The organism is Actinosynnema sp. ALI-1.44, from assembly GCF_001984155.1.
Classification (GTDB): Bacteria; Actinomycetota; Actinomycetes; order Mycobacteriales; family Pseudonocardiaceae; genus Kibdelosporangium.
The window spans coordinates 394,843-452,513 of the sequence record NZ_MTQO01000046.1 but is presented as its reverse complement, the minus strand read 5'-3'; the positions used below and the strand labels follow the sequence as shown (position 1 = coordinate 452,513).

At 69.4% G+C, this 57,671-nt stretch carries 46 protein-coding genes and 1 pseudogene (2 of these 47 only partly in view); 33 read left to right on the top strand and 14 right to left on the bottom strand.

Annotation, left to right across the window (positions count from 1 at the left end):
- Both ALI144C_RS57705 and ALI144C_RS57700 read right to left on the bottom strand, forming a co-directional pair.
- Positions 1–249 carry the 5' portion of a cryptochrome/photolyase family protein gene (locus ALI144C_RS57705; protein WP_076989536.1) on the bottom strand. Its footprint begins 96 nt before the window's first position, so 249 of the gene's 345 nt are visible here — the first part of the coding sequence; its start codon is at positions 247–249; its stop codon lies off the left edge, out of view.
- A 44-nt stretch (positions 250–293) separates the two neighbouring features.
- Complete coding sequence (locus tag ALI144C_RS57700; RefSeq protein WP_083753352.1) at positions 294–938, bottom strand: DUF3253 domain-containing protein; 645 nt, start codon at positions 936–938, stop codon at positions 294–296.
- Between the two features lie 551 nt (positions 939–1,489).
- Between ALI144C_RS57700 and ALI144C_RS24915 the strand changes: the two genes are divergently transcribed.
- The 7 genes from ALI144C_RS24915 (at position 1,490) to ALI144C_RS24885 (ending at position 19,329) form a co-directional block, all read left to right on the top strand.
- Positions 1,490–12,208 carry a type I polyketide synthase gene (locus ALI144C_RS24915; protein ID WP_168211339.1) on the top strand — a complete coding sequence of 3,573 codons (10,719 nt, stop codon included), beginning with the start codon at positions 1,490–1,492 and terminating at the stop codon, positions 12,206–12,208.
- Positions 12,205–15,222 (top strand): type I polyketide synthase, encoded by a 3,018-nt coding sequence (locus ALI144C_RS24910; RefSeq protein WP_076989534.1) that lies wholly within the window; start codon positions 12,205–12,207, stop codon positions 15,220–15,222. The genes ALI144C_RS24915 and ALI144C_RS24910 overlap by 4 nt, the downstream gene beginning before the upstream one ends.
- Positions 15,219–15,878, top strand: coding sequence for a glutathione S-transferase family protein (locus ALI144C_RS24905; protein WP_076989533.1), 660 nt, complete (start codon positions 15,219–15,221; stop codon positions 15,876–15,878). The genes ALI144C_RS24910 and ALI144C_RS24905 overlap by 4 nt, the downstream gene beginning before the upstream one ends.
- Positions 15,878–16,531, top strand: coding sequence for a hypothetical protein (locus ALI144C_RS24900; RefSeq protein ID WP_076989532.1), 654 nt, complete (start codon positions 15,878–15,880; stop codon positions 16,529–16,531). The genes ALI144C_RS24905 and ALI144C_RS24900 overlap by 1 nt, the downstream gene beginning before the upstream one ends.
- Before the next feature lie 33 nt (positions 16,532–16,564).
- Positions 16,565–17,974: an amidohydrolase family protein gene (locus ALI144C_RS24895; protein ID WP_076989531.1), complete on the top strand. Its 1,410-nt coding sequence runs from the start codon at positions 16,565–16,567 to the stop codon at positions 17,972–17,974.
- 118 nt (positions 17,975–18,092) lie between these two features.
- Positions 18,093–18,962 (top strand): aminoglycoside phosphotransferase family protein, encoded by an 870-nt coding sequence (locus tag ALI144C_RS24890; protein WP_083753351.1) that lies wholly within the window; start codon positions 18,093–18,095, stop codon positions 18,960–18,962.
- Between the two features lie 25 nt (positions 18,963–18,987).
- Positions 18,988–19,329: a hypothetical protein gene (locus ALI144C_RS24885; protein WP_076989529.1), complete on the top strand. Its 342-nt coding sequence runs from the start codon at positions 18,988–18,990 to the stop codon at positions 19,327–19,329.
- 91 nt (positions 19,330–19,420) lie between these two features.
- Here the strand turns inward: ALI144C_RS24885 and ALI144C_RS24880 are convergent, their stop codons facing one another.
- The gene (locus ALI144C_RS24880) at positions 19,421–20,758 is read right to left on the bottom strand and encodes a cytochrome P450 (RefSeq protein ID WP_330359606.1); all 1,338 of its coding nucleotides are present in this window, start codon (positions 20,756–20,758) and stop codon (positions 19,421–19,423) included.
- A 107-nt stretch (positions 20,759–20,865) separates the two neighbouring features.
- On the opposite strand from ALI144C_RS24880, the gene ALI144C_RS24875 reads away from it, so the two are divergent.
- On the top strand, positions 20,866–21,438 hold the full coding sequence (locus tag ALI144C_RS24875) for a CGNR zinc finger domain-containing protein (RefSeq protein WP_168211338.1): 573 nt from the start codon (positions 20,866–20,868) through the stop codon (positions 21,436–21,438).
- A gap of 3 nt (positions 21,439–21,441) precedes the next feature.
- Here the strand turns inward: ALI144C_RS24875 and ALI144C_RS24870 are convergent, their stop codons facing one another.
- The 3 genes from ALI144C_RS24870 to tatA form a co-directional block, all read right to left on the bottom strand.
- The gene (locus ALI144C_RS24870; RefSeq protein WP_083753348.1) at positions 21,442–21,891 is read right to left on the bottom strand and encodes a GNAT family N-acetyltransferase; all 450 of its coding nucleotides are present in this window, start codon (positions 21,889–21,891) and stop codon (positions 21,442–21,444) included.
- Positions 21,892–22,020, bottom strand: coding sequence for a hypothetical protein (locus ALI144C_RS58490; protein ID WP_269086699.1), 129 nt, complete (start codon positions 22,018–22,020; stop codon positions 21,892–21,894). It lies immediately after the preceding gene.
- Positions 22,021–22,094: 74 nt separating this feature from the next.
- A complete protein-coding gene (gene tatA / locus ALI144C_RS24865; protein WP_076989527.1) occupies positions 22,095–22,382 on the bottom strand; it encodes a Sec-independent protein translocase subunit TatA in 288 nt (95 codons plus the stop codon).
- 207 nt (positions 22,383–22,589) lie between these two features.
- Here tatA and ALI144C_RS24860 point away from each other — a divergent pair, with 207 nt between their 5' ends.
- The gene (locus ALI144C_RS24860) at positions 22,590–23,066 is read left to right on the top strand and encodes a SecDF P1 head subdomain-containing protein (RefSeq protein WP_143230839.1); all 477 of its coding nucleotides are present in this window, start codon (positions 22,590–22,592) and stop codon (positions 23,064–23,066) included.
- A gap of 57 nt (positions 23,067–23,123) precedes the next feature.
- On the opposite strand, the gene ALI144C_RS24855 is transcribed toward ALI144C_RS24860, so the two are convergent.
- Positions 23,124–23,396 carry a GlsB/YeaQ/YmgE family stress response membrane protein gene (locus ALI144C_RS24855; protein ID WP_076989525.1) on the bottom strand — a complete coding sequence of 91 codons (273 nt, stop codon included), beginning with the start codon at positions 23,394–23,396 and terminating at the stop codon, positions 23,124–23,126.
- Positions 23,397–23,549: 153 nt separating this feature from the next.
- On the opposite strand from ALI144C_RS24855, the gene ALI144C_RS24850 reads away from it, so the two are divergent.
- The 12 genes from ALI144C_RS24850 to ALI144C_RS24795 all read left to right on the top strand — a co-directional run bounded on the left by ALI144C_RS24850 (position 23,550) and on the right by ALI144C_RS24795 (position 35,917).
- Positions 23,550–24,422: an alpha/beta fold hydrolase gene (locus ALI144C_RS24850; protein WP_143230838.1), complete on the top strand. Its 873-nt coding sequence runs from the start codon at positions 23,550–23,552 to the stop codon at positions 24,420–24,422.
- A gap of 101 nt (positions 24,423–24,523) precedes the next feature.
- Complete coding sequence (locus tag ALI144C_RS24845) at positions 24,524–25,567, top strand: LLM class flavin-dependent oxidoreductase (protein ID WP_076989524.1); 1,044 nt, start codon at positions 24,524–24,526, stop codon at positions 25,565–25,567.
- On the top strand, positions 25,564–26,064 hold the full coding sequence (locus ALI144C_RS24840) for a winged helix-turn-helix transcriptional regulator (RefSeq protein WP_076989523.1): 501 nt from the start codon (positions 25,564–25,566) through the stop codon (positions 26,062–26,064). The genes ALI144C_RS24845 and ALI144C_RS24840 overlap by 4 nt, the downstream gene beginning before the upstream one ends.
- 20 nt (positions 26,065–26,084) lie before the next feature.
- Positions 26,085–26,603 (top strand): SRPBCC family protein, encoded by a 519-nt coding sequence (locus tag ALI144C_RS24835; RefSeq protein ID WP_076989522.1) that lies wholly within the window; start codon positions 26,085–26,087, stop codon positions 26,601–26,603.
- Positions 26,604–26,802: 199 nt separating this feature from the next.
- Positions 26,803–27,651, top strand: coding sequence for a geranyl diphosphate 2-C-methyltransferase (locus ALI144C_RS24830; protein ID WP_076989521.1), 849 nt, complete (start codon positions 26,803–26,805; stop codon positions 27,649–27,651).
- A gap of 16 nt (positions 27,652–27,667) precedes the next feature.
- Positions 27,668–28,777 carry a family 2 encapsulin nanocompartment cargo protein terpene cyclase gene (locus ALI144C_RS24825; protein ID WP_076989520.1) on the top strand — a complete coding sequence of 370 codons (1,110 nt, stop codon included), beginning with the start codon at positions 27,668–27,670 and terminating at the stop codon, positions 28,775–28,777.
- Positions 28,778–28,942: 165 nt separating this feature from the next.
- Positions 28,943–29,392, top strand: coding sequence for a hypothetical protein (locus ALI144C_RS24820; protein ID WP_076989519.1), 450 nt, complete (start codon positions 28,943–28,945; stop codon positions 29,390–29,392).
- A 129-nt stretch (positions 29,393–29,521) separates the two neighbouring features.
- Entirely contained in the window at positions 29,522–30,376 is an 855-nt protein-coding gene (locus ALI144C_RS24815; protein WP_076989518.1) for an alpha/beta hydrolase family protein, read from the top strand.
- 56 nt (positions 30,377–30,432) lie between these two features.
- Entirely contained in the window at positions 30,433–32,724 is a 2,292-nt protein-coding gene (locus ALI144C_RS24810) for an ATP-binding protein (protein ID WP_076989517.1), read from the top strand.
- Between the two features lie 55 nt (positions 32,725–32,779).
- Complete coding sequence (locus ALI144C_RS24805) at positions 32,780–33,961, top strand: PucR family transcriptional regulator (protein WP_076989516.1); 1,182 nt, start codon at positions 32,780–32,782, stop codon at positions 33,959–33,961.
- A 112-nt stretch (positions 33,962–34,073) separates the two neighbouring features.
- The gene (locus ALI144C_RS24800) at positions 34,074–34,808 is read left to right on the top strand and encodes a sugar phosphate isomerase/epimerase family protein (protein ID WP_076989515.1); all 735 of its coding nucleotides are present in this window, start codon (positions 34,074–34,076) and stop codon (positions 34,806–34,808) included.
- The gene (locus ALI144C_RS24795; RefSeq protein WP_076989514.1) at positions 34,805–35,917 is read left to right on the top strand and encodes a Gfo/Idh/MocA family protein; all 1,113 of its coding nucleotides are present in this window, start codon (positions 34,805–34,807) and stop codon (positions 35,915–35,917) included. The genes ALI144C_RS24800 and ALI144C_RS24795 overlap by 4 nt, the downstream gene beginning before the upstream one ends.
- Before the next feature lie 23 nt (positions 35,918–35,940).
- Here ALI144C_RS24795 and ALI144C_RS24790 read toward each other — a convergent pair whose 3' ends face one another.
- Positions 35,941–36,540, bottom strand: coding sequence for a TetR/AcrR family transcriptional regulator (locus ALI144C_RS24790; protein WP_076989513.1), 600 nt, complete (start codon positions 36,538–36,540; stop codon positions 35,941–35,943).
- A gap of 92 nt (positions 36,541–36,632) precedes the next feature.
- Here ALI144C_RS24790 and ALI144C_RS24785 point away from each other — a divergent pair, with 92 nt between their 5' ends.
- Together ALI144C_RS24785 and msrA are read left to right on the top strand one after the other, a co-directional pair.
- Positions 36,633–37,853, top strand: coding sequence for an MFS transporter (locus tag ALI144C_RS24785; RefSeq protein ID WP_076989512.1), 1,221 nt, complete (start codon positions 36,633–36,635; stop codon positions 37,851–37,853).
- A 1-nt stretch (position 37,854) separates the two neighbouring features.
- Entirely contained in the window at positions 37,855–38,352 is a 498-nt protein-coding gene (msrA, locus tag ALI144C_RS24780) for a peptide-methionine (S)-S-oxide reductase MsrA (RefSeq protein ID WP_143230837.1), read from the top strand.
- Positions 38,353–38,433: 81 nt separating this feature from the next.
- Here the strand turns inward: msrA and ALI144C_RS24775 are convergent, their stop codons facing one another.
- Positions 38,434–38,838, bottom strand: a complete 405-nt coding sequence (locus ALI144C_RS24775; protein WP_083753347.1) for a bacteriophage spanin2 family protein — start codon at positions 38,836–38,838, stop codon at positions 38,434–38,436.
- Between the two features lie 151 nt (positions 38,839–38,989).
- On the bottom strand, positions 38,990–39,997 hold the full coding sequence (locus ALI144C_RS24770; protein WP_076989509.1) for a LacI family DNA-binding transcriptional regulator: 1,008 nt from the start codon (positions 39,995–39,997) through the stop codon (positions 38,990–38,992).
- Between the two features lie 100 nt (positions 39,998–40,097).
- Between ALI144C_RS24770 and ALI144C_RS24765 the strand changes: the two genes are divergently transcribed.
- Genes ALI144C_RS24765 through ALI144C_RS24750 form a run of 5 tightly spaced genes read left to right on the top strand, consistent with a single transcriptional unit; the run spans position 40,098 to position 47,182 of the window.
- A complete protein-coding gene (locus ALI144C_RS24765) occupies positions 40,098–41,192 on the top strand; it encodes an ABC transporter substrate-binding protein (RefSeq protein WP_076989508.1) in 1,095 nt (364 codons plus the stop codon).
- Positions 41,192–42,715 carry a sugar ABC transporter ATP-binding protein gene (locus tag ALI144C_RS24760; protein ID WP_076989507.1) on the top strand — a complete coding sequence of 508 codons (1,524 nt, stop codon included), beginning with the start codon at positions 41,192–41,194 and terminating at the stop codon, positions 42,713–42,715. The genes ALI144C_RS24765 and ALI144C_RS24760 overlap by 1 nt, the downstream gene beginning before the upstream one ends.
- The gene (locus ALI144C_RS53480) at positions 42,708–43,670 is read left to right on the top strand and encodes an ABC transporter permease (RefSeq protein ID WP_083753346.1); all 963 of its coding nucleotides are present in this window, start codon (positions 42,708–42,710) and stop codon (positions 43,668–43,670) included. Before ALI144C_RS24760 ends, ALI144C_RS53480 begins: the two co-directional genes overlap by 8 nt.
- On the top strand, positions 43,667–44,686 hold the full coding sequence (locus ALI144C_RS24755; RefSeq protein WP_083753345.1) for an ABC transporter permease: 1,020 nt from the start codon (positions 43,667–43,669) through the stop codon (positions 44,684–44,686). The genes ALI144C_RS53480 and ALI144C_RS24755 overlap by 4 nt, the downstream gene beginning before the upstream one ends.
- Positions 44,687–44,707: 21 nt before the next feature.
- Positions 44,708–47,182 carry a LamG-like jellyroll fold domain-containing protein gene (locus ALI144C_RS24750; RefSeq protein ID WP_237774294.1) on the top strand — a complete coding sequence of 825 codons (2,475 nt, stop codon included), beginning with the start codon at positions 44,708–44,710 and terminating at the stop codon, positions 47,180–47,182.
- On the opposite strand, the gene ALI144C_RS24745 is transcribed toward ALI144C_RS24750, so the two are convergent.
- From ALI144C_RS24745 to ALI144C_RS24730, 4 genes are read right to left on the bottom strand one after another with little or no spacing between them, the layout of a single operon-like run.
- Complete coding sequence (locus ALI144C_RS24745) at positions 47,171–51,130, bottom strand: TIGR02680 family protein (protein WP_076989506.1); 3,960 nt, start codon at positions 51,128–51,130, stop codon at positions 47,171–47,173. The two genes, ALI144C_RS24750 and ALI144C_RS24745, sit on opposite strands and share 12 nt — an antisense overlap.
- Positions 51,130–52,335, bottom strand: coding sequence for a TIGR02678 family protein (locus tag ALI144C_RS24740; RefSeq protein WP_076989505.1), 1,206 nt, complete (start codon positions 52,333–52,335; stop codon positions 51,130–51,132). Before ALI144C_RS24740 ends, ALI144C_RS24745 begins: the two co-directional genes overlap by 1 nt.
- Positions 52,332–53,831, bottom strand: coding sequence for a TIGR02677 family protein (locus tag ALI144C_RS24735; protein WP_076989504.1), 1,500 nt, complete (start codon positions 53,829–53,831; stop codon positions 52,332–52,334). The genes ALI144C_RS24740 and ALI144C_RS24735 overlap by 4 nt, the downstream gene beginning before the upstream one ends.
- Positions 53,832–53,841: 10 nt before the next feature.
- A complete protein-coding gene (locus ALI144C_RS24730) occupies positions 53,842–54,969 on the bottom strand; it encodes a TIGR02679 family protein (RefSeq protein ID WP_076989503.1) in 1,128 nt (375 codons plus the stop codon).
- Positions 54,970–55,204: 235 nt separating this feature from the next.
- Here ALI144C_RS24730 and ALI144C_RS59145 point away from each other — a divergent pair.
- From ALI144C_RS59145 to ALI144C_RS24705, 5 genes and pseudogenes are all read left to right on the top strand, one after another.
- Positions 55,205–55,390, top strand: a pseudogene (locus ALI144C_RS59145) (LLM class flavin-dependent oxidoreductase); the annotation flags it as partial.
- Between the two features lie 58 nt (positions 55,391–55,448).
- On the top strand, positions 55,449–55,727 hold the full coding sequence (locus ALI144C_RS57695) for an LLM class flavin-dependent oxidoreductase (protein WP_237774293.1): 279 nt from the start codon (positions 55,449–55,451) through the stop codon (positions 55,725–55,727).
- Positions 55,724–56,725: an NADP-dependent oxidoreductase gene (locus ALI144C_RS24715; RefSeq protein ID WP_076989623.1), complete on the top strand. Its 1,002-nt coding sequence runs from the start codon at positions 55,724–55,726 to the stop codon at positions 56,723–56,725. The genes ALI144C_RS57695 and ALI144C_RS24715 overlap by 4 nt, the downstream gene beginning before the upstream one ends.
- Before the next feature lie 3 nt (positions 56,726–56,728).
- Positions 56,729–57,196, top strand: coding sequence for a winged helix-turn-helix transcriptional regulator (locus tag ALI144C_RS24710; protein WP_237774292.1), 468 nt, complete (start codon positions 56,729–56,731; stop codon positions 57,194–57,196).
- A 68-nt stretch (positions 57,197–57,264) separates the two neighbouring features.
- Positions 57,265–57,671 carry the beginning of a carboxylesterase/lipase family protein gene (locus ALI144C_RS24705; RefSeq protein ID WP_237774291.1) on the top strand. It continues 1,150 nt past the right edge of the window, so 407 of the gene's 1,557 nt are visible here — the first part of the coding sequence; its start codon is at positions 57,265–57,267; its stop codon lies off the right edge, out of view.

Sequence of the window (57,671 nt, the reverse complement as noted above, 5' to 3'; positions counted from 1 at the left end):
CAATGCCCGCCGTGCCTCGTCGTGGGACGCCGCGAACAGTCGCGGGCCGTCGCAGCCGACGGGGTCGATCCGGCCATCGGCGACGAGTGCGTCCAGGTGTTCGCGGACCTCGGCGTCGATCTCGTCCTCCCTCGGCCGATACGGCCGAGGAACGTCCGAAGTGGCCCGTTGGGGTGGACGGTCCCGGTTGTCCTTGTCGAGGTTCCACCGGCCACCGACCGGTTCACCGTCCGGGTCGACCGTCGTCATCGCTCCATTGTGCGGTCGGACGACGGTTTCGGCCGTGTAAGCCCTCAGCTCAGCGCGTCAAGTCCGTGCTGCCAGCGTTGCCGTCGCTCCGCGGAGTCCTGATCCCACCACGGAGTGCCGCGCTCGCCCAAGGCGACTTTGGCGGTGTGCACGCGTGTCCGGGCTTCCTGCTCCGCTGTGGCGTCCTGGCGGCGGCGGGCCGCGCCGACATCCCGGCGCGCCCGCATCAGCAGGCTACGCAACCGGGCCGCCACCTCCGCCGGGATCTCGGGGTCCGTCGCACGCCACCGTCGGCCGTCGACCACGATGAAGCGCCCGTCCGGCGTGCGGTCCGGCTCAACCATCCGTGCGCCGCGGCAGCCGGATCCGGATCGGCCCCCGCCACTCGCCGTCGGGGTCAAGCAGTTGCCCCGCTGGGTGAGCCGCACCTGGCCGGTCCGGGCGAGTTCCCTGGCCAGGTCCCGGGTCTGGGACAGCGCGGGACGCCAGGCCTCGGTCACCGCCCTCGCCGCGTCCGACGGACACGTGCTGCTGTGCTCGCCCCGCGCGCTGGCCAAGGCAAGGATGGCGGCCCGCAGCCGTTCGGCCAGGGCCTCGGCGGTCAGCGCGATCCGGGCCTGGTCCGCGCCAGGACCGTCACCATCCCGAATCCGCTCCAGTTCCTGCCGGGGCCCGGCCCGATCGGTCATGCCACCAGGGTCCCACCGACCGGCTCACCCCGCCCGACGTCGCCCAGCAACCCCATGATGCCGGGACCCCGCACCTTCGAGGAGAGCCATAACACTCGCCCAAGAGCTTCGCTGGGAGCCTGGATCGAGTATGTGCCATGGGGGTTGACACGTGGTGGCGCGAATCAAATGGTCATCGGATCGGAACATCCCACGAATCACACTTCTGGCGGTTACCTCAGCCAATGTGGCGAGTACTGTCTGCGTTGTCTGATATTGACGTCGGGGTGTGTAGGCGTACGGGCTCGGTGTTGAGTCACGTACAGGTCAATTGGTCCACTGTATAGCATATCGGAATATGCGACTGCGGTCGTCCGGCTGTCGCGCCTTGGGGCGGCGGCGTTTCCGGCTCGGTCGTTGACGTCGGGTTTTGTTATACCATCGGCCGCCTTGGGCGCCGGGTGCTTGACTGCGTTCGATCATTCTAAAGTCACCGGGCGACTGCGGCTTTGATCAATTGTGAACACATCCAAAATGGTCACTTTGCTTCGCGGCTGACGAAAGGGCAAATGATGACGCGTACGTCGTGGTCGGCCCGTGAGTTATGCGGCTGGATCGTCGAGCGTCTCTCCGCCGGAGCGCGGAACGAAATCGATCCCGACGCCCCCTTTGCCGAACACGGGATGGATTCGTCGGCGCTGACCGCGCTGGCCGCCGAATTGGCTGAGCTGCTGGACCGGCCGATTTCGCCGACAGTCACGTGGCGCCACCCGAGCCCGGCCCTGCTCGCGGCTCATCTGGCCGGAGCCGGTGTGGGACCGGACCCGTCGTCGGCGCGCGGAGTTCGAGCGGGCCAGGACCACGACGAACCGATCGCGATCGTCGGCCTGTCCTGCCGGTTGCCCGGTGCACCGGATCCGGGGGCGTTCGGCGAGCTGCTGCGTTCCGGCACCATGGCGATTCGGGACGTGCCCGCCGGGCGGTGGCCGGGCACGTCGGCACGCGGTGGTTTCCTCGACCGGATCGATGCGTTCGACGCGACCTTCTTCGGTCTGTCGCCCAGGGAAGCGGCGCACGTCGATCCGCAGCAACGGTTGATACTGGAACTGGCGTGGGAGGCCCTGGCGGACGCGGGCATCCCGCCTGGCACGCTCGGCGGCAGCCGCACCGGGGTGTTCGTCGGCGCGATGTGGGGCGAGTACGGCGAAGGCATCCGAGCCGATCCGGGATTGATCTCCCAGCACACGCTCTCCGGCGGAGACCTCAGCATCATCCCGGCACGGCTGTCCTACCTGCTGGGCCTGCGCGGTCCCAGCCTGCAGGTCAACACCGCCTGCTCCTCCTCGCTTGTCGCTGTGCACCTGGCGATTCGCGCTCTGCTCGACGGTGAGTGCGACCTCGCCGTCGTGGGCGGGGTGAGCCTGATGCTGGCCGAGGACACCTTCACCATGCTGCGCGAACTGGGCGCGCTCGCCCCGGACGGCAGGTCGAAGGCCTTCGACGCCCGAGCCGACGGATACGGCCGGGGTGAGGGCGGCGGCGTGGTGGTGCTGAAGCCGTTGGCACGCGCTCTCGCCGATGGCGATCCGATCTACTGCGCCCTGTTGGGCAGTGCGATGAACAACGACGGCTTCAGCAACGGCCTGACCGCACCCAGTCCACAGGCACAGGAAGACGTCCTGCGCGCGGCCTACGAGCGCGCCGGGATCCTGCCGCGCTCCGTCCAGTACGTCGAAACCCATGGTACCGGGACAAAACTCGGCGACCCGATCGAAGCAGGCGCATTGCACGCCGTGCTGTGCGACAGTCGCCCGCACATCGGCCAGCCACTGGTACTGGGGGCGCTCAAGGCGAACATCGGCCACCTCGAAGCGGCGGCGGGCATCGCCGGGCTGATCAAGGTGGCGCTGTCACTTCGGCACCGGATGCTTCCCCCATTGGCCGGGCTGACCGAACCGAACCCCCTCATTCCCTTCTCGGACTGGGGACTTCGGCTGGTCCGTGAGTGCGAGCACTGGCCGGCCGACAACACCGGGCAGCGGCTGGCCGGGGTGAGCGCCTTCGGCTTCGGGGGCACCAACTGCCACGTCGTGGTCGCGGACGCGGACGACGACCCGGTGGAACTGCTGCCCCTGTCGGCGGACACCGAGGACGAACTGCGCGCGAACCTGGACGCGATTCGGCGCGACACGCGGCCGATCTCCCAGCTGTGCGCACAGGCCGCCGCAGCGGACCGGCAGCGCGCCCATCGTCTCGCGCTGGTCATCCGCGACAGGCATGAGCTGACGACCGCTGCGGACACCTTTCTGGCGGGCAACGACGCTCCCAACGTTCTCCACGGACGGTATGACGCTCCGAGAAGAACAGTGTTCTCCTACGGCGGCCAGGGTTCGCAGTGGTACGGCATGGGGGCGGCCTTGCTGCGCGACGAACCGGTCTTCCGTGCCGCGGTCGCCGCGTGCGAAACGGCCTTCGCCCCGTACGTGGACTTCTCCCTGGTTCGGTTGCTCACCACCGAACGCGACTGGACTGACGTCACCGAGTTGGTGCAACCGGCGATTTTCGCCATGCAGGTCGCGCTCACCGCACTGTGGCGGTCCTGGGGTGTCGAACCTGACGCGGTGGTCGGGGTGAGCATGGGCGAAGTCGCCGCGGCACACGTCGCCGGCGCGATCGACCTGGACACCGCCGCACTGATCATCTGCAGGCGGAGCCGCGTCGCGGGGACACTGCGCGGCCGGGGCGCGATGGCGGTCGTCGCTCTGTCCGAAGCGGACACTGTGGCACTGCTGGACACGCGAGCCGACCAGGTGTGGATCGCGGGTGTCGCGGGACCGGCCTCCACCGTCATCTCCGGCGAGGAGCGAGCGGTGACCGGCATCATGGCCGAGTTGACCGCGAACTCGGTGCGCTGCGGGCAGATCGAGGTCAGTTACGCTTCGCACAGCCCGTACGTCGAGGACATTGTGCCCACGTTGCGGACCGAACTGGCCGGGCTGACCTACCGCCCCTGCCGTCTGCCGTTCTACTCCGCCGCCACAGCCGGGCTTGTGGACGGCGAAAGCCTGGACGCCGAGCATTGGATCAGCACCGAACGGACGCCATGGCGGTTCTCCGCCGCCGTTGAGCTCCTGCGTGCCGCCGGACATGACGTCTTCCTCAGCCTGGACCCCCATCCCGTGCTCCGCGAGGCGATCCAGCAGCACGGTGTGCCTGTGCTGCCGTCGCTGCGGCGTGACGACCGCGGGCGGCACACGTTGTTCACCGCGCTGGGCGCTCTCTACGCAGGAGGACTTTCCGTTCCATGGCAACGGGTTCATCCCATCGACCAGGACACCCCGCAGGTGCTTGTGCTGTCCGGCCGGTCGGTGGAGGCCGCACGGGAGACGGCTCGCCTGACCGCTGACCTGGTCGAGGCCGACGACGGTCTCCGGCTGCGGGACATCTGCTACACCGCCGCTGTTCGTCGCACACACCACGAGCACCGGATCTCGGTGACGGCCCGCAGCCGCACCGAGCTGGTCGCGTCGCTGCGCGCGGCCGAGACGGGACAGGTGGTGACTGGCGTCTCGGCAGGCCACGTGGCGCCGGGGGAGCCACCGGGCGTGGCGTTCGTCTTCGCGGGACAGGGGTCGCAATGGCCGGGCATGGGCAGGCAGTTGCTCGCCGAAGAGCCGGTGTTCGGCGCGGTCATCCAGGAATGCGACGAGCTGCTGGCTCCGCTGGCCGGCTGGTCGGTCACCGAGGAGCTGGCCCGGCCGTCCGAGACAAGCAGGCTGAGCCGCACCGAGATCGCCCAACCGGCGCTGTTCGCGGTCGAAGTGGCGCTGGCCCGGCTGTGGCAGTCATGGGGTGTGTTCCCGGCCGCCGTGCTCGGTCACAGCGTGGGGGAGATCGCCGCGGCGCACGTCGCGGGAGCCCTTTCCCTTCCCGAGGCGATCAACCTGGTCCACCTGCGCGGCGACCTGATGCGACGAGCCACCGGCCCCGGTGCGATGGTCGCGGTGGACCTGCCGGAGACGGCGGCGGCCGAGCTGATCAGCGAGCACCCGGACCAGCTCGCCATCGCGGCAGTGAACGATCCGGGCTCGGTGGTTGTCTCCGGTGCGGCCGCGACGGTGGAGGAGCTCGTCGCACGACTGGAGAAAGACGGGGTGTCGTGGCGCCGGCTGCGCGTCGCGCACGCCTTCCACAGCCCGCTGATGGAGGACGCCCGGCGCGAAATGGCCCGCCTGCTGGGTGACCTCACACCACGAGCGGGCGACATCCCGATGTACAGCACCGTGACCGGTAGGCGAGTACAGGGAACAGAACTGGACGCGCAGTACTGGGCGCGCAACATCCGCGCCACAGTGCAGTTCGCCGCTTCGGTCGCGTCCGCCGCCGCGGACGGTCATCGAGCTTTCCTGGAGATCGGGCCACATCCGGTGCTGCGGGAACACCTGCGTCGTTGCCTGCCTGCGTCCGGCATGGCGGTGGCGTCGCTGCACCGAGCGGCAGACGAGCGCGAATCGCTGCTGCGCGCAGCGGGATCCCTGCACACCCAAGGGTGCGAACTCCGTTTCGGGCGGATGTTCGACGGCACCGAACGGGTCGTCGCTTTGCCCGCCTACCCGTGGCAGCGAGAACGGCACTGGCTCAGCGCCACGCACCCACCGGCCGAGGAGGAACGGGACCCGCTGGCGGATCGCCTGTACACCCTTCAGCTGCGGTCCGCCGAGAGGGACGACACCGAGCCCGCACCAGAGGGCTACTGGGTGGTGGTGGCGGGGGACGAGAGCATCGGCGGCCCGCTGGCCGAGGAACTGCGTGCACGAGGACACGCTTGCCTCGTGGCCTCCGTCCGGAATCTCGAGCAGACACTGGCGGGAAAGGACGCCGTCGCCGGACTGGTGTGCGTCGGGATCGACGCCGCGTCCGTACCCCAGGTGGCGCGGACCCTGCTCGCGCTGGCCACCCGGGAAGTACCGAGGCTGTGGCTGGTGGCCCGCGCCGTGGGTGAGCGGCCGGAGTCGGTGAGATCCGCGGCGCTCTGGGGCCTCGGCCGGACGCTGGCACTGGAACACCCGGAGATGACGTGCGCCAGGGTCGAACTCGGCGCGGTCGCCCAGGCGGGTGAGGTGGCGCGGCTGGCTGATGAGGTTCTCGGTCCCGACGGCGAGCGCGACCTCGCGATCGGCGATCGGCGACGGGTGGCCCGATTGGTGCCGTTGCGCCTGGCCGAGGATTCGGTGCGGCTGCGTGAGGACGTGACCTACCTCGTCGTCGGTGATCACGAACAGCTCGGCCCCGCGGTGACCGAATGGATGCTCGCACGCGGTGCGCGGCACATCGTGCGGGCAACGTCGGAGAACGCGCTCGGGCATGTCACTGACCTCAACCGGTCCGGCCCACCGCTGAGCGGGATCGTCTGCGTCGACGACACAGTCGCGCAGTCGCTGCACGAACGCACGCTCGACCATTCGCTTGACCTGTTCGTGGTGTGTTCCCCGGCCTCCGGGCTGTTCGGCCATCCAGGGCAGCCGGCGGTGGCGGCATCCAGTGCGGTCGCGGCCGCGCTCGTCCGTCACCGGCGGGCACTGGGCCTGCCGGGCCTGCACGTGAGCATCGCACCGGAGGACCTGGCGGCGCGGGGACTCGGCGCGGTCGCGGCGCCGGACGTGGCGCTGGCCCTGGGGCGCGCCCTCACGGCCGAGGTCGACGAGATCGCGGTACTCGACCTGAACCTGAGGCACTGGTACGAATCACATCCGAGTGCCGCGGACCTGCCGACGCTGTCCCAGGTCCAGCCGCAGCGCCAGGTCATCCGGGCTTCGTCGACCCCGCGGGAGTTCGCCGCGGCGGACGTGGCCGACCGGCCCGGGTTGCTGGAGGAGCACCTCCGCCTGCAGCTCGCTCTCACCCTGCAGGAGGATCCGTCCCGCCTGCACCGGCTGAGCACCTTCAACGCACTCGGGCTGGGTTCCCTGATGGCGGTGGAACTACGCAACCGCCTGGAGTCCACGCTGGGAGTGCGGTTGTCGGCGACCGTGACCTTCCAGCACGCCACGATCGCCGCGCTCGCCGAGCACCTCCTCGGTGAGCTGCACTTGGCCGAGCCCGCGCCGCGCGAGGCGGCCCCCACCGTCACCGGGCGGGCGGCAGAGCCGATCGCGATCATCGGCATGGGCTGCCGCCTGCCGGGTGCCTCCGGCCCCGCTGAGTTCTGGCGGTTGCTCGACGAGGGCACCGACGCGGTCACCGAGGTCCCGGCCCAGCGTTGGGCACACACAGGCGCCCAGGACGGCGCCGCGCGCTGGGGCGCGTTCTTGCCCGCTGTGGACGGTTTCGACGCGGCGTTCTTCGGCATCACGCCACGGGAGGCCAAGGCGATGGACCCGCAACAGCGCCTGCTGCTGGAGGTCCTGTGGGAAGCCCTGGAAGACGGCGGGGTGCGGCCGAGCAGCCTCGCCGGTTCGCGCACCGGCGTGTTCGTGGGCGTGGTGGTCAACGACTACGACCGGGTGAGCACCTCGAACCGCGACATCTACACGGTGACAGGCAACGGACATTCCTTCCCGGCGGGAAGGCTGTCCTACCAGTTCGACCTCCAAGGCCCGAGCATGACCGTCGACACGGCCTGCTCGTCCTCACTGGTGGCGGTGCACCTGGCGTGCCGGAGCCTGCGAGACGGCGAGAGCGAGATGGCGCTGGCGGGCGGGGTGAACCTGATGCTCGACCCGGACATGACCGGCATGTTGGTCACCTCCGGGGCGTTGTCGCCTGACGGCCGTTGCCGGACGTTCGACTCCCACGCCAACGGCTACGTACGCGGCGAGGGGTGTGGAATGCTCGTCCTGAAGAGGCTTTCGGACGCCGAGGCCGCGGGCGACCCGGTCCTCGCGGTGATCCGGGGCTCCTCGGTCAACTCCGACGGACGCTCCTCCGGCATCACCGCGCCCAACGTGTCCGCGCAGAAGTCGTTGCTGCGCCAGGCCGTTCACGATGCACAGGTGTCCGGAGAGGACATCGGCTACGTCGAGACCCACGGTACCGGCACCCCGCTGGGTGATCCTGTCGAGATCGCGGCCCTCACCGACGTCGTCGGCAGACCTCGCGCCGACGGCTCGGTGTGCGTGCTCGGCGCGGTCAAGACCAACATCGGGCACCTGGAGGCAGCCGCCGGCGTGGCCGGGCTCATCAAGATCGTGCTCGCGCTGCGACACGAACGAATCCCCGCCAACCTGCACTTCCGAACGCTGAACCCACGCATCGAACTCGACGAGACGGCCCTCACGCTGGCGACCCGTCCCGTGCCGTGGCCCGCCACGGCGACCCGTCCCCGGCTGGCCGGGGTCAGCTCCTTCGGCATCAGCGGAACCAACGCCCACGTGATCGTCGGAGAGGCACCGGCGGCAACCGGTACGGCGGCTGAGGACGCGGACGTCTTCGTCGTGCCTGTCTCAGCCGGTGATCCGGTCGCTCTGGCTGAGCTGACCGAGGCCTACCGGCCGCTGCTGGCCGACGGCAGCGGGCTCGCCGACCTCGCGCACACCGCGGCCGTGCGCAGGGAGCACCACAGGCACCGCGCCGCGTTCGTGGCCGATTCCTCCGCTGTCCGCCGGATCGAGACGGCCACCGGCAGGCAGAGCCCGCCGAGAGTGGTGTTCGTCTTCCCCGGGCAGGGTTCCCAGTGGCTCGGCATGTGCCGTGAGCTGCTGGCGGACGAACCGGTGTTCCGGGAGGCCGTGCAGCGCTGTGACACCGCGATCCGCCGGGAGACGGGCTGGTCGGTGATCGACGAACTGGCCGGTAGCCCGGCAGGCATCGACGTGATCCAGCCGGTGCTCTTCGCCGTGTCGGTCGGACTCGCCGCGCTGTGGCGCTCCTGGGGTGTGTCCCCGGACGCGGTGGTCGGCCACAGCATGGGCGAGGTCGCGGCCGCGCACGTGGCTGGGGCGCTGAGCCTTGCCGACGCGGCTCGGATCATTTGCCGCCGAAGCAGGTTGCTGCGCAGGCTGAGCGGTCAGGGCACGATGGCGGTGGCCGAGTTGCCCCGCCCTGAGCTGGAACGAGTGCTCAGCGGGCGTCCCGGCGTCTCGGTGGCCGCGAGCAACAGCAGCCGAACGACTGTGTTCGCCGGGGACGCGGGCGAGATGGACCGGGTGGTGGCCGAGCTGACCGCGTCCGGTGTCTTCTGCCGCCGGATCAAAGTGGACGTCGCTTCGCACAGTCCCCAGGTCGACCCGTTGACCGACGAACTGCTGCGGCAACTCGACGGCATCGAACCGGGACCGTTGGTCACTGCGATGTACTCGACGGTGACGGCGCGACTGGGTGCCGGCGATGACCTCGATCCCGGCTACTGGGTGCGTAACCTGCGCTCGCCCGTGCTCTTCGCCGACGCGATCGAGCCGTTGATCGCCGACGAGAGCACGGTTTTCCTCGAACTCAGCCCACATCCGATCCTGTTGCCCGCGATCGAGGACGAGGGCGGTGTGGCGTTGCCCTCGCTGCGGCGCGAGCACGGCGAACGGCGTGTGCTGCTGGAATCATTGGGTGCCCTGTACGTTCTCGGCGCGTCCGTGGACTGGTCTGCTCTCTACCCGGCCGGACGGACCACCGCGTTGCCCACCTATGCGTGGCAGCGGGAACGGTACTGGATAGACCGGCGGCGGGTGCCATCCCGGCACGAGGGCGGTCATCCGTTGCTTGGCGCTCCGCTGCAGATCGCCGGGCAGGCAACGCGTGTATGGCATGGAGAACTGAGCGCGGAGGAACCGGCCTACCTGACCGACCACCGTATCGACGGCGCGGTGGTGCTGCCCGCGACGGCCAGCGTCGAAATGGCGTTGGCCGCACTGGGCCCCGAGTGGGAACTGGAGGACGTCGGGTTCGAACGGATGGCCGTGCTGAGCGAAGACAGCCCGCACCAGGTCCAGTTCGTGGTGACAGAGGAGGAGCGAGGCCGGGTGGCGTTCCAGCTGTTCGGCCGCGCCACGGCGGAGGAGGACTGGACGCGGTGGGTGAACGGCAACGCCCGAACCGTCGCATCGCAACCGCCTCCACCCGAACCGCCCGCGCCGCTGCGAGAACGGTGTACGTCCGAAGTGGACGCGGACGGTCACTACACCGCCTGCGAGGAGCGAGCACTGGAGTACGGGCCCGCGTTCCGGGGCGTCACCGCCCTCTGGATAGGTGATGAGGAGGGTGGCGGGCACGTCAGACTGCCGGTCGACGCCACGAACCACCGCTGTCACCCCGCATTGCTCGACGCGTGTTTCCAGCTGCTGGGCGGCGTGCTCATCGACCAACGACAGGTGGCGCGAGGAATCGCTCTGACACCGGTCGCAGTCCGGCGGTTGCGTCTGCACCGGACACCAGGCGACCAGGTGTGGGTGCGCGTTCGTCTCGACCCCGGGGGAGCGGACGCGGGTGACCTGGTGATCGTCGACGAGCAGGGCGAGGTCCTGATCGAGGTGGAAGGGCTGGAGGTCCGCAGGCTGCCGGGACGGCAGCCCTACGCCGACTGGCTGTTGCGGGTGGGCTGGCCGCGAGTCGACCGACCGTCCCATGAGGACGTCACCGGCCGTTGGGTCGTGCTTGCCGATGCGGGCGGTGTCGGTACCGCCTTGGCGGAAGGACTACGTGCACGAGGCGCGTCCTGCTCGTTGACCACACCAGAGAACCTGCACGACGCGCTGTCCGGCGGTGGCATCGCCGGAGTGGTCGATCTGACCACTCTGGACATTGCCACCAGTGCGGCAACGACCGCCGACACGTTGATGGCCGACGGGCACCGGGTGGCAGGCACACTGGACGTGGCGCGAACCATCGTAGGCACGCGGCTACCGGACACGCCGCGGCTGTGGCTCGTGACTCAGGGAGCACAGGCCGTCGGGGACGAGATCGGTCCTGTTCGCGTGGCGCAGGCCCCGCTCTGGGGCCTGGCCCGCACGCTGAGCGTCGAACACCCCGAACTGGCCGCCGTCCGAGTGGACCTCGACCCGGTTTGGACGCCGGAGCTCGCGGCCGGGGCGCTGCTCGCCGAACTGGGCGTCGACGGCGAAGACGAGGTCGCTCTGCGTGCCTCCGGACGGCACGCCTCCCGCGTGGAGCCCGCTGTGTTCGACGCCCCGGCAGCGGAACCGGAGTTCGGCGCGGGTACGTACCTGATCACGGGCGGCCTCGGTGGGCTCGGCATCGACCTGGCGCGCTGGCTCGTTGACCACGGGGCCACCCATCTGGTGCTGCTGGGCCGCGGCGCGCCAGGCACCGAGGCGAACGCGGCCATCGAAGACATCCGCGGGAGCGGCGCGACCGTGCTGACCATGCGCGCGGACGTCACCGATCGGGCCGCGTTGGCGTCGGTGTTCGCCGACGTCGACCGCCGGATGCCCCCGCTGCGCGGTGTCGTGCACGCGGCGATGGTGCTGGACGACCGCACGGTCGCCGAACTCGACGTGGAATGCTTCGACCGCGTCATGGCGCCCAAGGTGTCCGGCGCGTGGAACTTGCACGAGCTGACCAAGAACCGGCACTTGGACCACTTCGTGCTGTACTCCTCCGCGGCGACGCTGCTCGGTTCCCCGGGGCAGGCCAACTACGCGGCGGCGAACGCCTTCCTCGGTGCGCTGGCCCGGTTGCGCCGCGGCATGGGCCTGCCCGCGTTGTGCGTGGACTGGGGACTGTTCGCCGAGGCGGGACACATGGCCGACCGCGCCGACGCGGGCCGCAGGCTGGCCGGTCGAGGGATCGGCGCGTTGACACCCCGGCAAGGCACCGACATCCTCGGCCGACTGCTCGGTGGCGATCTGACCCATGTCGCCGCCGTCGACGTGGACTTCCGGCAGTGGCTGGAGTTCTACCCGGCACTGGCGCGTTCCTCGTTGTTCACCGACGTGGGGCAGGGCGGGAGAAACCCCGTCGCGGACTCGCGGTTCACCGATCGGCTCGCCGCCGCCGCGCCGGACGAGCGGCTCAGGTTGATCGAGGAACTGGTGCGCGGTCAACTCGGCCAGGTCGTGCAACTGGAGCCGGACACCGTCGACCGCTCGGTGCCGTTCACCACGTTCGGCGTGGATTCACTGATGGCACTGGAACTGCGCAACCGGCTCGAAGCGGCCCTCGGCCTGAGGCTGCCTGTCACCCTGCTGTTCACCGCGCCGACAGTCGCGTCGCTGGCCGAGCACCTGCTGGACCTGGCCGTGCCGACCGAGCCGGAGTCGGATCTGGCCGGTGCCGGTGTGGACGAACTGCTGGCGTTGATCGACGACTCGGTCAGCCGGACCACCAAGGGGATCCGCCCATGAGCGAGGTCGAATCCGTCTACCGCGCCCGCCTGGTCGCGGCGGCCACCGCGCTGCGCGACATGGAGGGCGAGCTGGAACGGCTCCGGCGCGACCGGCACGAACCGATCGCCATCGTCGGTATGGGCTGCCGGTTTCCCGGCGGTGCCGACGATCCCGCCGCCTACTGGCGACTGCTGGACGAGGGTGTGGACGCGGTGACCGAATTGCCGCCGCCCCGGCGCGCGGCCGACGATCCGGGCACGGAGACCACTCGTCTGGCGGCCTACCTGGACTCGGTCGACTCGTTCGACGCGGAGTTCTTCGGCATCCCCGCACCTGAGGCTGAACGGCTCGATCCGCAGCAACGACTGCTGCTGGAGGTGGCCTGGGAAGCGCTGGAGGACGCCGGAACACCGCTGCGGCGGCTCAACGGCACCAGCACAGGTGTGTTCATCGGCATGAGTACCAACGACTACCTGTTGCACGCCGCACGCTCAGGCGGCCGGGACAGCTACACGGGCACGGGGACAGCGCACGCGTTCGGGCCCGGCAGGTTGTCCTACCTGCTCGGTCTGCGCGGCCCCAGCCTGGCTGTGGACACGGCCTGTTCGTCTTCGCTCGTCGCGGCACACCTCGCCATGCGCAGCCTCCGTGACGGCGAAAGCGACCTGGCTCTGGCCGGTGGGGTCAATCTCATCCTCGACGACTTCGTGACCGACGTGGTCGCGGACCTCCAGGCGCTGTCCCCTGACGGGCGGTGCCGCACGTTCGACGCACGCGCCAACGGGTTCGTGCGCGGAGAGGGCGCCGGTGTGGTCGTGCTCAAACGGCTCGGTGACGCGCTCGCCAACGGAGACCGGGTCCACGCGGTGATCCGCGGGTCGGCGGTCAACTCCGACGGCCGGTCCGCCGGGCTGACCGTGCCGAACCCCGCGGCCCAGAGCGACCTGCTCCGCCACGCACTCGCCGACGCGGGTGCTCAGGCGGATGACGTCGGATTCGTCGAGACACACGGCACCGGCACCGCGCTCGGCGACCCGCTCGAGTTCGAAGCGTTGACCGACGTGTTCGGCGCGTCTCGTGGCGACGGCTCCGCGTGCGTACTCGGCGCGGTGAAGACCCAGATCGGCCACCTGGAGGCCGCCGCGGGCGTGGCGGGCCTGATCAAGGCGGTGCTGGTCCTCCAGCACAGGAGGATTCCGGGCAACGTGCACCTGACCACGGTGAACCCCAGGATCCGGCTGGACGGCACCCCGTTCGTCATCCGGCGGGACGCCACCGACTGGCCAACCGGCACGACCCTGGCAGGCGTCAGTTCGTTCGGGATGAGCGGCACGAACGCGCACCTCCTGCTCGCCGAGGCCCCACCGGCAGCGTCGCGCGAACCGGTGACCAAGCCGGTACTCCTGCCGTTGGCTGCCCGGTCCAAGGAGGCGCTCAGCGCACTGGCGTCGGCTTATGCGGACCGTCTGGAGCAGGAACCGTCAGCGGTGCGCGACATCGCGTACACCGCCGGGTTACGCGGTGACAGCCATGAGTGGCGATGGGCGGCAGTGGGTACGTCGGCGGCGGAACTGACCGGTGCCCTGCGTGCCTTCGCCGACGATTCGAGAGCCGGGACCAAGGCCGGGCCTGAGCCGAGCCCGGTCTTCGTGTTCTCCGGTCAGGGCACGCAGTGGATCGGCATGGGCCGCGAACTGCTTGCGGCCGAGCCGGGGTTCGCCACGGTGTTCGCGGAATGCGACAAGCTCGTGGGGGAGCACACGACCTTTTCCCTGACACGGGAACTGATGGCGCCCGCCGAGTCGTCACGGCTGGCCGACACCGAGGTGCTGCAACCGATCCTCTTCGGCATCCAGGTGGCGTTGAGCGCGTTGTTGGCGCAATGGGGTGTCCGGCCAGGCGCCGTCATCGGCCACAGCGTCGGAGAGGTCGCCGCGGCGCACGTGGCAGGGGCGCTGCCCCTTCCCGACGCCGCTCGTCTCGTCGCGACCAGAAGCCGGATCTCGGCTCGGGCGAACCGTTCGGGCGGCATGGTGGCGGTCACCGCGTCCGCCGACGATGTGCGCGCGATGCTGAAGGAACCCGACGCTGTCGCTGTCGCCGCGATCAACGACAGCGGCTCCACTGTCCTTTCCGGTCCGGCCGAGGCGATCGGTCGGGCGGTCGAGGAGTTGCGCGGACACGGCGTGCCGTGCCGTCGGCTGCCTGGCGACTACCCCTTCCATTCGCCGGCCATGGTGCCGTTGGCCGAGGAACTCGGGCGCGAGATCAGCGACATCGGCTGCCGTCCGACGACCTGTCCGATGTTCAGCACCGTGCACGGCAAGCAGGTCGAGGGTACGCGGTTGGACTCCGGTTACTGGGCGGCGAACCTGTGCGAGCCAGTGCGGTTCGCCGACGCGGTGGGCGCCGCCGTCAACGCCGGGTACCGCGTCTTCGTCGAAGTGGCGCCCCACGCGGTCCTGGCGCGACACATCGACCGTTGCCTGGACGACGGCAGCGTGCGGGGCGCGGTCGTGCCGACCCTCCGCAGGGACAGCGCCGAACTGCCCGCCGTCCTCAGATCGTTGGCACGGCTGTACACGCTCGGCCACTCACTGGACATGGCCAGCCTGCATCCGCACGGGCGGGTCGTCTCGTTGCCCGGCTATCCCTGGCGCCGCCAGCGCTACTGGCTGTCCGGGCGCCCCCCGAGCGCACCGGTCTCCACCACGCCGACTCCGACGGACTGGCCTGACGCCGTGGCCGCTTTGCCTGCCGCGCAACAGCTTGATGTCATCGAGCGAGCCGTGTGCGCTGACGCCGCCACGGTACTGGGCCTGACCGGCGCGGAAGAGGTCCCCGCCGAGACCGCGCTCACGATGCTGGGCATGGACTCGCTGATGGCGGTGCAGTTGCGGCACGAACTGGTCAACCGGACCGGCCTGCCGATCCCGGCCACCCTCGTGTTCGAACACCCCACTCCACGAGCGATCACCCACTACATGCTCGCTCTGCTGCGCGAGCGGACTACGACGAAGGACGCGCCATGAAGGTCTACGGATCCGCCATCAGCTCGGTCACCCAGAAAGTGCTGATGGTGTTCGCGGAGAAAGGCCAGGAACCCGAACTGGTCGAGGTCGACCCGCTCAAGGGCGAGGACAAGGCGCCGGAGCACCTCGCCCGGCAGCCGTTCGGGGAGATCCCGGTCCTCGACGACGACGGTTTCGTGCTGTACGAGTCGCGGGCGATCATCCGCTATCTCGACCAGCGGCTGCCGGGTCCCTCGCTGACCCCGGCCGACCTGCGGGCGCGAGGGTTGATGGAGCAGTGGATCAGTGTGGAACAGTGCGAGGTGAGCGGTCCCGTCTGGGAGATCGTCCGCGCGGGTCCGGTCTACGACATCCTCCGAGCCAGCGACGCGGGCGGCCTGTACCCACCGCCGCCGCAGGACGCGGGAGCCGCCGCCCGCGCGCACCTGGAACGGGCTTTCGACATCGTGGACACCGCACTGGCCACCCAGGAGTTCCTGGCGGGCGCGGAGTTCTCGCTCGCCGAGTGCACGTGGCTGCCGTACCTGAACTACTTGTTCGCCTCCCGGCACGGCCATCTGGTGACCGACCGTCCGAACCTCGCCGCGTGGTGGCAGCGCGTCAGCACCCGGCCCACCTGGCAGCGGGTCGGCAGGGTGCTGGAGAGGGCGAACTGATGGTGGTCGTGGCGCGGCAGGCGACCGAGAACGACCTGGCGGCCATCCTCGTGGTGGAAAGTGACTGGGAGCCTTCGCAACGAGCCACCGAGGAACAACTCCTGGCGCGACTGCGCGCCTTCGGGGAGGGGTTCTGGCTGTTCGAGCAGGACGGCGATGTCGTCGGCACGCTCATGGGTTTCCCGATGCGCTACGACCCCACCGAGGTGTCCCGGCTGAGCAGTTGGGACGTCGTCACGGCTGACGGCTTCTACCCGCCGATCGATATGGCCAACGCCAACGCCTTCTACCTGGTGGCGGGCTCACTGCTGCGCTCCGCACGCGGCGGCAGCGCCTACCAGGTGATGATGCGGACACCGGTCGAGCTGGCCGCCCGCCTCGGGCTGGACTACGTCCTGGCAGGCGCGAAGATTCCCGGCTACGACGGCTACTGCCGCAGATACGGGGAGATCGACGCTCGGGACTACGCCTTCGGCACGCTCGCCGGTTCCCTGCTGGACCCGCTGCTGGCGATGTACCAGAGCTTCGGATACACCGTGCCGGACCGCGACCACGTCATCGAGAACTACTACCCGGATCCACCGAGCCGGGACCACGGCGCCATCGTCGTCCACCGCGTGAACAGCGATCGGATGCCCGATTCGGACCGTTGACCCGACCTGCGTCACAGATGAGGAGACATACGCATGGAGCACGTGGACACGCTCATCACCCATGCTCACATGTTCACAATGCGCGGCGACGGCGTGGGATATGTGAAAGACGGGGCGGTCGCGGTCAAAGGACAGCGCATAGTGGCGGTGGACACGACCGGTGAACTGACGCACCGGTTCACCGCCGAAGAAACAGTGGACGCCACCGGCCATGCCCTGCTACCAGGGCTCATCGACGCACACGTGCATACCGCGCTTGCGGTGATCCGCGGCGTCGCGCAGGACGTGCGCGGCTGGTTGGAGAAGGCCTATTGGCCGTTCTACAAGCAGATCACGGACAAGGACGTGGTCGTCCGCAGCATGGCCTGCGTCCTCGAAGGGCTCAAAGCCGGGACGACGACCTTCGTCGATTTCGTGGACCCGGCCGCGGAGTGCGCCGAGGCGTACGTCGCGTCCGGAGTGCGCGGTCGACTCGTCGCCCAGTTCAACGCGTTGACCGCGGATGAGCAGCTGACTGGGCTGTACGCGCTCGACCAGGCCGCGGGCCACGCACGACTCGCGGAAGCTGCGGCGTTCGCGAACACGTGGAACGGCTCCGAGGAGGGGCGGATCACGGTCGTGCTCGGGCCGGTCGCGCCGGACCTCGTGCTGCGGGAGCACCTCGTCGAGACGAAGCGAGTGGCCGACCGCCATGGACTGATGATCAACATGCACGTCGCCCAGGGTGATCGGGAGACAGCCCAGATGCTCCAACGCTACGGCCAGCGCACCGTGGCGTACCTCGACGAGCTCGGCTACCTGGACGACCAGTTGATGGCCGTCCACCTCACCGTGGCGACCGAGCAGGAAGCGGAGTACATGGCGCGCAACGGCGTCAGCATGATGCTGTGCTCCAGTGCCATCGGCCTCGTCGACGGCGTCGTCCCGCCGTCGATCGCCTTCCGGCGAGCGGGCGGCTTGGTGGCACTCGGGTCCGACAACGGCGCGTGCACGATGTTCAACGAGATGCGGCTCACCGCGTACTTCAACAAGATCCTCAAAGCCGACCCGACGGTCATGCCCGCGTGGGAGGTCATGCGCATGGCCACCATCGACGGTGCCCGCGCGATCGGCCTCGGCGACCAGATCGGCTCGCTGGAAGTCGGGAAGCAGGCCGACCTCATCACGGTGGACCTGAGCGGCGCGAGTCTGGGTCCCGTTCTCGGAGAACCGGTGCGCAACATCATCCCGAACCTGGTCTACTCGGCGCGGGGAACCGAGGTGCGGATGGTGATGGTCGCCGGGCGCGTGCTGATGCGCGACGGCGAGGTGCTCACGATGGACGAGCGCTCGGTCCTGGACGACGCGCGCGACGCGGCGCAGGCCATCGCGGACCGCGTCGCGGCCAATCCCGCACATCGGGATCTCGTGCTGGTGTCGGCCACAAAGGACGGGCGGCTCTGACCCCGCGTTCACAAGCGAGTCGGATAACCGGTTGAGCACACTGGTGAGGTCGTGACACGCTGCCGACGGCCGTGGGCGGCATGCCCCTCGGGACCGCTGCGACCTGCAGGAGCTCTCCGTGACCGTCGAGACGACCCCGACAATCGATGCCGCGCTGGCGAGGCGGCTGGTCGATACGCAGTTCCCGCGGTGGGCCGAGTTGCCGCTGCGTCCCCACGCCCCGGCAGGCTCGGATCACGTGATCTACCGGCTGGGCGAGGAGCTGTCCGTTCGGCTGCCTCGTCATGCCGGTGCGATCAAGCAGGCGAGGAAGGAAGCCGAGTGGCTGCCCCGGCTCGCCCCGCACCTGCCTCTTGCCATCCCCACGCTGGTGGAGGTCGGTGCACCGGACTTCGGCTATCCGTGGCCATGGGCGGTGTCGCGCTGGCTGGACGGCGAGGCGGCGACCGTCGAAGCCCTGTCCGGCTCGCACGAGGCCGCCGGTGCGTTGGCCGAGTTCCTGACCGCCCTGCGCCGGTTCGACGCCGAACCGGCCGAGGATCTCACCGGCCTGCCGCTGGCCGCACGGGACACGGCGACCCGATCCGCCATCACGGAAGTCGGCGACGCGTTCGACACCGCGGCGATGGCCGAGCTGTGGGACACAGCCCTCGCCGCCCCCGAGTGGGGCCGTCCACCGGCCTGGTTCCACGGCGATTTCCACACCGGCAACCTGTTGACGGCCAACGGCCGCCTCAGCGCTGTCATCGACTTCGGTGAGCTGGGTGTGGGCGACCCGGCCTGCGACCTGATCATCGCCTTCACCCTCATGTCGGCCGAGACGCGAGCCACCTTCCGCGCCGCGCTCGACGTGGACGACGCCACCTGGACTCGTGGTCGCGGCTGGGCACTGGCCACCGGTTTGAACGCCTATGTCTGCTACGCCGCCGTCAACCCCCGCGTGGCCGCGCAGACCACCCGCCAGATCACCCAGGCCCTCGCGGGCTGAACCGGATCGCCGTCAGCAGTCCGACGTGATCGTGTGGCTCGACATCCCGTTGCCGGTGGTCCTCGCGCGGGTCCTGCGGCGGATCGTGCGTCGCACGGAACTGTGGGGTGGCAACCGCGAGACGTGGGCCGCCCTGCTGGGCAGCAACTCCCTGGTGAAATGGGCGGTGACGTCGAACCGCAGGCACCGGGCGGAGTTCCCGCTGCGGCTGGGTCCGCCGAACCTGCCCGGCGTGTCGGTGGTGCGGCTGCGGTCCTCGGCCGAGGCCGTCCGCTGGTTCGCCGTACTCCCGCCCCGCCGCGCCGAAGACGGCGCAGGCGACACAGGCGGCGAAGGAGTCCACAAGGGAATGTCCAACGCGCCGTAGCCGGAAGCAGGGCGCCGGGCGGGATCGCTCAGGAGCAGAGCGCCGCGTTCGTGGACCTGCTCGGCCTGACCAGGCGTGAACCCTAGGTGCCTCAAGGGCTTCCCGGTTTCACAACGGCGGGCAGGCGCTCGTAGCCCCGCAGGATCCTCGTCGTACGCCGGGTCGCGCCCGGTTTGAGCCGGAGATCCGGATAGCGGTCGAAGACGGCCCGCAGGCCCACCTCGCCTTCCATCCGGGCGAGGGCGGCGCCGAGACAGTAGTGCCGCCCCGCGGAGAACGACACGTGTTCACGGGCGTTCGGGCGCGTCACGTCGAACCGGGCCGGGTCGTCGAACAGGCCGGGATCACGGTTGGCTCCGGCCAGGATCCCGACGACCATCGCCTCCTTCGGCACCCGCACCCCGGCCAGCGTGGTGTCACGCAAACAGGTCCGCGCGGTCAACAGGACGGGCGGGTCGACGCGGAGGGCCTCGTCGACGGCGTTGGGCCACAGCGCGGGGTCCTGCCGGAGCGCGTCGAGCTGCCGGGGATTGTCGTGCAGCAGGGCGATTCCGTTGCCCAGCAGGTTCACGGTGGTCTCGAACCCCGCCGCGAGCACGAGCCCGGCGGTGGCCTTGAGCTCGGACCGGGTGAGACCTGCGCCGTCCTCGCGGGCGGTCACCAGTTGGCTCAGCAGGTCGTCGCCGGGATTGTCCCGCAGGTGGTCGAGGTGACGGCCAAGCCAGCTGTCGAACGACGCGAGCGCCGCGTCCACCGTGCGGAACTGGCGCCACGACAGCCCCATGTCGAGGCTGGGTGCCGCGGCGGTGCCCAACTCCAGCACACGCCGCCGCTCCTCCGGTGGCACACCGAGGATCTCCGCGATCACCGTCACCGGCAGCAGGCTGCAGTACGTCTCGACGAGGTCGACCGGTCGCGCGGCGTCGATCTTGTCGAGCAGTTCGTGGGCGATCTGCTCGGTGCGTTCACGCAGGTTCTCGACCGCGCGAACCGTGAACACGCGCGTGACGAGCTTGCGGTATCGCGTGTGATCAGGCGGCTCGGTCACCAGCAGGGACGGCGGCGCCACCGGATGCAGATGGCTGGACGCCGACCATTGGAACACGCGCGTCAGCAGCCGGTCTTCCGGCGCGCTCATCCCACTGCGGAAGTCGTTGCTGGTGAGCAACTCCCTGACGGCCGAATGGCTGGCCGTGATGTAGGCGTAGCCAGCCTTGTGCACCGGCCCGCCTGCGCGGATCTCGTCGAACAGGTCGTGCAGTTCGGCGGTCGGCCTCTGTACGGACTCGACGACCAGCCGCGCCTGGAGATCTCCGCGCCGGGCGGCCACACGCAGCGCGGTCCGGGGCAGTGCGTGGCCGATTCCCCAGCGCACGACCGGCTTGGCACGTGCCGCGAGGCCGTAGGAGGCTCGCTTCACCGTTGTCACGACGCGTCCTCTCGATGGTACTGGCGTGTACCACGACCTTACCGGCAGACCTGCGTGCGGGCCCGTACCAAACTTCGCGGTTCATCAATCCGGGTAACATCGTTTATGTGGTTACCCGGAGGGTGTCGGCGGTGCGCCCGCCGTGGCAGGAGGGGCACTTCGTCGGTGGCCACCTGGTACTCGACCTCACCAACACCGTCTTCAGCAGAGCGCAGCCCGTCGACGAGGGTGAACTGTTGAAAACCTCCTCGGACGTCCTGACCTGGTGTGTGTCGTCGGGGCTGTTCGACGAGATACCCGTGGTGCCGACGAACGGCCTCGTACAAGACGTCCAAACTGTTCGGGAGCAGGCATGGGCCGTGCTCGACGCAGTCGCGTGCGGTGCGGCGCCGCCGCCCGAACCTCTCGGTGCGCTCCTGGAACGAGCCGGGGCAGGCGTGCGAACCGGACACGTGCACGTGGACGGCACCGCGGACTGGGCCTTGCCAGGCGCGATTCCCTCGGCCCTGGCTCTGATGGCGGTGCAGGCGCTGTTCACGCTTCCCCGGGACCGGCTCAGGGCGTGCGGCCGATGCGGATGGCTGTTCCTGGACTCGTCACGAGGCGGACGCCGTCGCTGGTGCAGCATGAGCACCTGTGGTAACCGGGAGAAGGCCAGCCGCCATCGCGTGGCCGGTTGAGTGTCAGGCGGCGCCGAGCTCGCGTCGCATGATCGGCCGGTCCTTGCGCGGCCGGGCGACTTCGGTGAACCCGGCATCGAGGAACGCGCTGGCGATCCCCGTCATCGCCGTGTCGGCGCCCGCGCGCTTGCCCGCACTCGGTTCGACCGGGTAACCCTCGGCGACCGGGTACCCGGCTGACGCCGCGTAGTCGCACACGGCGTCCAGAATCCCCGGCAGCAGACCGGAACCACGGCGTCCTTTGTGGACATAAAGGCACGTGATCGCGCAGACCGGCTCGTCGTCGATGCGCTTGAGCAGCGAGGAACGTTCGAGCCTGCGGAACTCGCCACGTCGCCCCAGCGAGCACCACGCCACGGGTTCGTCCCCGTCGTAGACGATGACACCGGGCGGCTTCTCGCGCTCGGACAGGTGTTTCATCGACTTCTTGTTCCCGTCGCCTTTGCCTTGCATTCATTCGTCGATGGACAGTCGCCAGTGCATGCACCAGCACCCGCGAGCGCCTCCGTTGGCCCCCATGACGACTTCGAAATCGCTCCAGGTCGCCTTGGTCAGTTCTCTGACGGTGAGGGACGTCCGCATGCCGACACCTCCTTAGTAACCTCTATACATTGGTTTAAAGGTTACTACGGGAGTGTTGCCGCCGCAGCGTGCTGTCAGCGCGGCTGCTCGGAAACCTCCGGCCGGGCCTGGCGGGCATTGAGCTGACGCTGCAGGTCGTCGATCTGGGCCTGCAGCCGCGCCAGCGTCTCGGGCGGCACAGCGGCCTGCTCCACCACCGGGGTGACGGGCTCCGCTGAGCGGCGTTCGGCGGAGGTCTCGGCCTTGAGGATGCGCATCGACCGGCCGAGGGACCGAGCCATGTCCGGCATCTTCTTGGTGCCGAACAGCAACACGACCACAACGGCGATGATGAGCAGCTCCGTGGCTCCAAGGTTGCCCACAGTGACCTCCTGACCTGGGCCGGTACCTTGATCCACGGTACCCCGGGGCGCCGCGGCGGCGAATCGGGTTCGCCTGGCCGCTTTGCCCGAAAACAGCTCTGCCGCAACGACTCCGAGTTGTGCTGTCTGTCCGCTGTGGCCGGTTGCCCTGGCACGGCCGATCGGCCGGTACTCGCGCGACCGCCGCGACCACTAAAATTCCGCCTCATGCGGGGAATCTGGGGTCTGGTGGCGGTGGTGCTGGCGTTGACCGCGGGGTGCTCGACGACCGAGGGGACGCCGGTCGGGTCGAACAAGGCCGAGCTGAGCAAACCGGTCGAAGTGCGTCTGGTGGTCGAAACGACGCCCCCGGACATCAAGCTGCGCGACAACGCGGGTGAGGAGTACGCGTTGGGGCCGGTCGAACTGCGGCTCGAGCGCTTCAAGCGGGCGTACATCGAGTACGACAAGCAAGGGGCGTCCGGGTGGCTCGTGCACCTCGAACTCCCCGACGACCTCACCGGGAAGCTCAGCGAGTTGACGCAGGCCAACGTCGCCAAGCGGATGGCCTTGATCGTCGACAACCTGGTCGTGTTCGCCGCGCAGATCAACGGTCCGATCCCCGGCGGGAAGATCCAGATCCAGCACCGCTTCACCCAACAGCAAGCCAAGGACCTGCTGGACTCGATCGGCGGCGAGCGGTAGGAACGCGCGTGCACCGGGGCGACTAGGATCCCTGGCCACCCCGGTGCGCGTGACGCGTCAGCGAACTTGTCGTCGGCCGTACGCGCCCGCCGCGATCATCACACCACCCGCCGCGAGCACGACCTGGATGATGACCTCGATCCAGTCGATGCCGGCGGTGTCGCCGACACCCAGCGCGTTGGCGATGAAGGTGCCGATCAGGGCGGCGACGATACCGATCACGATCGTCAGCCAGATCGGGATGGACTGTTTGCCGGGGACGACCAGGCGTCCCAGCGCGCCGATGATGAGGCCCACGATGAGGGCGCTGATAAGGCCGCCGACGGTCATGACTAGCTCCTCGCTGCGGGAGGCCCACCACTAGGGCCTCGCTGACCTCGGGGTACCCGCTGCGCGCCGTGGGCATGTGCGGCGATGATCACGTGCGATGCTCTACACCCGATTGAGCGATGAGTTCCCGACACGAGAGACGTCTCTACAGCCATGGTGACTACACACGTACTCGAAACGCCCGAGGTCGACCTCGCCTACGACCTGCACGGCCCGGTGCCCGCCGCGGATGGGCGCCCGCTGTTGTTCATGATCGGTCAGCCGATGGAGGCCAACGGCTTCACGACGCTGGCGTCGTATTTCCCTGATCGCACGGTGGTCACCTACGACCCGCGCGGCCTCGGCCGAAGCAGTACCCGCCGGGACGGCGTGACAACTGCCGTGCCCGCCGTGCAGGCGCAGGACCTGCACGCGTTGATCGAGGCGTTGGGTGCCGGACCGGTGGAGGTGTTCGCCAGCAGCGGGGGAGCGGTGACCGCGCTCGCTCTCGTGACGGCGTACCCGGACGACGTGACCACGCTTGTCGCCCATGAGCCCCCGATCATCACGGTGTTGCCGGACGCCGAGGCCACCATGCGCGCCCGTGACGCCTTCATGGCCGCGTACCAGGCCAAGGGCCAAGGCGCCGGAATGGCCGCCTTCCTGGCCATGACCATGTGGCAGGGCCAGTTCACCGACGAGTACTTCGCCCAGCCCCCGGCGGACCCGGCCGCGTTCGGCATGCCGGTGGAGGACGACGGCAAGCGGGACGACCCGCTGCTGTCCGAGCGGTCCCTCGCGGTCACGGAGTACGTCGTCGACGCCGCGGCGTTGCGGGCCGCGCCGACCCGCGTGGTGATCGCGGTCGGCGAGGAGACGGGCGACACATTCACCGGGCGCACCGCCAGGTCGACGGCCGAACTACTCGGGCAGGAAGCCACCGTGTTCCCGAGCCACCACGGCGGTTTCATGGGCGGCGAGTTCGGTTACGCCGGGCAGCCCGAGGCGTTCGCGGCTCGGCTGCGTGAGGTGCTCGACGGCAACTGAACGAGGTCCTGCTGGCCCGGCAACCGCCGGGTCATCCCTTGACGTAGTGAGTCTATCTACGCAACTATCCTGGTAGACGACGTGAAGGGGCGGTCTGGGCGATGCGCACTGCGACTACCGTCGAGGTCTCCGGCGACTGGCACGCGCAGACCGGCTTCGTCGTCGAGGCCGAGAAGCTGGGGCTGGACGTGTGCTTCGTGGCCGAGGCGTGGGGATCGGACGCCCCGTCGGCGCTCGGGTACCTCGCGGCCCGCACCGAGCGGCTGGTGCTCGGGTCCGGCATCTTCCAACTGGGCACACGCACCCCGGTCGTCATGGCGCAGACGGCGATCACGCTGTCGAACCTGTCCGACGGGCGGTTCCTGCTCGGGCTCGGCGCGTCGGGGCCGCAGGTGGTGGAAGGCCTGCACGGTGTGCCGTTCGCCAAACCGCTGACCCGGATGCGGGAGACGGTGGAGATCATCCGGCAGGTGTTCGGCGGCGACAAGATCGCGTACGCCGGCGAGGCGTTCCGGATCCCGCTGCCCGGCGGGGGCGGCAAACCGATGCGGTTGTCCACGCGCCCGGCCTACGACATCCCCGTCTACCTGGCCGCGTTGTCGCCCGCGATGCTGCGGCTGACCGGACGGATCGCCGACGGCTGGCTCGGCACCAGCTTCGTGCCGGAAGGCGCGGCCGACGCGTACTTCAAGCACATCGACGACGGCATCGCCGACAGCGGGCGCACTCGCGCGGACCTGGACATCTGCCAGGGCGCGGAAGTCGCCTTCGCACCCGACGAGGAAGCGTTGCGCGCGATGGTCGCGGGCCGCAGGAAGGAACTCGCGTTCAGCCTCGGCGGGATGGGCTCCGCGACGACGAACTTCTACAACCAGGCGTACAGCAGGCAAGGCTGGGCCGACGTGGCCGCCGAGGTCAAGCAACGCTGGCAGGCCGGTGACCGGGACGGTGCCGCCGAGTTGGTCACGGACGAGATGGTCCTGGGCACGACGTTGATCGGCACGGAACAGATGGTGCGCGACCGGCTGCGTGTGTGGCGCGCCGCGGGTGTGGACACCGTGCGGCTGTACCCGGCCGGGCAGACGCCCGGCGAACGGCTTGACACGCTGGCCAGGGCGATCGAGATGGTCAAGGAGATCCCGTGAAACGCAGTTCGCTGAACCGGTGGCCGTGTTCCATCGCGCGGACCATGGACCTGTTGGGGGACTGGTGGACGCCGCTGGTGCTGCGTGAGGCGTTCTACGGCATCCGCCGCTTCGACGACTTCCAGCACGGGCTCGGCATCGCCCGCAACACCCTTACCGACCGGCTGACCAGGCTCGTCGCCGAGGGGCTGCTGGACAAGCAGCCGTACCAGGACAAGCCGGTCCGGTACGACTACGTGCTCACCGAGAAGGGCAGGGACTTCTTCGGTGTGCTGGCCGCCATGACCCGGTGGGGTGACCGCTGGCTGTCCAGTGTGGATGGTCCACCGGTGACGATGCGGCACAGGGGATGCGGACAGGACGCGCACGCCGACGTGGTGTGCTCGGCGTGCGGCGGAAGCCTGTCATCGGATGACGTGACGATGGGCTTCGGTCCCGGGTACCCCGAACGGCTCAAGGCGCTGCCGGAGGTCCGGCGGCGTTTCGCGCAGGCGTGACACGAGAGGGTGAAACGGCGATGGAGTGGACGGGCGCGCGGTACGCGGACAAGCCCACGGTCGAGGTGCGGACGTGGATCGACGCGGCACCCGATCGGGTGTGGGCGATCGTGGCCGACGTCGAACGGATGGCCGACATGAGCACCGAGCTGCAGTGGGTGGCATGGCTGGACGGCGTCACCGGGCCCGCGCTCGGCCACAGGTTCGTCGGGCACAGCAGGCACGAGTCGTTCGGTGAGTGGTCGACCACGTCCGAGGTGGTCGACTGCGAGCGGGGCCGGACCTTCGGCTGGGCCGTCGGCGACGTCGCCGAGCCGTCCGCGACCTGGCGGTTTCACCTGCGGGGAAAGGACGGCGGCACCGAACTGGCCCAGTGGGTGCGGGTCGGGCCCGGCCGCTCCGGGTTGTCGTCCGCGATCGATCGTATGCCGGACAAGGAACAGAAGATCGTGTTCGTCCGGCTACGCGAACTCGAGCGCAACATGACCGCGACGCTCGCGCACATCAAGGGCATCGCGGAGGAATCGTCCGGCGCCTGAGTGGCCACGAAAAGTGGAATGTTCGGCGAAGGCGAAACGTCAGGATCGAAGATCACTTGTGGACAGTGCACTACTCATGGTCCATTGTGAACCACCCGTTAGTGCGGGCGGGGCCCCCGGCTGGCGGATCGCAGCGGCCGGGTGCGGCTGCAAGGCTCGGTGGGCGACGGCGCGAACCGAGCCTTGAAGGAGTCACCGGATGACCACTGTCCAGCCCGCCACCGGACCCGTACTGCGCAGCGAATACCAGCGTTCCATCGCCGCGTACTGGAACGCCGAGAAGGATCCGGTCAACATCAAACTGGGTGACGTAGACGGGCTGTACCACCACCACTACGGGCTGGGCGACTACGACAAGTCGGTGCTCACCGCGGGCGACCAGGCGGTCATCGAGGAGATGCACAGGCTGGAGACGGCGCAGGCGAACGTCCTGCTCGACCACCTGGGTGACATCGCGCCGACCGACCGGCTGATGGACGCGGGCTCCGGCCGCGGTGGCACGAGCATCATGGCCAACCACCGGTTCGGGTGCAGCGTGGACGGCGTGAGCATCTCCGAACAGCAGGTCGCGTTCGCCAATGACCAGGCGCGGCAACGCAAAGTCGACGACAAGGTGCGGTTCCACTTCCGCAACATGCTGGACACCGGGTTCGACACCGGTTCGATGCGCGGAATCTGGACGAACGAGACAACGATGTACGTGGACCTGCACCAGTTGTACGGTGAGTTCGCGCGGCTGATCCAGCCCGGTGGCCGGTACGTGTGCATCACCGGCTGCTACAACGACGTCACCGGCGGGCGCTCGCGCGCCGTCAGCCAGATCGACCAGCACTACATCTGCAACATCCACCCCCGCAGCGAGTACTTCAAGGCGCTGGGCGCCAACGGGTTCGTCCCGATCAACGTGGTGGACCTGACGCCTGCGACCATCCCGTACTGGGAACTGCGGGCGCAGTCATCCGTCGCGACCGGCATCGAGGACCCGTTCCTGACCGCCTACAAGGAGGGCAGCTTCCACTACCTGCTGATCGCGGCCGACCGAATCTGACGACGGGGAAGGCCAGATGACGGACATCCTGTTCGGACCGTCGGGGCTGGGGACATCCGCCGCGCGCGTGATGTCCCAGCTCTCCTCCGACCCAGCCTATGTGGAACGAGAATGGGGTGATGGCAGCGCTCCACCGCTGTACGTGCCGATAGTCGAGCGAGTCGACGAGCCGCTGGCCGACGAGGTGAACCGGAGGCTGGTGATCTGGGCGGCGGAGTGCGGGTTCGAAGGCGAGCAGCTGGAACTGCTCGGGAAGGCGTGGTTCGGCAAGCTGGCGATGCTGGCGCACCCGGACTCCGACGACCCGGATCGCCTGCTGATCGCGGCGCAGCTGAACGCGGCGTGGTGGGCGGCGGACGACCTGTACGCCGACGACAGCGAAATGGGCGCGTCGCCGACAGCGTTGCCCCCACGGCTGGCGGTGGCGATGGCGGCGATGGACCCGGTGCCGCCCGCGGGGGAGTTCTCCGTCCCCCTGGACGCGGAACTGCGGTCCGATCCGGTGCTGGTCTCGCTGCGTTCGGGAATGGACCACGTCGCGCAACTCGGGACAGCGGCACAGGTCCAGCGCGTCAACTACTCGACGTTCGCCATGTTCGTCAGCTGGAACGCGTACGCCGCCTGGCGGCACACCGGCGAGTACCCCCCGGCGTGGAAGTATCTGGCGACACGTCAACACGACAGCTTCTACACGTCGATGACGTTGGTGGACGTCGTGGGCGGATACGAGGTGCCCGCGTCGATCTACTACGACCCCCGTGTCCGCGAAGCGGCGTTCCGCGCGGGAACAGCGACAGTGCTCGTCAACGACCTGCACTCGGTGGAGAAGGACGCGGCGGACGAGAAACCGGTGTGCAACATGGTCCTGCAGATAGCGGCGGACCGGGACTGCTCGATCCAGGAAGCCACGGAGGTCGTGGTCGAGTTGCACAACTCGATCGTGCGTGACTTCGAAACAGCACACCGGGCCATGCAGTCGATCCCCTCACTGGAACTGCAACGCTTCCTGCGTGGCCTCCGCTCCTGGATGGGCGGCGGCTACGAGTGGCACGCGACCAATCCCCGGTACAAGTCCTCGGCACAACAAGAACCACAGGAGGAAGAACCAGTCGCAAGCACTGGATAGGCACGTAACACGACGTGGCGCCACAGCGACAAAGACGCGCTGTGGCGCCACGGCCGTGTTCATGTCGCTGAAACTCGGTCCGTACCCGGAACGCGGTCGTGTTCCTGACCGATACAGGGGCCATGCGAGCGAACTACTCGACCGCTTACGTAGGCGGTGATCTTTGTGGACGCGGCCGATGCCACCCGAGTCACGGCTGATCCGGAGACGCAGGCAGTACTCGACCGGCTCCGGGTGCTCTGTGACGAGATCGACCCGGTGCCCGACGACCTCGCCGACACAGTCGGCTTCGCATTGGACCACACCAATCCCGGTGACGAGATTCTCCGGCTGGTGGCGCGGCACGCGGACGACCGGTCGAGGGTGCGTGTCTTCGACGGCCCGGGGCGGACTGTTCTGATCGCGGTCACCGAGAGCGGTGCTGTCACTGTTCGCGTGGACGGCTGGGTTGTTCCTGCTGGGGCCTGCCGTGTCAGATTGTGTACGGCCGCGGGTGTGCTTGAGGTGTCCGCGAACGCCTCCGGGCGGTTCACCTACGACTTCGTGCGGCGAGGTCCGGCGAAGATCTCGTTTTCCGGCAACGGCCCCGTTTCGACGCCTGTGCTGCTTCTCTGACCACGGATACGTAGTCGCGTACGTACTCTCACGGAGGCTGGGGGCTGGCGTGTCGGGCAGTGTGACGACACCCTGATCGGGACGATCCCGGTCAGCGGAGTCGATGTCACAAGCCCTGCAAGGAGTGCCATGTTCCGGAGGTCCATCGTCCTTCTCGCCGCGGTGCTGGCGTTCAGTCCCGGTACGGCCGTGGCCGCTGCCAACCCGTACGAACGAGGGCCCAAGCCCACCGAGCAGGCCCTGCTCGCGCCCCTCGGCAGTTTCACGTATTCCACGGTCGTCGTTCCCCGCTCGCAGGTCACCGGCTTCGGGGGCGGCACGATCTACTACCCGGACGACACCAGCCAGGGCACGTTCGGCGGTGTCGTCGCTGTGCCGGGTTTCGTTTCGCCGGAAGGCGCGGTCGCCTGGCTCGGGCCGCACATGGCCTCGCGGGGTTTCGTGGTCTTCACGATCGCGACCAACAGCATCTACGACCAGCCCTCGGCGCGGGGCAAGCAACTGCTGGCCGCGATGGACTACCTCGCGCAGCGTGCGCCCGACGTGGTCCGCAAGCGGCTTGACCCGGCGCGGCTCGCCGTGACGGGGCATTCGATGGGCGGGGGAGGCGCGCTCCACGCGACGGAGGCCAGGCCCGGCATCAAGGCGTCCGTCCCCCTCGCACCGTACAACTTGGACGAGACGTGGAGCACGGTGGCGACGCCCACGCTGGTCATCGGTGGCAGCGCGGACGGTGTGGCCAGCGTCGACAAGCACGCCCGGCCGTTCTACACCAGCCTCACCGGCGCGCGGGACCGTGGTCTGCTTGACGTGGCCGGAGCCGACCACATGGCCTTCACGAAGGAGAACAGCATCACCGGCCGGTACGCCGCCGCCTGGTTGAAGCGGTTCGTCGACCAGGACACCCGCTACGAGCAGTTCCTGTGCCCGGCGACCGGCGGCCCGGGTGTCGCCGAGTACCTGGCGTCCTGTCCCCTGTCGTGATCGACTTCGTCCGCCTGGAAGCGCGCCGCTGGTGATGACCATTAGCATGCGTCGGCATGAGCGGTGTTGCTCGTCCAGCCTTGCCGGCGGGGTTGATGGAGGTGACCAGCTACGTCGGGCGGCGTGGTGAGCATGCGGAGGTACGGCGCTTGCTGGGATCGGCGAGGCTGGTCACGCTCGCCGGTCCTGGCGGCGTCGGCAAGACGAGGCTGGCGGCGCGGCTGCTGAGCGACTCCGTGAAGGCGTTCCAGGACGGTGCCGTCTTCGTCGGGTTCGCCGAACTGCGGGACCCGGCGCTGGTCCCCGCCCTGGTTGCCGACCGGTTGGGGCTGCACGACCGGTCCGATGAGCCGACCCTGCGCACGGTGATCGCCCACCTGCGGGAACGCGCGGCCTTGCTGGTGCTGGACAACTGCGAGCACCTGGTCGACGCGTGTGCCGAACTCGTCCAGGCTGTGTTGCTGGAGTGCCCTGACGTGGTGGTGCTGACGACCAGCAGGCAGTCACTCGGCGTGCAGGGTGAACAGGTGTTCCCTGTGCCACCGCTGCGTGTGCCCGAGGAGGACGTGGTCGAGCCCGCCGATTACGACGGTGTCCAACTGTTCCTGGACAGGGCCTCGGCGGTGGTGCCGTCGTTTCGCGTCTCGTCGGACAACAGCGCCGACGTGGCGCGGTTGTGCCGTCGGCTGGAGGGTTTGCCGCTGGCGATCGAACTCGCGGCGGCCCGGATCCGGTCGTTGTCGCCGCGGCAGATCACCGAGCGGCTGACCCGGCGGCTGGAGTTGCTGACCTCCGGCCCGCGCACGGCCCCCGAACGCCAGCAGACCCTGCGAGCCACCATCGAGTGGAGCCACCAGCTGTGTTCCGAGGCGGAACAGCGGGTGTGGCAACGGGTTTCGGTGTTCGCCGGGTCGTTCGACCTGGACGCCGCCGAGTTCGTCTGCGCCGAGCCCGGCTCTGTCCTCGATCTCATCGACGGCCTGCTGGACAAGTCCGTGCTGGTGCGTGACGAGCACTCGGGCGTGGCGCGCTACCGCATGCTGGAGACGTTGCGGGAGTTCGGGTACGAGCAACTCGAGCGATCCGGCGACCTGCCTGCGGTCGCGAGACGGCACCGCGATTGGTTCGACCGGATCACGCGGACGGCCGAAGCGCAATGGTTCAGTGCGCACCAGATCGTGTGGGTGGATCGGTTGCGCCGGGACCACGCGAACCTGCGCGCTGCTTTGGAGTGGTCGCTGAGCGAGCCGGGTGAGGCCCCGGTGGCGTTGCGGATGGCGGCCCGGGTCAACGAGTACTGGACGTTGCGCGGCTCCTGTATGGAGAGTCGCAGGTGGTTGGACCGCGCGTTGGCGGTGACCCCGGCGGACCATCCGGACCGGGCGCTGGCACTGAGCGTCGACGCGATCCACGCGCTGTGGCTGTTCGACGTGGAAGTCGCGGAAGCCAGGCTGGCCGAGGCCCGGCGACTTCCCAGTGGACCGGCGTCCACCCACATCGCCCTCGTCCGGGGTCTCAGCGCGATGCTGCAGGGCCGGTTCGCCGAGGCAGCCGAGTTGGCGACCAGCGCGGTGGCGGCCTGCCGTGCGCAGGGTGACGTACGCCGGGAGGTGCACCCGCTGTTCATCCTGGCCGTTTCGACCGCGGTACTCGGCGATCTGGCCGGTGCCCGCCGGGTGGTGCGCGGGATGCTCGCCCTCACCGAACCAGTCGGGGACGCGTACTACCACACCATGTCGCTGTACGCGCAGGCCGTCGTGGAGTCGCTGTACGGAGACCCCGCGGTGGCCCGGCAGGCGGCGTTGGCCGGGGTCAGGGCGAACCTGGCGATCGGCAGCCGATTCGGTGCCGCGCACCACGTCGAAGCCCTGGCCTGGGCGTGTACCTGCCAGGGCGAGCACGAACGCGCGGCGACCCTGTTCGGCATCGCGGGCCGGTTGTGGGGTCTCGTCGGCATGTCACCCGAGGCCGCGCCGTCGCTGTCCGTGCCGCACCTGCACCACCTGCACATCAGCACCAAGGAACTCGGTGTGGACTCCTTCGACGAGGCCCGCGCCACCGGACGGGCACTGCCCGAGAACCAGGCGATGGCCTATGTCCTCGACGAACAGTCCGCTGCCGTGCCCCCGCCCGCCAAGCCTGGCACCGACCACCCGCTCACAGCACGCGAGCTGGAGATCGCCGGGCTGGTCGCGCAAGGACTGTCGAACCGGGAGATCGCCACCAGGCTGGTCATCTCGCTGCGCACAGCCGAGACCCACGTCCAGCACATCCTCACCAAACTGGACACGAGCAACCGCACCCAGATCGCCCGGTGGGTCGCCGCCCGTGACCGGCGCCGTACGTAGTGATCTACGTGTTTTCACGCTTACCCGTGGTCTCGCCCGCGCCGAGACTGGGCGGATGTCGAGCACCTTCGGTTCGTCCGCGCGGCTGTGGGCGTCGCTGCCGGGTGAGCTCGCGGTCCACTTCAGACACGGGGCCGACCGGCTCACGAGTGCCATCCTGCGGGAGGTGCGGCAAGCAGTGCCGGAGTACCGGCAACCACTCGACGGTGCCGTCCGGCACGCCATCACCGGGTGCCTCGACATGGTGAACGCCATTCCCCGGGAGACGTCGGCGAGTGTGTTCCACAACCTCGGCAGGACCGAGTACGACGAAGGCCGCGACCTGAGTCGTCTGCAGACCGCCTACCGCGTCGGCGGCCGGGTCGCCTGGCGGCACGTCCGCGAGTTCGGCCGTACCGCCGGGGTCCCCGCCAATGTGCTCTACACCTGTGCCGAGGCGATCCTCGCCTATGTCGACGAGATCTCGGCGCTGTCGGTCGAGGGCTACACCGCGGCCATGACGCGCGTGACGGACACCCAGGCCCTGCGCCGCAAGCGGCTGGTCGACCTGCTGGTCGCCGATCCGCCGGTCGCGCCGGATTCCATCGCCGCGCAGGCGGCGTTGGCGCAGTGGCCCTTGCCGGATCGCGTCACCGTCGTGGCTGTCGAACCTCATGCGGGCGAACCTCGTGGGGGCGAACAGGATCCTCGAGCACCCGGCCCGCACTCCGACGTCCTCGTGGACCTCGAACGCGCCCAGCCATGTCTGATCACCGGTGACCCGGAACGCCATCTGGAGGGCCTCACCGCGCTGCTGCCGGGGCGGCGTCTGGCTGTTGGACCGGCAGCGCGGATCGGCGACGCGCCGCGGTCACTGTCGTTGGCACGCCGGACACTGGGCCTTGTCCAACGTGGGGTGCTCCCGGACCAACCCGTCTCCCACAGCGCCGATCACCTGTGCACGTTGTGGCTGCTCGGTGACGAGTTCCTCGTCCGGGAGATCCGCGATCGCACCCTGCGACCGTTCGACGGTCTCACGCCGGGGCAGCGCAAGCGGCTCGGGGAGACTCTTCTGGTCTGGCTGGGGACGCGGGGCAGCGTGTCGCGAACCGCGCAGGAACTCGCGATACACCCGCAAACCGTGCGGTACCGCGTGCACCGGCTGATCGAGTTGTTCGGCGACCGGCTCGACGACCCCGACGCCCGCCTCCGGATCCAGATCGCGCTGCGGGCGGACGCGCTGATCAGACAGGTGTGATCGTTCGGGGGCTGTTCTCGCGGGCGTGGTCCGTTACGCTCTGGCCTGAATACTTACCACCTGGTAGAAATCGTGAGAGCGCTTCCATCATCGTTGGTGTCAGGGGGTCGGAGTGACCGACGTGTCCGTTCAGCTGTACTCCGTGCGAGACGAGTTCGCCGAGAATCCCGGCGCGGTCCTGCGCAGGCTCGTGGAGATCGGGTTCACCCACGTCGAGCCGTACGGCCTGGCCGAGAACGCCCACGCGCTGCGAACCGGCCTGCGCGACAACGGCCTCACCGCCCCGACCGCGCACGCGCGGCTGATCGACGCCGACCAGCACGCGGTGTTCGCGGCGGCCGCCGACTGCGGCGTGCGCGTGGTGATCGACCCGTTCGTGCCCGCCGAGAAGTGGCAGACGGAAGCCGATGTCGTGGCCACCGCCGAAGCGCTGAACGCCGCGGCCGCGATCGCACCCGAGTACGGCGTCACGGTCGGGTACCACAACCACTGGTGGGAGCTGCAATCCCGGATCGGTGACCGCACCGCCTTCGAGGTGTTCGCCGACCGGCTGGATCCGGAGCTCGTGCTCGAGGTCGACACCTACTGGGCGACGGCGGGCGGCGAGGACGCGGCCGCGCTGCTGCGCCGCCTCGGCGACCGGGTGCACGCCGTCCACGTCAAGGACGGCGGTCTCGCCGTCGACGCGTCCGGTCAGGTCCCGGCCGGACAGGGCAGCGTGCCGGTCGCGGACGTGCTCGCCGCGGCGCCCAAAGCGTTGCGGGTCATCGAGTTCGACCGCTACGACGGGGACATCTTCGACGGCGTCGCGGCGAGCTTGGCCTATCTGAAGGAGCACGAGGCATGAGTGTCGGTGTCGGTGTCGGCGTCATCGGCGCGGGTGTCATCAGTGAGACGTACCTGGCCAACCTCACCAGCTTCCCGGACGTGCACGTGGTGCGGGTCGCGGACCTGGACACCACCCGTGCCCAGGCACAAGCGGACAAGCACGGGGTTCCCCGCGCGGGCACGGTCGCCGATCTGTTGACCGACCCGGACGTGGAACTGGTCGTCAACCTGACGATCCCCGCCGCGCACGTGGAGGTCGGCCTGGCCGCGCTGGACGCGGGCAAGCACGTCTGGTCGGAGAAACCGCTGGCGCTCGACCGCCAGTCGGGCCGGAAACTGCTCGACCGCGCCCGGGAGAAAGGGCTGCGGGTGGCTTGCGCGCCCGACACCCTGCTGGGGGCGGGGCCGCAGACCGGACGCCGTGCCATCGACGAAGGCCGGATCGGCGAACCACGGACCGCGCTCGCGTTGTTCCAGACGCCGGGGCCGGAGAGCTGGCACCCCGCACCGGAGTTCCTCTTCCAAGCCGGGGGAGGGCCCTTGCTGGACATGGGCCCGTACTACCTGACAGCACTGGTGAGCCTGCTCGGGCCGATCAGCAGGGTCACCGGCGCGGGCGGGCAGGCGCGGCCGACGCGGGTGATCGGCAGCGGGCCCCGGGCCGGGACCGAGTTCGCGGTGACAGTGCCGACCACAGTCACGGCGCTGGTGGAGTTCGAACGAGGTGGCTCAGCGCAGATCGTGCTCAGCTTCGACTCCGCGCTGCGCCGGGTGGGGCTGCTCGAAGTGACCGGAACGGGCGGTGTCGCCGTGCTGCCCGACCCCAACCACTTCGAGGGATCCACGACCTTGCACCTCGCCGGCCAGGAAGACCCGCTGGAGATCGAAGCACAGGGGCACGCGGCCTCGCGGGGAACCGGCGCACTGGAGTTGGCGCGGGCGATCAGGACCGGGGTCCCCGAGCGTGCCTCGGGCGAGTTGGCGTACCACGTGCTGGACACCATGCTGGCGATCGACGAGTCGATCACGGCGGGCCGTACGGTCGCTGTCGACAGCACCACGGACATCCCGCCCGCGTTGCCGCCAGACTGGAATCCGTACGAGCGGACGCTCCTCGTGAGTGTTTAGCGGGTTCTAACCCCGCTGAACACTCACGAGGGCACGTCGAGGGGGACGGTCAGCAGGTTTTGCAGGAAGGACCGAAGCGTTCCGACCAGGTCGACCTCGTCGGGTGTGGTCAGCCACTGCACCTGCAGGCCGTCCTCCATGGCGATGAACGCCACCGCCGCCGCGTGCGGATCCACACCGGCACGCAGTTCACCGCTCTCGGCCAACGCGGTGAACGCGGCGACGGCGCTGTCGCGGGCGACTTGGTAGTGCCGGATGAAGTACTCGTGCGCCGGGTGATCGGGCGCCACGGCTTCGGCGGCCAGTCGCGCGTACACCTCCACGATGCCCCGGTGTGCCACGTTGTACTCGGCCAGCGCGACGAGGTGCCGCAGCAGTCGCATGCCGGGCGGGATGCCCAACTGCTCGCGCTCGGCGTCCTCGGCGTCGCGGCGCTCCAGCACCGCCGCCAGCAACGCCTCCTTGGTGGCGAAGTAGTAAAGGAGACCAGCGTGCGTGATCCCGGCCCGCTTGGCCACCTCGCGCAACGACGACCCGTGGTACCCGGTCTCGCGGTAGACCTCGATCGCGGCCGTGATGATGTCCTCCCGGCGCAGCCGGCCCTTGAGGTAGCCGCCGGTCACGGCATCGCGACTGGTCGGACCGGCAACGCAGGGAGCACGACCGACATCATGCCGCAAGCTGCGATGATCACAGGTGTGAGGAGTGCCTGCCGATGACACAGCTCGCTGTGCCCCGCGCCCGCGCGGCCCGGGTCGCCACCTGGATCTACTTCACCCTCAACGGCTTCGCCGTCGGCCTTTGGGTGGTGCACATCCCCGACGTCGAACGCGCGACCGGGATCAGCCACAGCACGCTCGGCCTGCTGTTGCTGGCGCTCGGCGCGGCGGCGTTCATCGGCATGCAGGTCGGCGGTGGCCTGGCCGATCGGCTCGGCCAGCGCAAACTCGTGCCCGCGGCCGGTGTGCTGATGGGCTGCGCGCTGTTCGGGCCGGGGCTCGCGGACTCGTGGTGGACGCTCGGGCTGGCGCTGATCGTGTTCGGCTTCGCCAACGGCACCATCGACGTCGGCATGAACGCGCAGGCCGTGGTCGTGGAACGGACGTATCCCCGGCCGATCATGGCGGCGTTCCACGCGATGTGGTCGATCGGGGGAGCGGCGGCGGCCGCCATCGGCGCGGCGTTGCTGGGCGCGGGGGTGCCGACTGAGGTTTCGTTGGCCACGTGCGGCGCGCTGATCGTGGTCATCTCGCTGGCCACGGCCCGGTTCCTGCTCGAACCCGATCACCACGCGGCGCAGGACCCCGCGGAGCCCGCGCCGAAGAAGAAGCCGGGCGGGGGCAAGCTGGTGTGGCTGCTCGGTCTGCTGGCGTTCGCCATGATGCTGGCCGAGGGCGTCGCCGCGGACTGGGCGGCGCTGCACTCGAAGGACGTCCTCGGCACCTCGGCCAGCACGGCGGCGTTCGCGTTCGGCGCGTTCTCCACGGCCATGACGGTCGGCCGGTTCGCCACGGACCGGGTCGCCGCGATCATCGGGCCGGTCGCGATCGTCCGGTACGGCGCCGCGCTGGCGGCGACCGGGCTCACGGTCGTGACGGTCTCGTCGTGGGTGCCGCTCACCCTGGTCGGCTGGGCGCTGTTCGGCATCGGTCTGTCGGGTGGCGTCCCGCAGCTGTTCACGGCCGCGGGCAACCTCGACACGAGGTCGGCGGGCACGTTGATGGCCCGGGTGGTCGGCCTCGGCTACGTCGGCATCCTCGCCGGTCCCGCGCTGGTGGGTCTGCTGACACACTGGGTGCCGCTGAACGTGGCGTTCGTGCTGCCGATCGCGCTGTGCGCGATGGCGGCGGTGTTCGCGTACGTGATGCCCCGACCAGGAACAAATCAGCCCGCGGATGCGCTTGAACCGGGTGAGAGCGGACGAGAGGAGCGATGACGTGACCAAGGTTGCGGTGCTGGCCGGTGGTTGCTTCTGGGGGATGCAGGACCTGATCCGGCGTCAGCCAGGTGTCCTCGCCACCCGAGTGGGCTACACGGGCGGCGAAGTGCCCAACGCCACCTACCGGAACCACCGGGGACACGCCGAGGCGATCGAGATCCGGTACGACCCGGAGCGGACCACGTACCGGGACGTCCTGGAGTTCTTCTTCCAGATCCACGACCCGACCACGAAGAACCGCCAGGGCAACGACATCGGCGACAGCTACCGCTCGGCGATCTTCTACGCCGACGAGGAGCAGAAGCAGGTGGCCGAGCAGACCATCGCGGACGTGGAGGCCTCAGGTCTGTGGCCGGGCAAGGTGGTGACCGAGGTCAGCCAGCTGGGTGACTTCTGGGAGGCCGAGCCGGAGCACCAGGACTACCTGGAGCGCTACCCGAACGGCTACACGTGCCACTTCATCCGGCCGGACTGGAAGCTGCCCGCCACCAAGTGACCCACGCCGGGTAGTCAGTACCTGGTCGAGTTGCGACAACGGGCGGCCCGTGCAGGACCGCCCGTTGTCACGAAGCTGTGTTTATTTGACGCCCGTGCACGCCTTCGTCAGGGCGGCGACCTGGTCGGCCTTGGTCTTGATCCAGTTGGCCGAGTCGTTGACCACGTTCTCGGGCTTGACCTGCTTGAAGGTGTTCGCGAGGTCGTCCAGCGCCTGGTTCACGGTGGTGTTCGTCGCCTTGCCTGCCAGGTCGGACAGTTTGTTGCCCGCGTCCTGCGCGCTCTGTGCCGCGGCTTCCGGGTTGGCCTTGTCCGGGTTGACGGCGGCGATCTTGACCGCCTCGGCGCACACCTGCGCGTTGGAGGCGGCGTTGCTGACGCCTTCGGCAGTCTTCTGGGCGTCCTGCACCGCGTCGCAGCCGGTGAGTGCGATGACCAGCGCGCCACCGCCGAGAACTCCTGCCACCAGCCGCTTCATTGAGCGCATGCGAATCCCTTCCGGTTCGTCAGTTGAACCGGAGGTCTCCCCAACCACACCGCGTCCGCCAGGACCGTGTGGCGCCGAGACCGGGTCGCCACTGGGGACGCCGTATTGACGAATCTCGACCGGCTGGGTACTCCCCTCCGCGGGGACGACTTTACCAAAGCTGACCAGAGGTACTCTCACGGACCTGGAGTTTGAAGGGGATCTGCACGTCCCGCACGGCGCTGACGTCCCCATTCGCCCGTTGGTGCACGAGTTCGACCGCGGCCTTGGCCAGTGCCGCCTTGTCCGGGGCGATGGTGGTCAGGGACGGCAGGCTGTACTCGCTGTGCTCGGTGTTGTCGAAGCCGACCACGGCGATGTCCCGGGGGACGTTGTAGCCGCGCTCGGCCGCTGCGCGTACGGCGCCGTGCGCGAGCATGTCGTTGAAGCAGAACACCGCGTCGGGGGGTTCCGGCAGGGCGAGGAGGCGGGCCATGGCCTCGGCGCCGTCGCGGTGGTGGTACCGCGCCGCCGGGGCGATGTAGTGGGGCGGTGGCGCGGACAGGCCCGCGTCGGCCAGTGCGGAGTAATAACCCTCGAGGCGCTGGGCCGCGGTGCCGCGGTTGGGATTCTGGCCGACGATCGCGATCCTGGTCCGTCCCAGGTCGATCAGGTGCCGGACCGCGGTCCGCGCCGCCTGGACGTTGTCGATGCCGACGTGGTCGATCGGCACGTCCAGCGAGTGCTCGCCGAGCAGGACCATCGGCACGTCGGTCGGGTTCTGGGTGAAGTCCTGGGTGTGCAACGCCTCCGGGCTGATGATGGCGCCGTCGACGATGTGCGGGCCCAGTGAGGCCAGCGTGGACACCTCGGGGTCACGCAGGCCTTGGGTCTGCTCGATGAGCACGCTCCAGTCGTGCGCGTGCGCCGCGGTGATCACGCCGCCGGCGAGTTCGCCGAAGTACGGGATGCTCAGTTCGGGGACCATCAGCGCGATGAAACCCGTCCGGCCTCTGCGCAGGTTGCGCGCGCCGACGTTGGGCTTGTATCCGGTCGCGGCCAACGCCTCGCGGACCTTGCGCTCGTTCTCCGGCTTGACGAACGAGTAACCGTTCACGACGTTGGACACCGTTTTGACCGACACACCGGCCATTTCCGCCACGTCCTTGAGCGTTGCCACGGGGGTGAGAATATCAAGATCGGGCATATTTACAACGTTGTACCAACGATGTAACGTGCTCGCCGAGCGTGTTCGACCTGTCTCGACGAGGAGTCAGCCCATGGCCGCCACCCAGTCCCGTCCCGTCCACTTAGGTCTGCGTCGAGTTCTTGGTGCGAGCCTGTGTGGCGTCGCGCTTGTGCTGTCCGGTTGCGCCAAGTCCGAGGAGCCCGCCGCGCAGGCTCCGCAGGGCACCGGCGGCGCTCAGGCGCCGGTCGCTCCCGCCGCGAACGGCCCGACGTGCACGCTGTCGCAGTACGGCGGCGCGCAGCTGGACCTGAAGAACGCGATCGTCGGCTTCTCCCAGTCGGAGAAGGAAGCCAACCCGTTCCGGATCGCCGAGACCCAGTCGATCAAGGACGAGGCCGCGAAGGCAGGCGTCAAGCAACTGCTCACGACCAACGCCAATTCGCAGCTGAGCAAGCAGATCTCCGACATCCAGGACATGATCAACAAGGGGGCGCAGGCGCTGATCGTCGCGCCGCTGAACTCCGACGGCCTCGAACCCGCGCTGTCGGCGGCCCGCGCCAAGAACATCCCGGTGCTGACCGTCGACCGCAAGGTGAACTCCGCCGCCTGCAAGGACTACGTGTCCTTCCTCGGCTCGAACTTCGTCGAACAGGGCAAGCGGGCCGCCAGGGAAATGGCCAAGGCGCTGGGCAACAAGGGCAAGGTCGCGATCCTGCTCGGCGCGTCCGGCAACAACGTCACCACCGACCGCACGGCCGGGTTCGTCGACGAGCTCAAGGCGTCCGCACCGGACATCCAGGTGGTCGCCCAGCAGACCGGTGAGTTCGCCAGGGACAAGGGCCAGCAGGTGATGGAGCAGATCATCCAGGCCCAGCAGGACATCAACGGCGTCTACGCGGAGAACGACGAGATGGGTCTCGGCGCACTGGTCGCGTTGCGCAGCGCGGGCAAGAAGCCGGGCACGGACATCCACGTGGTGTCGATCGACGGGACCCGCAACGCCGTCCAGAAGGTGGTCGACGGCGAGATGTCCGCGGTCGTCGAGTCCAACCCGCGGTTCGGCCCGCTGGCTTTCCAGACGCTGCGGTCGTTCCTGAGTGGACAGCCGGTCCAGCAGAACGTCGTGATCAGCGACAAGCTGTACGGCAAGGACAACGCCGCTGCCGAACTGGGCAACGCGTACTGATGACCGGCGACGTCGTTCTCGACGCCCGCGCTGTCGGAAAGCGGTTCCCCGGAGTCGTTGCTTTGTCCGATGTGGACCTCACACTCGCCGCGGGTGAGGTCCACGCGCTCGTCGGCGAGAACGGCGCGGGCAAGTCGACGCTGATCAAGGTCCTGACCGGGGTCCACCCGCCGGACAGCGGCGAGCTGGTGTTCCAGGGTGGCCCGGTGCGGTTCAGCCGCCCGCTGGACGCGCAGGCCGCCGGGATCAGCACGGTCTACCAGGAGATCAACCTGGTGCCGTTGATGTCGGTTGCCAGCAACCTGTTCCTCGGTCGCGAACCGCGCACGCGGTGGGGTCTCATGGACTTCCGGGCGATGAACACCGCCGCGTCGACACTGCTGCGGTCGTACGGCGTCGAGGTGGACGTCACGAGGCCACTGCGGACACTCGGCGCCGGGGTGCGGCAGATGGTGGCGGTCGCCAGGGCGGCGGCCACGGACGCCCGCGTGGTGATCCTCGACGAACCGACCTCGTCGCTGGAGCCGCGCGAGGTCGACACCCTGTTCGCGATCATCGACCGGGTCCGCGCCGGTGGCGCGGCCGTGTTGTACGTCAGCCACCGCCTCGACGAGCTGTACCGGATCTGTGACACGGTCACGGTTCTGCGCGACGGCCGCAAAGTCCACAGCGGCCCGATGGCGGAGCTGCCCCGGTTGCGGCTGGTCGCGCTCATGCTCGGCCGGGACCTGGAACAGATCCGCAAGGAAGGCACGACCAAGTTCGACTCGGCACAGCCCGAGGCACGGCAGACGCCTGTCCTCGCGGCCAAGGGCCTGACCAGCCCGCACCTGCTGCACGGCGTGGACGTGACCGTGCGGCCAGGCGAGATCGTCGGCCTGGGCGGCCTGCTTGGCGCCGGTCGCAGCGAGACCGTCCGCGCCATCGCGGGTTCGCTGCCGGTCGACTCCGGCACGGTCACGGTCGCGGGCAAGTCCGTGCGGTCCGGGTCGGTCGCGGCGGCGATGCGCGCCGGTGTGGTGATGCTGCCGGAGGACCGCAAGTCCGACGGGATCCTGCCGGACCTGTCCGTGCGGGAGAACATCGTGCTCGCGGCGCTGCCCCGGCTGTCGGCGGCCGGTCTGGTGTCGCGGAAACGCCAGGACACCATTGTGGACACGTTCATCAGACGACTGCGGATCAAAGCGTCCAGTCCCGACCAGAAGGTCGGCGAGCTGTCCGGCGGCAACCAGCAGAAGGTGCTCCTGGCCAGGCTGCTGTGCCGGGAGCCGAAGGTGCTGCTGCTCGACGAACCCACCAGGGGGATCGACGTCGGGGCCAAGGCCGAGGTGCAGGCGCTGGTGGCGGAACTGGCCGCGGAAGGGCTCGGTGTCGTGCTGATCTCCTCGGAGTTCGAAGAAGTCGTCGAAGGCTCGGACTCGATCGTCGTGCTCAGGGAGGGCCATGTGGTCGCGCAGTTGCGCGGCGGGGACGTGACCGAGCAGAAGCTGATCGCGGCACTCGCGGAGGGCGGAGATGGCTGAAGCGACGGTCACGCCGGTCGCCGCGCCCACAGCGCGCAGGCTGCGCGACTACGGCGTCTACGCGGCGCTGGGCATCCTGGTCGCCTACAACCTGCTGTTCACCGGGAACTTCGCCACGCTGGCGAACCTGAACACCCAGTTGGTGCAGGTCACGCCGATCCTGATCGCCGCGCTGGGCATGGCACTGGTGATCGGCACCGAAGGTGTCGACCTCTCGGTCGGCTCGGTGATGGCGCTGTCGGCCGCGTTGCTGCCGCTCTACCTCGGCTACGGCCTGATGCCCGCGCTGCTCGTCGCGTTGCTGGGCGGTGCGTTGTGCGGCGTGTTCAGCGGCACGCTCGTCGCGGTCGTGGGCATCCAGCCGATCGTGGCCACGCTCGCCCTGCTCGTCGGCGGTCGTGGTCTCGCACTGGTCATCGCCGACGGACGGCTCAAGGACATCCGCAACCCGATGCTGCTGGAGCTGGGTTCGGGCAGTGTGGCGGGGATCCCGATCGTGGTGCTGATCGCCGCGGTCCTCACGCTGATCGTGGGTTTCGTGGTCCGGTACACCACGTTCGGGCGGCAACTGGTCGCCGTCGGCGGCAACCGCTCGGCCAGTGTGCTCGCGGGTCTGCCCGTCCGGCGAATCCTCATCGTCACGTACGTGATCAGCGGTGTGCTGGCCGCGATCGCCGGGATCGTGGCGACCGCGCGGCTGACGGCGTCCGATCCGTCGGCGATCGGGCAGCTCGCCGAACTGTCCGCGATCACCGCGGTCGTCGTCGGCGGGACACCGCTCAACGGCGGCCGGGTGCGGATCCTCGGCACGGTCGCCGGTGCGCTGCTGATGCAGCTGATCTCGGCGACGCTGATCAAACACAACCTGCCGACCTCGGCGGGCCTCGTCGTGCAGGCGGTGATCATCGTCGTCGCGGTGTTGTTGCAGCGACCTCGGCTGGCAGGTGCGAAATGACCGCTGTTACGGAGCAAGCCGCTGTCGCCGTGGCCGACAAGGGCATGACCAAAAGGGAGTGGATCGCCGGGCTCGTGCAGCGGCGCGGCTCGGTGGTCGTGCTGGCGTTGGTCATACTCGTGTCGTCGTTCTCCTTCGACACGTTCGCGACGCTGGACAACGCGCGCAACGTCGCGATGCAGAGCTCGTTCCTCGCGATCGTGGCGCTCGGTATGACGTTCGTGATCATCTCCGGTGGGATCGACCTGTCCGTCGGGTCGGTCTACGCGCTCGGCGGTGTGCTCGCCGCGATCGGCATCCAGTGGGGCAGTGTCGCCGGGCTGCTGCTGCCGTTGGTGGTGTGCGGCGGGATCGGCCTGCTCAACGGTGCTCTGGTGGCCTACGGGCGGCTCGCACCGTTCATCGTCACCCTGGCCACGTTGCTCGGCGCGCGTGGCCTGCTGTTGGCCATCACCGACGAGGGCGCCAACACCCGGCTGATGCCGCGCGACGCCGTGCTCACCCAGATCGGCCAGGGCACGTTGCTGGGCTTCGGGTATCCGGTGTGGATCGCGGTGGTGTTGTTCGCCGTGGGTGTGGTCGTCTTGCAGCGCACCAGGGTTGGCCATTCGGTGCTCGCGATCGGTGGCAGCGCCGAGGCCGCGCGGCTGATGGGCCTGCCCGTTGCGCGGCGCACGATGTGGTTGTACACGGCCAGCGGACTGCTGGCCGGACTGTCCGGCGCGCTCGCCGCGGCGTATTCCGCGTCGGGCGTGACGATTGTGGGCGTCGGGTTCGAACTCGACGCCATCGCCGCCGTGGTGATCGGCGGGACGCTGCTCACCGGCGGCGCGGGCACGGTCGGCGGAACGCTGGCCGGTGTGTTGCTGCTGATGGTGATCCAGAACGTGATCAACCAGATCGGGACGCTGTCGTCGCACTACCAGTCGGTGGTCAGCGGCGCGTTCCTGGCGGCTGTCGTCGCCATCCAGGCATACCTGAGCCGTGCGCATCTCGGCCGGGAGCGAAGTACGTGAGACAAACGGGAGGTCGCGCCAGTGTTGTTGAGAACCTCGGTTCTGCTCACCGCTCTGTTACTCAGCCTCAGTACCACCGCGGTGCCCGCATCGGCGCAGCCGACGTGGAAACCGGGCAAGCCACCGCTGACCACACCGTGGACCAACCAGGTCGGGCCGAACAACGCCCTGCCGGAGTATCCACGTCCGCAACTGACCAGGGACCGCTGGCAGAACCTCAACGGCGTGTGGGAGTTCGCCGGTGCCAAGGCGGGGGAGGCCCCGCCGATCGGGAAGCCGTTGGCGGAACGGGTGCTGGTGCCGTACCCGATCGAGTCCGCGCTGTCCGGGATCCAGCGCAGGGAAGACCGGATGTGGTACCGCCGCACGTTCACCGTGCCGGAGCGCTGGCGCCGTGACCGCGTCAAGCTCAACTTCGGTGCCGTCGACTACGACACCACGGTCTGGGTCAACGGCCGCCAGGTCGGCACGCACCGGGGCGGTTTCGACTCGTTCAGCCTGGACATCACCGACGCGCTGACCCGCGGCGAACGCCAGGAAGTGGTCGTCGGCGTGACCGACCTGACCGACGCGACCTGGCAACCGGTCGGCAAACAGCGCAACGTGCCCGACCGCGGCATCTTCTACACGTCCAGTTCCGGGATCTGGCAGACGGTCTGGCTGGAGCCGGTGGCGTCCAGCAGCATCACGCAGCTCGACCAGACACCGAACCTGGCGGACTCGACGTTACGGTTGACGCCCCGAGTCACCGGGGACACGAACGGCGTGACAGTCGAGGCGACCGCCTACGACCGCGGCAGGCCGGTCGGCCACGTGACCGGGCCGGTCAACACCGAACTGAAGCTGCCGGTGCGCGACCCGAAGCTGTGGACGCCGGACTCGCCGTTCCTGTACGACCTGAAGGTCCGGCTGGTCAAGCGTTATCGCACGGTCGACGAGGTCGGGTCGTACTTCGGCATGCGGGAGATCGGGATGAAGCCCGGCGCCGACGGCAAGCTCCGGATGACGCTGAACGGCAAGATCCTCTTCCACATGTCCACATTGGACCAGGGGTTCTGGCCGGACGGCATCCACACCGCGCCGACCGACTCGGCGCTGCGTTTCGACCTCGAACAGCACAAGGTGCTCGGCTTCAACACCGTGCGCAAGCACATCAAGGTCGAGCCGGACCGCTGGTACTACCACGCCGACAAGCTGGGACTGCTGGTGTGGCAGGACATGCCCGCGATGAAGACGTCCAACGAGACGCCGCCGGTCGACGCGCAACAGCAGTTCGAACGCGAGCTGCACACGATGGTGGACAAGCACAAGAGCTTCACGTCCGTCGTGGCGTGGGTGCCGTTCAACGAGGGCTGGGGCGAGTGGGACCGCACCGCCACCGGCCGGATCGCCGACGAGGTCAAGAAGCAGGACCCGAGCAGGTTGGTCAACGCGCACAGCGGCGTGAACTGCTGTGCGTCCAAGGGTGACTCCGGGCGCGGCGACATCCTCGACCACCACGCCTACGTGGGCCCGGCGGCGCCGTCGCCCAGCGCGAACCGGGTCGCGGCCGACGGTGAGCACGGCGGGTTCGGACTCGAAGTCAAGGACCACATGTGGTTCGGCGAAGGCCACGCCTACGAGATGGCGCCGGACTCGGCCACCCTGACCCGCCGCTACGTCGAGAACCAGCGCGACGTCCTCGGCGCCGCGCGGAAGTGCGGCATCAGCGGGGCGATCTACACCCAGATCACCGACGTCGAACACGAGGTCAACGGGTTCTTCACCTACGACAGGCAGGTCCGCAAGATGGACTTCGCCCAGGTGAAGGCGATCAACGACGAGATCGTCATGAAGGCGGACGGAACCGGCAGTGGCCCGCAGCCGGGCCCCGGCACCCCGGGGCTGGACGGGATCACCTACTACCCGTTCGACGAAGGCACCGGAACGACCGCCGCGGACAAGGTCGGCACGAGGAACGCGACGCTGAACAACGCCACGTGGACCACCGGAAACCCGGGCTCGGCGGTCCAGTTCAACGGCACCACCTCCGTCGTCGACACTGGCGCGAGCGTGCTGGACACCGCGGGCAACTACAGCGCCGCGGCGTGGGTGAAGCTGGACAGCCTCGGCGGGTTCGCCACCGCGGTGAGCCAGGACGGGCCGTCCAACAGCGCGTTCTTCCTGCAGTACTCCGGTGCGGACAACCGGTTCGCGTTCAGCTTCGCCGGAGTCCGGGCACTGGCCCCGGTCGCCCCGGAGGTGGGTCGCTGGTACCACATCGCCGGTGTCCGTGACGTCCGCACGGGCTCGCTGACGCTGTACGTGGACGGCAAACCCGCGGGCTCGGCGTCCTCATGCGACGGCGGACCGGGCGGCGGCAACACGGTGATCGGCCGCGCGAAGTTCAACGGCGGACCGGTGGACCACTGGCGTGGCGCGATCGACCAGGTGCACCTGTACGACCGCGCCCTGCCCGCCGCCGAGGTGGCGCAGCTGTACGCCTCAGGCCGGTAGGACTTCCTTGCCGTCCCAGGTGAAACGGGCGGTGGTGACGGCGTCGTCGCCGTCACCACCGCCCGTGATCAGCTGGTGGATGCCGACGCCGTCGAGCTCGCGGTAGGTGCACCACTCGTGGTCGGACGTGAGCATGAGGTCCAGGTCGAGCGCGGCGAGCAAAGCGAAGACCTGCCCGCGGTTGACCGTGTCCACGCCGACGAACACCTCGTCGAGCAGGATCACCCGGGGAGCTTGCCCGACCGCTTGGTAGTGCGCGGCGACGGCGGCGAACAACGGCAGGTGCAGGGCGATGGCCTTCTCCCCGCCGGACAGCGCGCCGTGCAGCTTCTTGGTCAGCAGTTGCCAGCCCTGCCCGTTGGCCCGGTCCACCTTCACCACGAACCGATGCCACGCGGTGTAGTCGAAGACCTGCGCCAGCTGCTGCTCCCAACTGGTTGCCGTGTCGTCGCCCTTGGCCTGGTCGATCCGGTCGCGGAAGAAGCGGTGCAACGACTCACGGTCCTGCTCGGTCAGCCTCGCCGGATCCTTCAACAGCAGGTCGCGCGCGGTCCTGGTGCCCGGCGGCAACTCCGGCGAGATCTGCCAGACGAGCTGGACGGCCACCTTGGACGCGGTGCGCACCTTTTCCAGCCGTGCGTTCATCCCGTCGACGAGGTCGTTGGCCTGCCGGATCCGGGCGGCCAGATGGCGCCTGGTGTCGCCGGTGAGGGTCCGGTCGAACAGTTCCCGCTCGTGCGCCTGGATCTCGTCGCCCGCCTGGTCGGTCTCGGCGCGCAGGATCCTGAGCAGTTCCGCCGCGCCGACCCGCAGTCCGTCCACGACCGCGGTGAAGACCTGGACGTCGTCGTCCGTGGTCAGGTCGAGGTCGGCTCGTGAGCTGAGCGTCGTGCGGCAGGCGTGGACGGATTCGGACAGCCGGTGCAGTGCGTCGCCGAGATTGCCCGGGGCGTGGGGGACTGTCGGCCACGCGTGTGCGACGATCCTGGCCGCGTCCAAGGACGCGCGGACTCCGTCCGACGCGGCGAGAACCTCCTCGAACCGCGGCAGGTCGGGCAGTTCGCTGTCGGACGGGAACACACCTGTCGCGAGGTGCCGGAACCGGTGTGCGGCCGCGTCACGCGTCGCCCCAGCCGTGTCACGGGCGGCCGCGTCGGTCTGCCGCTTCGAGTCGAGCGCTCCCAGTTGCTGTGCGAGTTCGGCGACCCGGCCGTGGCTGGAGTTCAGCTCGGAGTTCAACGTGCGCAGCCGCACCCGCAGCCGGTCGATCTCGGCGACGATCTCGCGGTAGTCGGCGACGTCGAGCGTGCTGTCGACGGCGTCGAGTGTGGCCGCGAGCGAGGTGTACTGCCGTTCGGCTTCGTCGGCCTCGGTTTCCCGTTCGGCTGCGCCTTCGTCGGACCGTTGTGCGTGCCCGGCGAGAGTCTCGGCGGTGTGCCTCGCCGAGGCGAGCCTGCCGTGTTCGAACAGCCACGTCTCGGCCTGCTCGGTGAAGGTTTGGACCGCGGCGGCCACGGCGGCCAGCGCCGTCCGCTCGGTCGGGGCGTTGTTCGCCGCGGCGATGTCGGTGAGGCTGTGCAATGCCTTGACCACGTCGCGTTCACGAGCCGACAGGGCGTCGACCCGTTCGCGGACCACGGATTCGGCGGCGTTGACGTCCGCCTGCGCCATGGTCAGCTCCTGCGAGGCGGCGATCAGCAGATCGTGCCGTGGCCGGGTGTCCCGTTCCCGCGCGACCAGTGCGCGCCGGGCTTCCAGCGTGGCCAGTTCCGCCCGCAAGGCCGTGGTCGCGATGTCGAGGTCCGCGATCCGGGTGCGCAGTTCGGCGATCCGTCGTTCCCGTGCGCGCTGCCGCGACCGCGCGCCGATGTGACCCGGGTGGTCCTTCTGCCAGCTGCCGGTCAACGCACCCATACGCCACGTGCCGTCGGCGCCGATCGCCGCCGGGCCGTCAGGCAGCCGGGCATCGAACGCGACAGCCCGGAGCAGTCGCTGGACGCCCGCGGCGGAGTCATGGTCGGCGACGAGGACATCCCCCAGCGACCTGCCGTCGACCGGTGTCAGCGCGTGGGCGTCCGCGAACGTGTCGTGGCCGCTGATCTCGCCCCGCGGACCGATCCACGCGTCCAGCAGGCCTGAGGCCTCCAACGCGGCCTCGATGCCTGCCTGCGCGTCTTCGGGCACGGTCTCGGCGAAGTCGACCAGGCGCCACAGCGGTGCTCCGGGCATCCGCGTGCGGTCGGTGGTGCGCAACGGAGACGCCACGGGCGGGATGTCCTCGTGGGCGGCGAGCCGGTCGGCTTCGGCGGTGAGGTCCGACCGTTGGCGTTCGGCGTCCGCGAGCGCGGGCGCGATCTCCGCCTCCCGCCGGGTGATCCCGCCGAGTACCCCCTCGGCCACCGAGCTGATCGCGGTGAGCACGCCCGACTCCGACTCGATGTCCCCGAGCAGCGCGTCCGGTTCGGCGAACACCAGCTCCCGGCACGCCGACATCCACGCGGCGAACCGGTCGGTCAACGCGGCCAGTTCCTCCTGCCGCCGCAGCGCGGCCGCTTCCAGATGCCGCGTCGCGTCGAGAAAGCCGGACCTGGCGGTGTCGAGGTCGACCTCGGCCGCGCGCCGTCGTCCGACGGCTGCCTCGTGCGCGCCCAACGCCGTGTCGACCAGGTCAAGCTGTCCCTGCCTGCTGCGCACGGCCGCGCGCAGGAACTGGCGGTCCAGGTTGTCGGCGAGTTCCGCGTGCACGCTCGCCAACCCGGCCCGGGTCGCGGCGTGGTGCGCTTCGGTTTCCAGGCCCCGCACGGTGTCCGCCAGTGCGGCGGCAGTGTCGGCTGCCTGCTGTGCCTTGGCGCGATCGGTGTCGGCCTCGGCCCGCCGCCGGGTGGCGATGCCACGCAGCCTGGCGGCGTTCTCGCCCGCTGCCGTGGTCTGCTGCCTGAGCCGGTCCAGCTCCTGGCCCTGCTTGAAGCCGTCACTGTCGACGAGGCCGGTTCTGCGCGCCTCGGCTTCGGCGATCAGGCCCCCGAGTTCGACCACTCGCCGTTCGGTGTCCTGTTTGGCCGCGGCCACCACTTCGTGTTCCTCGGCCGACTTGCGTGCGGCACGGGTCAGGTTGTCCAGTTCGGTCGTCGCGGAGATGACAGCCGCGGCGCCCGCGCGCAGCACTCGTTGCGCGTAGGTCTTCTGCCGGGTGGCCAGCGATCGGGTCGCCGACACCTCGTCCTCCAGCGCGGCGAGGCGTTCACGTTGCGCGTCCAGCCGTTCGAATCCCTCGGCCAGATCCGAGATCTCCTGCTGACCCAGTGGCGGCAACGCGCGAGACAGCAACGTCGACAGCAACGAGGGATCCAGCCGCTGGGACAGTTTCGGGGTGCGCAGCTGCAGCAGCGCTGTGATCAGGGCGTCGTATCGTTGCTCGCTCAACCCGGGGAACAGCGTTGTCCTGACTTCGTTGCGGTAGTCGGCCGCGTTGCCGTGCACGATTCCGTTCTCGCCGAGCCGTTCCGCCAGTGCGTTCTTGGTCAACGGCTGACCGGCCTCGTTGACCAGCGCCACACCGCCGGGCTTGCCGATCCGCGCACCGGTGGTGAAGTAGTCGGGGTGAACGGTCGTGGTGTGTGTGCTGGCCTGCAGCCTCGCACCACAGGAGAACCACTCGTCGGCACGGCCGAACTCCAGCCAGACGTACCCGACCCGGGTGGTGCCGGTGGCGCCCTCGCCCATCATGTTCCAGTGCATGGTCCGCTCACCGGTGCCGAACGTCGACAGCCGGTTCGCCCGCAGGTTCGCGTCGAACAGGAACGGCAGCAACAACTCCAGCGCCTTGGACTTGCCGCTGCCGTTGGGACCGCGCAGCAACAGCCTGCCCCGGTGGAACTCCAGGACCTCGTCGTAGTACCGCCAGACGTTCAGGATGCCTGCTCGCGTGGGAATCCACCGCTCGGTCATCAGTCAGCCACCCTCATGGATCCGACGGCGTAGCGCGCCGCTGCGGGCAACGGTCGCACGAGCCCGGACGCGACCTCGACCAGGCCGAAACCGAGCAGCACCGCGATCGCGTCCGACACCAGTTGCCCAGGTCCGTCGTCACCGCGGTATCCCTTGGCCCACCTGGGAAACTTGTCCAGGATGTCGACGGCCGTCCGGCGGAGCTGCTCGGTGGTGACGGGGCCGTCGACCGAGTCGAGCAGCAGCAGGGCCGCCACCTTGGCCGTGCCCGAGTCGTCGGGGAACCGCGTGTCGGTGGCGATCCCGTCGACATCGACGAGCAGGACGCCTTCGGCACGTTCCTCGAGGTGGAACCCGCCTTGCTCAGCGGCGCGGCGCAGGAGCTGCCGCCCGGTCGGCGAAGTGACGTACGCGCGCTCGTCGGGGGAGAGGTCGTCGAAGTACAGCACCGGGTCGTCGACGAGACGACGGAAGACCGAGTGCCGCAGCCAGAGGTTGCGTTGCACCTCGGAGGCTTCGGCGAAACCGTACCGGCGTTCGTGCGACACCTCGGCCAGCACGTCGTCGAACCGCAGTGCGACCTCGTCGGCCGGGATGTCCACACGAGACGGCCCGACCGGCGCGGCGAGCAGCCGGAGCAACAAGGTCGGGTCCACCCGGTAGAGCACCTTGGCCGCGGCCGAGTCGACGAACGACTCGGTCGAGCCGTCCACCACGTCGAGCACGCCGAACGACTCCAGCAGCCGCAGCACGTCCACGAACACCATCCGCTCGGTCCGGCTCGCGGTGTCGAAGGTGGTGAGCACCTCGTCGGCGGCGCTCGCCCGCGTGACCCGGTCGGCGAGCAGGCTGATGGTGGTCACCGGGACGGCCAGCAGTTCGGCGGCGACGACACAGAGCAGCACGTACCGCCTGCGGTCGAAGGGGGCGCGGCCGGAGCGCAGCCGCCGGGCAGGGCGCGTGGCGCCGGTCGCGGCCTTCCGCACCTTGGCCAACCGGGCGTAGCCGAGACGGGGTTCGACGGTGAGAACCCAGCCGCAGTAGTAGTCGAACCACTGCCTGATCGGTTCCCTGCGCCTGCGGACCAGGTCGAACGCCTCGGGGTCGGCGCGCTCGGAGATCAACGGACCGGCCAGCAGCAACCGGATCCCGCGCGCGACCTCGTCGCGTTCGGCGATGACAAGCTGGTTGGCGAGCTGGCTCATCGCGTCCTGATGTCGATCTCGTAGTCGGGGCCGCGGAAGATCCCGTGCGGAGTGCTGACGGTGGCGACGACGTCGTGTCGTGGTGCTCGAAGGACGATCTCGACCCGGCCGTCGGCCGTGGTGACGCGCCGGTCGCCGTCCGCGCCCGGGTCGCTGCCCAACGCGCGGCCGAGCAGATCCAGCATGCGTTCGAACACCGAGTGGTCCAGCCGCTCGAACGACGAGAGCCGCACGGCGCCGCCGGTGTCGAGCATGCTCCACGCCGCTTCGAGTTCGGCTCGTTCGGCCAGCGCGCGCCGGGTGCGTTCCTCCTTGACTGCCGCGACGTCACGCACCCGGCCGGTACGGGTGAAGCGCTCGGTTCGCCCCGCGGACCGCAACAGCGGCGACACCTCCACCGGCGGCGCGGACGCCCACGAGGCCGACACCGCCACCAGTTCCGGGTCGGGGTGGGCGAGGTGGGCGTGCCGGGAAGGGCTCAACCCGAACGTCGTCGACCACAGCCGGTGCAGGTCGTCCTGACTCGGCGCGACCGCGAACCACCTGGCCAGTACCCGGAAGTCGGCCACGGCGCTGCTGGCGCGCCGCCGTGACTCGGTGATCCGGTCCAGGACCTGCAGCAGCGTGACGATCGCCCGGCGCGCCACCGCGTGCAGCTGGTCCACCCGCGGCGGCGAGCCGTCCGCGGGCAGGAACCACGCGCGCAGGCCGTCCCAGCGGGCCGCGCGGTGCTCCAGCCAGGCCGGTCCTGGGTCGACGGCCGACAACTGGGGCAGGTCGGCTCCGCGCAGCGCCCGCTGGTGGACCACGCCGAGCCCGTGCGACTCGACCGCCTCGATCCGGGTGGCGATCGTGTGCGTGCGCAGGTCTAGGTTGGTCAGGAACTCCTGCAGGTAGGCCACTGTGGACGCTTTGACCTCGTGGAACGTCGTCAGGGTGGCGTCGTCGGCGCGCAGCAGCCGCTGCAGCTCGCCGTTGAACTGCTTGGTGTTGCCGCGCAACGCCGCCAGGTGCGCCTCCAGTTCGGTCAGCGTGGTGAAGACCCGGCGGTCGGACCCGCCGTCGAGCTCGCGCACCAGGTCGGCGAGCCGGTCGGCGATCGCGTCGAGCACCGCGGTCTGCAACGCGCCCGCCGCGGTCAGCACGTCCACCGCGTGCGCCACCCCCGCGAAGGCCGCCTCACCGTGCCGGGTCAACGAGTACTGCAGGTTGCGGCGTTCGTACTCGGCCGCGGTGCGGTAGTTCTCGGAGTGGTTCTGGATCACGTCCAGCAGGTTCCACCCCCGCAGCTGGTCCAGCGCGGCGGCCAGGTCGTCGTCCTCGATGGCGTCGAGCCACCCGGCCGACCGCAGCCGGGCGCGGACGTCGTCGAGGCTCAGCGCGGTCTCCAGGCGTTCGTTGGCCTCGGCGAAGGCGTGCAGGACCGACGTGTAGAGCCCGGCCCGGTCACCGCCGGTGAAGCGGAACATCTCGGGCGGCACACGGATCGGATCCATGCGGTCCTTTCTATCCGGTGGCCATGTCGTCCAACAGCGCGGGGGCCACGCGCTCCTCGGCGAGCGTCCGGCCGACCCTGGTCAGGTGGCCGGCGAGGTCCGCGTCCCACGGCGCAGGCGTGACGCGCCCGACCGGTGGGCCGTCGGCCACCGCCGTCAGGTAGTCCGCGCTGCTCATCCGCCACGGCAGCGCCCCGGTCCGTGCCATCACGTGGGCGGCGATCCGCAGCCCTTCGCCGTCGAAATCGCCGTGGTAGCGCAGTGTCGCCGACAGGTGGCGCAGCAGGGCCATCGCGGCCGCGCTCGGCCATCCCGAGGTGCACACCACCGGGGGACAGCGGTTGCCGAACCTGGCCAGAGCCAACGCGATCAGGCTGGGATTCTCGACCACCCACACGTCCGTCCCCGGACTGCCGACGCCCGCGCGGACCTGCTGCAGTGTCAGCGCCGTCGCGTGCCCGGCGTCGGCGCACACCCGCAGAACCTCGTCGACCGCGCCGTCACCGGCTGGTCGGAAACCTGCCACGAGCACGGTCGAGGACAGCTGGTCGTGGCCGATACCCGCCTGTTCCCACAACGCACGGCGGTCCTGCGTGCCGTAGAGGGCGGCCAGCGCCTTGACGACGAGGTTCCCGCTCTTGGTGCCGTCGAGCGCGTGCGTGTCGCCGAGCACGCGCTCGGCGAACACGGGCAGCGGGACACCGTCCGCGGGCAGCGCGGTCAGTACCCGCAGGACCTGCTCCAGGTCGTGCCGGGAGGCGCGGACGGTCCGTGCCCACTCGTCGAGTGCCGGTTCAGCCCGCACGACGGGGTGGCTGACCAGCCATTCCCTCAGCCGGGCCCGGTCGTCGGACGCACGTCGGCGGTCGCCCGCGCGGTCGCCGATCGGGCCGACCAGCCGGGTCACGACCTGTCTGCTGTCCTCACCCGTCGCCTCGGTGAGTGCTTCGTCCAGGTCGGCGAGGGACACGGTGACGGACTCCCCGGGCAGCCGCGCGGAGCCGAGGAGGTCCGCGATCGCCGCGCGCTGGTCGTCGTCGAGGCCGTCTACCTTGACCCGGCTGACAGGCAGGCCCGACGACAGCCGCGTGTGGACCGCACGCCACAACGGACCCAACGCGGGCGACAGTCGATGCACGGTACCCGGTTATAGCAGTCGGCCTATGTCGTCGTGCTGCGTGATGCGGTTGTCACGTTGTGTTGTGGACAGGGCAGGTGGTACAGATGGTGAACCGGTAAGAAGTCTGAACCGACTCGGGAGCGCCAGTGCCGGACTCAGTCGTGCCTGCCACCGCGCCGCCTGGCGACTTCCACCAGATGCGGGCCGCCGCACTGGACAGCGCCAGGGCGGACCTGCTGCGAGCGACCTGGATGTGGTGATCCCGTTCTGGCTGTCCCGACCGGACCTCGAAGCGGTCGACGTGGCCGAGACGGCCGATCGGCTCGGCTACCGGACGCTGTGGATCGGCGAGATGGTGACGTTCGACGCCTTCGCGCTGGCCACCGCGATCGGCATGCGGACAAGGCAGATCGGCCTGCGGATCGGCCCGCTGGCCACCGGCGCGCGCGGCCCGGTCGCCATCGCGCTCGGCCTGTCGTCGGTGGCACGGCTGAGTGGTGTACCTCAAACCACCGGGCTACGGCGAGATGTTCACCGAACTCGGCTACGGCGACCTGGTCCGGCGGGCACGCGCGGGGGAGTCGTACGCGTCGCTGGCCAAGGACTTCCCGGCCGAGTTGCTCGCCCGGGTGTGCGCGATCGGCACGGCCGACCAGGTCCGCGACCGGATCGCGAAGTACCACCAGGCAGGGGCGGACCACATCGCGCTCGTCCCGTGCACCGCCGAAGACCCCGCCGGAAGTTCCGTCCTCACCGCACTCAAGGAGCAAGCATGACCACCAACGCCCAGTACCGCCTCGCCGCCCGGCCCACCGGCCTGCCGAAACCGACCGACTGGCAGTACACCGAGCAACCGGCCGGGCAGCCGGGCGACGGCGAGTTCCTGGTGGAGCTGGAGTACATCTCGCTGGACCCGGCGATGCGCGGGTGGATCAACGCCCAGCGCTCCTACATCGCCCCGGTCGAGATCGGCGCGGTGATGCGGGCAGCCGGGGTCGGCACCGTCATCGAGTCCCACCACGACCGGTTCGCCAAGGGCGACGTCGTGCAAGGCGTGTTCGGGGTCCAGAAGTACGCCGTGTCCGACGGCACCGGCGTGTCCACAATAGACACTTCACGCGCGCCGGCGCCGATGTACCTCGGCACGCTCGGCAGCAGCGGGTTCACCGCCTACTTCGGACTGCTGGACATCGGCAGGCCGCAGCCGGGCCAGACGGTCGTGGTGTCGGCGGCGGCCGGTGCCGTCGGCAGCATCGCGGGCCAGATCGGCAAGATCGTGGGCTGCCGCGTGGTGGGCATCGCGGGCGGGGCCGAGAAGTGCCGGTACCTCGTCGACGAACTGGGTTTCGACGCCGCGATCGACTACAAGGCCGGGGACATCCGCGCCGAGCTCAAGCAGCACACACCGGACGGTGTCGACGTGTTCTTCGACAACGTCGGCGGCGAGATCCTCGACGCCGTGCTCACCCGGATCACGCGCGGTGCCCGTGTGGTCATCTCCGGCGCCGTGTCCCAGTACAACTCCGAGAACGGCATGCGCGGCCCGGCGAACTACATGCAACTGCTCGTGCAACGCGCCTCCATGACGGGTTTCCTGGTGTTCGACTACGCGGCCCGGTTCCCCGAGGCGGCGTCGGAGCTGTCGGCGTGGCTGGCCGAGGGCAGGCTGACCTCGCGCGAGCACGTCGTCGAAGGCGGGATCGCCGCGTTCCCCGAGACGCTGCTGGGACTGTTCGAAGGGCGCAACACGGGCAAACTCGTCCTGGCGGTGTGACACGTGCCGACCAAGCAGACGGTGAAACACCGCTTCGAGACCGACACGGTCGGCCGGGCGCTCGCGCTGGTCGGCGAGAAGTGGAGCCTGCGGATCCTGCGCGAGTGCCTGTTCGGGGTGCGCCGGTACGGCGAGTTCGCGCGCACCCTGCGGATCCCCCGGCCGACCCTGTCGGCACGGCTGAAGACGCTCGTCGAAGCCGGTCTGCTCGACCGCGTCCAGTACGCGACGAACCCCGACCGGCACGAGTACCGGCTCACCCGGATGGGCCGCGAACTGTTCCCCGCCGTCGTGACGTTGATGCGATGGGGCGACAAGTACCTCGCGGACTTAGGTGGTCCGCCGATCGTCCTCCGGCACAAGGAATGCGGCCAGGTCGCCGACTCGTACGTGGCGTGCGCCGAGTGCGGCGGGGAAATCGCGTTCCACACCGTCACCCCGGAGCCGGGGCCGTCCTACAGCGGAGAATAAAACGGGAGGCACGCTCGGGTGCGTTTCCACTACAGTGGGTATGCAAGCGCATCCGAGGGGGATTGTACGTGCGAGGCAAGCGACTCCTGAGTTCGACACTGGCCGTGGTGGCCCTGCTCGCGGCGGCGCCCACGGCGCTCGCGGCACCCGACCCTGCCGTGGTCCGTACCGCGAGCGGACCCGTACGCGGAACGGTCACTGAGCATCATCGGCTGTTCCAGGGCATTCCGTTCGCCGCACCGCCCGTTGGTGAGCGGCGTTGGCAGCCGCCCGCTCCGGCGACACCGTGGACCGAGGTCCGGGACGCGACCAAAGCGGGCAGCGTCTGCCCGCAGCGTCCGGTGTTCCCGGTCGGTGGCCCCGAGACCGGTGCCGAGGACTGCCTGTACCTGAACGTCAGCACCCCGGCCGCCGCGACTCACCGGCCGCGACCCGTGATGGTGTGGATCCACGGCGGCGGGTTCGTCGGTGGCAG

Coding starts and splice junctions, on each gene's coding strand:
- ALI144C_RS57700 (WP_083753352.1), bottom strand. CDS start 938: ATGACCGATCGGGCCGGGCCCCGGCAGGAACTGGAGCGGATTCGGGAT.
- ALI144C_RS24915 (WP_168211339.1), top strand. CDS start 1,490: ATGACGCGTACGTCGTGGTCGGCCCGTGAGTTATGCGGCTGGATCGTC.
- ALI144C_RS24910 (WP_076989534.1), top strand. CDS start 12,205: ATGAGCGAGGTCGAATCCGTCTACCGCGCCCGCCTGGTCGCGGCGGCC.
- ALI144C_RS24905 (WP_076989533.1), top strand. CDS start 15,219: ATGAAGGTCTACGGATCCGCCATCAGCTCGGTCACCCAGAAAGTGCTG.
- ALI144C_RS24900 (WP_076989532.1), top strand. CDS start 15,878: ATGGTGGTCGTGGCGCGGCAGGCGACCGAGAACGACCTGGCGGCCATC.
- ALI144C_RS24895 (WP_076989531.1), top strand. CDS start 16,565: ATGGAGCACGTGGACACGCTCATCACCCATGCTCACATGTTCACAATG.
- ALI144C_RS24870 (WP_083753348.1), bottom strand. CDS start 21,891: ATGCAAGGCAAAGGCGACGGGAACAAGAAGTCGATGAAACACCTGTCC.
- ALI144C_RS58490 (WP_269086699.1), bottom strand. CDS start 22,020: ATGCGGACGTCCCTCACCGTCAGAGAACTGACCAAGGCGACCTGGAGC.
- ALI144C_RS24860 (WP_143230839.1), top strand. CDS start 22,590: ATGCGGGGAATCTGGGGTCTGGTGGCGGTGGTGCTGGCGTTGACCGCG.
- ALI144C_RS24855 (WP_076989525.1), bottom strand. CDS start 23,396: ATGACCGTCGGCGGCCTTATCAGCGCCCTCATCGTGGGCCTCATCATC.
- ALI144C_RS24850 (WP_143230838.1), top strand. CDS start 23,550: ATGGTGACTACACACGTACTCGAAACGCCCGAGGTCGACCTCGCCTAC.
- ALI144C_RS24845 (WP_076989524.1), top strand. CDS start 24,524: ATGCGCACTGCGACTACCGTCGAGGTCTCCGGCGACTGGCACGCGCAG.
- ALI144C_RS24835 (WP_076989522.1), top strand. CDS start 26,085: ATGGAGTGGACGGGCGCGCGGTACGCGGACAAGCCCACGGTCGAGGTG.
- ALI144C_RS24830 (WP_076989521.1), top strand. CDS start 26,803: ATGACCACTGTCCAGCCCGCCACCGGACCCGTACTGCGCAGCGAATAC.
- ALI144C_RS24825 (WP_076989520.1), top strand. CDS start 27,668: ATGACGGACATCCTGTTCGGACCGTCGGGGCTGGGGACATCCGCCGCG.
- ALI144C_RS24815 (WP_076989518.1), top strand. CDS start 29,522: ATGTTCCGGAGGTCCATCGTCCTTCTCGCCGCGGTGCTGGCGTTCAGT.
- ALI144C_RS24810 (WP_076989517.1), top strand. CDS start 30,433: ATGAGCGGTGTTGCTCGTCCAGCCTTGCCGGCGGGGTTGATGGAGGTG.
- ALI144C_RS24805 (WP_076989516.1), top strand. CDS start 32,780: ATGTCGAGCACCTTCGGTTCGTCCGCGCGGCTGTGGGCGTCGCTGCCG.
- ALI144C_RS24795 (WP_076989514.1), top strand. CDS start 34,805: ATGAGTGTCGGTGTCGGTGTCGGCGTCATCGGCGCGGGTGTCATCAGT.
- ALI144C_RS24785 (WP_076989512.1), top strand. CDS start 36,633: ATGACACAGCTCGCTGTGCCCCGCGCCCGCGCGGCCCGGGTCGCCACC.
- ALI144C_RS24775 (WP_083753347.1), bottom strand. CDS start 38,838: ATGCGCTCAATGAAGCGGCTGGTGGCAGGAGTTCTCGGCGGTGGCGCG.
- ALI144C_RS24765 (WP_076989508.1), top strand. CDS start 40,098: ATGGCCGCCACCCAGTCCCGTCCCGTCCACTTAGGTCTGCGTCGAGTT.
- ALI144C_RS24760 (WP_076989507.1), top strand. CDS start 41,192: ATGACCGGCGACGTCGTTCTCGACGCCCGCGCTGTCGGAAAGCGGTTC.
- ALI144C_RS53480 (WP_083753346.1), top strand. CDS start 42,708: ATGGCTGAAGCGACGGTCACGCCGGTCGCCGCGCCCACAGCGCGCAGG.
- ALI144C_RS24755 (WP_083753345.1), top strand. CDS start 43,667: ATGACCGCTGTTACGGAGCAAGCCGCTGTCGCCGTGGCCGACAAGGGC.
- ALI144C_RS24745 (WP_076989506.1), bottom strand. CDS start 51,130: ATGACCGAGCGGTGGATTCCCACGCGAGCAGGCATCCTGAACGTCTGG.
- ALI144C_RS24740 (WP_076989505.1), bottom strand. CDS start 52,335: ATGAGCCAGCTCGCCAACCAGCTTGTCATCGCCGAACGCGACGAGGTC.
- ALI144C_RS24735 (WP_076989504.1), bottom strand. CDS start 53,831: ATGGATCCGATCCGTGTGCCGCCCGAGATGTTCCGCTTCACCGGCGGT.
- ALI144C_RS24715 (WP_076989623.1), top strand. CDS start 55,724: ATGACCACCAACGCCCAGTACCGCCTCGCCGCCCGGCCCACCGGCCTG.